Source organism: Mycolicibacterium sphagni (assembly GCF_002250655.1).
Taxonomy (GTDB): domain Bacteria; phylum Actinomycetota; class Actinomycetes; order Mycobacteriales; family Mycobacteriaceae; genus Mycobacterium; species Mycobacterium sphagni.
Window position 1 is genome coordinate 1 of sequence record NZ_NOZR01000003.1, and the last position, 55,851, is coordinate 55,851.

Genomic DNA, 55,851 nt, shown 5'->3' on the forward strand with positions numbered 1-55,851 from the left:
AACGAAAGCCGCCCCGGCACCAAAACCGGGGCGGCTTTCACCTGCCTCTTGACAAACAACGCCTACATATCAGCTGTTCTGGCCGACGAACTCGACGATCGCGGCGGCCACCTCCCGGTGCACCGTCTCGTTGAGGATGTCGTGATGCGCGCCGGGGAATTCCAGCAGCCGCAGCGGTTCGATCTCTTCGGCGTAGGCGCGCAGCGCGCTCACCGGCGCGATCGGGTCGAGTTCGCCGTGAATGGCCAGGGTGGGGACGGCCAGCTTCGGCAGTTCCGCGCCGAATCGGTTCCAGGCGCGGTCGAGCTCACGGGCCAGGGGCACACTGTCGGCTTCGACGAACGCAAGCGGATCGTTCACCATCGCGTCGATATAGAACGGGTCGTCCGACAGCCAGTGCGGGTCGAGGTCCAGTGAAGTATCGGTGTCGAGCAACTCCGGCACCGGCACCACTGGCGCGCCGGAGATGATCCCGGCGCGGTAGCGCTGCGGTTGGTCGAGCAAGCGGAACAACGTCACTATAGATCCGTACGAATGTCCTTGTGCGATAAGCGGAATACCCGGGTTCGCCTGCTCGGCCAGGCTGGTGAGGCTGTCGGCGAGCGCGGAGCTGTCCTCGATCCTGCCGAAGTCTCCACGTACGCCGGGCGATAGGCCATGGCCGAACTGATCGACCGCCCACAGGTCGATCCCAGCGGCGTTGAGGGCGAATCCCAGGCGGTGGTAGACGCCGGTGTGCTCGCCGAACCCGTGTAGAAAAATGACGGCCGCGCGGGGCTCCAGGGCGGCCCAGTGCCGGTAGTAGGCGTTGCCAAGCTCGTGGGAAATGAAGGGCATGCCATGAGCCCACCAGCTGCGGTGGTGTCCCGCAATAGTTGTGCTCACTGCGGTAAGACTGTGATGTGGCTGTGATCACATGCAGGCGGACGCGTCGATTGGCGTGGCCAATATGGCGAGCGCGCTGCGCAAGGTAGTCGGCACGGACCTTCAGCGGGCTTAGCGCGCCAGCCAGGGGCCCAGTCGACGCAGTGCCTCGTCGATATCGCTCGACGGGCCGGCGAACGACAGCCGCACGAACGATCCACCGCGTGCGGGGTCGAAGTCGATACCGGGAGCTATCGCTAATCCGGTGTCGGCCAAGAGCTTTTCGCAGAAGGCCAGCGAGTCCGACGTGAAGTCCGAGACGTCGGCGTACACGTAGAAGGCGCCATCAGTGGGCGCCAGCCGGGTAATGCCGATCTGACGCAGACCGGCCAGTAGCATCTCCCGATTGGCCGCATAGTGATGCAGATGGCCCTCGGCCTCGGCGACGGATTCGGGCGTGAATGCCGCCACCGCGGCGACTTGAGGCAGCACCGGCGGGCAGATGGTGAAGTTCCCGGTGAGGCAGTCCACCGCACGCCGCAACTCCTGGGGCACCAACAGCCAGCCCAGCCGCCAGCCCGTCATCGCGAAGTACTTCGAAAAGCTGTTCGCCACAACGGCATTGCGGGACGTCTGCCACGCGCACGACGTCTCGGGCGCCCCGGGATAGACCAGCCCGTGATACACCTCGTCGCTGATCAACCGCGCCCCGGTCTCGTCGCACCAGGATGCTATCGCCGCGAGCTCCTCAGGCGGGATCACCGTGCCGGTGGGATTGGCCGGGCTGGCCACGATCACGCCCTGCACCGGTGGATCCAGCTCGGACAGCAGCTGCACGGTCGGCTGGAAGCGCGTTTCGGGACCGCACGGGATCTCCACCACCTCACAGCCCAGTGCGGACAGGATGTTCCGGTAGCAGGGATAGCCCGGACTGGCGATGGCCACCCGGTCGCCGACGTCGAAGCAGGCCAGGAACGCCAGCAGGAAGCCACCCGACGACCCGGTGGTGACCACCACGTCCTCAGCGCTGACGTGCAGGCCGAACCGCGCGGCATAGGAGCCGGCGATCGCCTCGCGTAGCTCGGGGATGCCGAGCGCAACGGTGTAGCCAAGCTGATTGGCTTCCAGCGCGGCCGCCGCTGCCGCACGCACAGGTTCGGGGGCGCCGACGCTGGGTTGGCCCGCTGAGAGGTTCACCAGGTCGCCGTGGGTGCGTTGCCGTTCCGCGGCGGCCAGCCACACGTCCATCACATAGAACGGCGGTATTCCGGCTCTCAGCGCAATGCGGTTGTTCACTCCAGTCAGGCTAGAGCACTTCGGATTCGAGCCGGCGGAGTTGCTCGGACACCGACCCCAGCAACTGGGAGCTGCCGTGCGCGCGTTTGAAGTACAGCTGGATGTCGTGTTCCCAGGTGATCGCGATGCCGCCGTGCAGCTGGATGGCCTCGCCGGCCACCTTGGTGAACGCCTCGGTGGCGGCCAGGCGCGCCAGCGCCGCGCTCACCGGTGTCGGTTGTGCTAGCGCATCGCCGACGACGGCGCGGGCCGATTGCACGGCGACGTACAGGTCGGCCATCCGGTGCTTGAGCGCCTGGAAGCTACCGATCGGGCGGCCGAATTGCACGCGTTCCTTGGTGTAGTCGACGGTGAGCTCGAGGCAGCGTGCGGCCGCGCCGATCTGCTCGGCCGCCAGCAGGATTGCTGCGGTGTCGGCCAGGCCGGGATCGGTGCCGATGGTGTCGGTGGATCCGGGGGATAGGCGGGCCAGTCGGCGGGTCGGGTCCATGGCCTGCACCGCCTCGGCGGTGACGTCGCTCCACCGGGTCAGTGAGGCGCCGTCAAGCCCGACAACCACATCGGCGATATCGCCGTTGACCACATAACCGGGGTCGAACACCACCGTGCCGATGGCCTCGCCTGCGGCCAGTTGTTCGAGGGTGTCGGTGTCGGGTTCGTCGGCGGCCAGCAGTGCCAGCTCGGCCAACGTCGTTCCGAGCAACGGTGTGGGGACAAGCCCGCGAGCCAGTTCTTCGAGAACTGCTGCGGCATCGGCCAATTCGCCGCCGGCGCCGCCGAGCTCTTCGGGCACCAGCAGGGCGGCGACGCCGACCTGCTCGCAGAGCTTGCTCCACAGCGACTCGTCGTAGCCGCGTTCGGACTCCATGGCTTCGCGTACCGCGGCGGGGGAGGCGTGCTTATCGATCAGCGCGGCAACGGTGTCGCGCAGCATCTGCCGTTCTTCAGTGGATGTCATGCCAGTGCCTCCAGCAGTCGACGTCGATGGCTGGTCGGATCACCCCACGCTGAATGCAGCGCCTGTACTCGCAGCAGCCACAGCGACAGATCGTGTTCGGAGGTGAAACCGATGGCGCCGTGCGTCTGCAGCGACGACCGCGCCGCCAGCAGTGCCGCATCCGATGCGGCGGCCTTGGCCGCGCTGACATCCCGTGCGGTGTCGGGGGATCCGTCGGCCAGCGAGAGTGCCGCACCGTAGACGAGGGGACGGGCCAGCTCGACGGCGATGTGGACGTCGGCGAGCTTGTGCTTGAGCGCCTGGTAGCTGCCGATGATGCGGCCGAACTGGCTACGCTGCTTGGCGTATTCGACCGACATGTCCAGCATCGCCTGGCCGGCGCCGACCAGCTGGGCGGCGGTGGCCAGCGCCCCGAATTCGTAGGCCCGCGCCACGTCGGCGTCCTTGGCGTCGCCGGTGGCGGTGACGTCGAACAGCGTGCGGCTGGGGTCGACGGATTCGTGACCTTCGCCGACGGTGGCGTCGCTGACCCGGCCGTCTTGTGCCAGCAGTGTCAGCCCGGCGAAGTCGGCGTTCACCGCGCGCGGGACGGCCGGCGGCAACGCGACTGTCGCGATCAGTTCACCGGTGGCCAAACCGACGGAACGCTCAGCCCAATCATGCAGGCCGGCCAGCAGAATCGGTGCCACCGCAATGGATTCGGTGACCGGTCCCGGCACGTTCCAGCGGCCGAGCCGTTCGAGGGCGACCACCAGATCGACCGGGTGAGCCTCGATACCGTCGTACTTCTCCGGCACCAGCAATGCAGTGACACCCAGGTCGGTCAGCACCGACCACACCTTGCGGGCGGGCTTGGTATCGCCCTGCGCCCAGGCCCGGACTGCGCCGGGCACATCGGCGGCCCCCAGCGCGGCGTCGATGCTCGCGGCGAAATCCCGCTGCTGTTCGTCGAGTGCGAATTTCATTTGCTTTTCCCGGCGCTCTCTCTGGGCAGCCCGAGCAGGCGCTCGGCGATGATATTGCGCTGAATCTCGTTGGTGCCGGCGTAGATCGGGCCGCCCAGTGCGAACAGCAGACCCTCGGTCCATGAGTCGGTCAGCTCGGCGTCGGAACCACGAAGCTCCAATGCAGTCTGATGCAGGGCGACGTCGAGCTCCGACCAGAACACCTTGGTCACCGACGATTCAGCGCCCAGCTCACCGCCGCCGGCCACCCGTGTCACGGTGCCGAAGGTGTGCAGCCGGTAAGCCTGCGCCTTGATCCAGGCGTCAGCCACCCGGTCGGCGAACGCCGGCTCGGATCCCCGTTCGCGCCACTGCGTCACGAGCCGTTCAGCCGGCGCCAGGAACCGCGCCGGGCTGCGCAGCGACATGCCGCGCTCGTTACTCGACGTGCTCATCGCGGCGCGCCAGCCGTCGTGCACGCCGCCGATGACATCGGCATCCGGCACGAAGACGTTGTCGAAGAAGATCTCGCCGAACCCGGTGTCGCCACCGAGCTGAGCGATCGGGCGCACCGTCACGCCGTCGGCCTTCAGGTCGAACATGACATAGGTCAAGCCTTTGTGGCGCTCGGCGGACGGGTCGGACCGGAATAGTCCGAATCCCCGCTCACCGAACACCGCCCGCGAGCTCCAGATCTTCTGACCGTTGAGCAGCCAGCCGCCATCGGTCTGGGTGGCCGTCGACCGCAGTGAGGCCAGGTCGCTGCCGGACTCCGGCTCAGACCAGGCCTGAGCCCAGATCTCTTCGCCGCTGGCCATTTTCGGCAGCACACGATCGAGCTGCTCCTCGGTGCCGTGCGCGAAAAGGGTCGGGCCCAGCATCGAAGTGCCGTTGGCACTGGCGCGCCCGGGCGCGCCGGCGCGGAAGTACTCCTCCTCGTAGACCACCCACTGCAGCAAGCTGGCATCGCGGCCGCCGTATTTCTCCGGCCAGGTGATCACCGACAGGCCGGCGTCGAACAGGACGCGGTCCCAAACCCGGTGCTGTGCGAAGCCTTCGGCCGTGTCGTAGGACTTCGTCGGGAACGAGTCCGTGTTGGCCGATAGGAACGTGCGCACCTCGTTGCGGAACTCTTCGGTGGCGTCGTCGTAGCGCAGATCCATCAAACCATCTCTCGCAGTGTCGGTTTGACCACTTTGCCGCCGGGGTTTCGCGGCAGGGTCGCCACGAAGACCACCGAGCGCGGGGTCTTGAAATTGGCCAGGTGCTTCTTGGTGTAGTCGATGACGGCCTGCTCGTCGAGCTTGCTGCCATCGCGGCGGACGATGAATGCCCGGCCGACTTCGCCGAGGCGTTCGTCGGGCACGCCGATCACCGCGGCGTCGGCAACCCCGTCCAGGCGGGCCAGCACCTGCTCGATCTCGGCGGGGTAGACGTTGAAGCCGCCGCAGATGTACATGTCCTTGAGCCGGTCGGTGATTCGCAGATTTCCCGCGTCGTCGACGGTGCCGACATCACCGGTGTGCAGCCAGCCGTCGGCGTCGATCGCCGCCGCGGTGGCTTCTGGATCGTCGAGGTAGCCGAGCATCACGTTGGGGCCGCGCAGCAGTACCTCGCCGGCACCGGTCTCTGAACCCGATGTCGCCGACCCCTCAGCTCCGGGAGGGCAGTCGATGCGCAGTTCGAAGTCGGCGATCGGGCGCCCGCAGGTGGTGGCGACGGTGACGGCGTCGTCGTCGGCCCGGCACATGGTGCCGAATCCGTTGGCTTCCGTGAGCCCGTAGGCGGTCAGCACGATGTCGAAATCGAGTTCGGCCTGCATGCGCTCGATCAGCACGACAGGCACCGTGGCCGCACCGGTCACCGCGAAGCGCAACGAGCTCAGGTCGTAGTTCTTGCGCGCAGGGTGGTCCAGCAGCGTCTGGAAGATCGTCGGCGGCCCCGGCAGCACGGTGATGCGTTGCTCAGCGACCACCCGCATGGCTTGCTCGGGGTCGAAGGTGAGCTGGGGGATCAGGGTGGCGCCGGTCTGCAGACAGGCCAGGATGCCGGCTTTGTACCCGAAGTTGTGGAAGAACGGGTTGATGCACAGGTAGCGGTCCGCACTGGTCAGCTGCCCGCACGCGGCCCAGGCGGCCGGGGCGGACAGCGACTGCCGGTGGGCGCACAAAACACCTTTGCTGCGCCCGGTCGTGCCGGAGGTGAACAGCACGTCAGAGGGATCGTCGGGGCGCACCGCCGCCGCGCGCGCAGCCACCTCGGACAGCGGGGCCTGCGGCCCGGCGAGGAATTCGTCCCAGGTGCCGGCCAGGTTGGTGTCGTCGGAATCGATGGGGATGCCGACGATGTGCCGCAGCGCCGGCAGCGCGGCGCGATCAAGGTCGGCCACCCGGTCGGCACCCAGGAACCGGCCCATCCCGAACAGCACCGGCGCTTCGGTGCGCGCCAGGATGTCGGAGGCCTCGGCGGCGGTGTAGCGGGTGTTCAGTGGCACCATCACGCCGCCGGCGTACTGGATCGCCAGGCAGGCGATCACCCAGTGCCAGGTGTTGGGAGACCAGATCGCGACCCGGTCGCCGGAGGCGACACCAAGGCCGATCAGCGCTGCCGCGGCGCGGCGAACCTCCTCGCGCAGTTCGGCGAAGGTGAGGGTGCGTTCCTCGGTGACCAGGGCATCGTGGTCGGCGAAGTCGACGGCCATCCGGTCGAGCACCCCAGGTGTGGTGCGGGGCTCGGACATCCCCGGGTCGCTGCGCTCCTGCCCGCTGTACCTCGTCATCGAGACTCCTCAGGGCGTGACACCCGGCTCATCGTCACCGGGCTAACAAAGCAAGTGCTTGGTAGGTTAGCCTACAAGGGTGATCACGGTCGAGGAGTTCCGGGCGGAGGTCCGCGAGTGGCTCGCCGACAATCTGGTCGGTGAATACGCCGCGCTCAAGGGCCTCGGCGGCCCGGGTCGCGAGCATGAAGCTTACGAAGAGCGACTGGCCTGGAACCGCCACCTGGCCGCGGCGGGACTGACCTGCCTGGGCTGGCCGGTCGAACACGGCGGGCGCGGCTTGTCGGTCGCCCACCGGGTGGCCTTCTATCAGGAGTACGCGCAAGCCAACGCCCCCGACAAGGTCAATCACTTCGGTGAGGAGCTGCTCGGCCCGACGCTGATCGCGTTCGGCACGCCTGAGCAGCAGCAGCGGTTCCTGCCGAGAATCCTCGACGTCACCGAACTGTGGTGCCAGGGCTATTCCGAGCCCGGCGCGGGCAGCGACCTGGCCAACGTGGCCACCTCGGCCACCCTGGACGGTGACGAGTGGGTGATCAACGGCCAGAAGGTGTGGACGTCGCTGGCGCACTGGGCGCAGTGGTGCTTCGTGGTGGCCCGCACAGAAAAGGGCTCCAAGCGGCACGCCGGATTGTCCTACCTGCTGGTGCCGCTGGATCAGCCGGGCGTGGAGATCCGCCCGATCATCCAGCTGACCGGCGACTCGGAATTCAACGAGGTCTTCTTCACCGACGCCCGCACCGACGCCGACCTGGTCGTCGGCGAGCCCGGCGACGGCTGGCGGGTGGCGATGGGCACACTGACCTTCGAGCGCGGGGTGTCCACGCTCGGCCAGCAGATCCGTTATGCCCGTGAACTTTCCGGGGTCGTCGACCTGGCCAAGTCCAACGGCGCGATCGACGATCCACTGATCCGGGAGCGGCTCACCCGGTCCTGGGCGGGCCTGCAGACCATGCGGTCTTATGCGCTGGCGACCATGGATGTCGAGGAGCCGGGCCAAGACAACGTGTCGAAGCTGTTGTGGGCGAACTGGCATCGGGACCTCGGAGAGCTGGCCATGGACATCAAAGGCCGCTCCGGCCTGCTGATGCCCGACGGTGAGTTCGACGAATGGCAGCGGCTGTTCCTGTTCTCCCGTTCGGACACGATTTATGGCGGTTCCAACGAGATTCAGCGCAACATCATCGCCGAGCGGGTGCTCGGCCTACCTCGTGAGGTGAAGGGCTAGTGGCGTCATTGTCGGAGGTGCCCAAGGAGATCGAGGGCCACGGTCTGCTGACCGGCAAGGTCGTCGTGGTGACCGCGGCGGCGGGCACCGGCATCGGTTCGGCGACCGCACGGCGCGCGCTGCTCGAAGGTGCCGACGTCGTCGTCTCCGATCATCACGAACGCCGGCTTGGCGAAACCCGGGACCAGCTGGCCGAATTGGGCCTCGGCCGGGTCGAGGCCGTGGTGTGCGACGTCACGTCCACCGCTCAGGTCGACGCACTGATAGCCAATTCCGTGGCCGCCCTGGGTCGTCTCGATGTACTGGTGAACAACGCCGGCCTCGGTGGGGAAACCCCCGTCATCGACATGACCGACGAAGACTGGGATCGGGTGCTCAACGTCACGCTTACGTCCGTGATGCGGGCAACCCGCGCGGCGCTGCGGTACTTCCGCGATGCAGGCCACGGCGGCGTGATCGTCAACAACGCCAGCGTGCTGGGCTGGCGGGCGCAGCATTCCCAGTCGCACTACGCGGCCGCCAAGGCTGGCGTTATGGCGCTGACCCGCTGCAGCGCAATCGAAGCGGTCGAACACGGGGTGCGCATCAACGCCGTCTCGCCGAGCATCGCGCGGCACAAATTCCTGGAGAAGGTCAGCTCGACCGACCTGCTCGACCGACTCTCCGAAGGCGAGGCATTCGGCCGCGCCGCCGAGCCGTGGGAAGTGGCGGCCACCATCGCCTTCCTGGCCAGCGATTACTCGAGTTACCTTACCGGCGAAGTCATTTCGGTGTCGAGCCAACGCGCATGACCGAGCCGCCGGTCAGTCGTCGCGACGAGCTTCTGGTGCTCGCCGCGACGATGTTCGCCGAACGCGGTCTGCGCGCGACTACCGTGCGCGATATTGCCGACTCGGCGGGCATTCTGTCCGGCAGCCTGTATCACCACTTCAAGAGCAAGGAGCAGATGGTCGAGGAGGTCCTGCGGGACTTTCTGGACTGGCTGTTCGAGCGCTACGAGCAGATCATCGCCACGGAGCCCAATCCGCTGGAGCGGCTCAAGGGTTTGTTCATGACGTCGTTTGAAGCGATCGAAGACCGGCACGCGCAGGTGGTGATCTACCAGGACGAGGCCAAGCGGCTGTCGTCGCTGCCGCAGTTCGACTTCGTCGAGGCCCGTAACAAAGAACAACGCAAGATGTGGCTTGACCTACTCAACGAGGGTGTCAAGCAGGGGTACTTCCGCCCGGATATCGACGTCGACGTCGTGTACCGGTTCATCCGGGATACAACGTGGGTGTCCGTGCGTTGGTATCAACCAGGAGGACCGCTGACAGCCGAGGAAGTCGGCCGCCAATACCTCGCCATCGTCCTGGGCGGCATCGCCGCGCCCAACAACTGACAAGGAGATCGACATGGCCCCCGCATCACAGGCATACGTCATCGATGCCGTGCGCACCGCGGTCGGCAAGCGAAACGGATCGCTGGCCCCCGTCCATCCCATCGACCTCGGTGTGGTGGCGTACCGCGGCATCTTTGATCGGGTCGACGTCGACCCGGGCGCCGTTGACGACGTAGTGGCCGGCTGCCTGGACACCATCGGCCCGCAGGCCGGCAACATCGCCCGCAACACCTGGCTGGCCGCCGGCTATCCCGAAGAGGTACCCGGCGTGACCGTCGACCGGCAGTGTGGCTCGAGCCAGCAGGCGATTTCCTTTGGCGCACAGGCCATCATGGCCGGCACCGCCGACCTGATCCTGGCCGCCGGCATGCAGAACATGAGCCGTATCCCGATCTCGTCGGCGATGACAGTCGCCGAGCAGTTCGGCTTCACCTCGCCGACCAACGAGTCGGAGAACTGGCTGCACCGCTACGGCGACCAGGAGATCTCTCAGTTCCGCGGGGCGGAGATGATTGCCGAGAAGTGGGAACTGTCTCGTGAGGAGATGGAGGAGTTCTCTCTGAACAGCCACCTCAAAGCCTTCGCTGCTATCCGCAATGGGAATTTCGAGAACGAGATCGTGCCGGTCGGGGAGTTCCGCACCGACGAGGGGCCGCGCGAGTCGAGCCTCGAGAAGTTGGCCGGGCTCAAGACGCTGCGCGAGGGCGGTCGGCTGACTGCGGCCATGGCCAGCCAGATTTCCGACGGTGCCAGCGCGGTGTTGCTCGCCAGCGAGCAGGCGGTCAAGGACCACAAACTGACTCCGCGGGCCCGCATTCACCACATCAGCGCCCGCGGCGCCGATCCGGTGTTCATGCTCACCGGCCCGATCCCGGCCACCAAGTACGCGCTGGACAAGGCCGGCCTGACCATCGATGACATCGACGTCGTCGAGATCAACGAGGCGTTCGCGCCGGTGGTCATGGCCTGGCTCAAGGAGACCAAGGCCGACCCGGAGAAGGTCAACCCCAACGGCGGCGCGATCGCACTCGGTCACCCTTTGGGCGCCACTGGTGCCAAGCTGTTCGCCACCATGCTCAACGAGCTCGAGCGCCGCGGCGGTCGCTACGGCCTGCAGACAATGTGTGAGGGCGGCGGCACCGCCAACGTCACTATCATCGAACGGCTCTAACGACTTTCGCCGCCGGGCGCGCGTCAGGTGTCGTGAAGGACGACTCCGCGGATGTTGCGCCCGGCGAGCATGTCTTCGTAGGCGTTGTTGATCTCGCCCAGCTTGTACTCGTGGGTGACGGTCTCGTCGAGCAGCAGCTTGCCCTCGCGATACAGGCTGAGCAGCTTGGGGATGTCAGCGCGCGGGTTCGCTTGCCCGTAGAGGCTGCCGAGCAGGCGCTTCTGGAACAGCGTGAACATCGTCATCGGCAGTACCGGCGTCACGTCGGTCATCGCGGCCAACGCGGTCAGCACCACAGCGCCCCCCTTGCTGACGAGCTCCAGTGCGTCGTTGATCATCGGGCCTTCGACCAGCCCTACGGTCAGCAGCGCGGAGTCGGCCATGACACCGCGGGTCAGCTCCCGAACCAGCTCCGTACCTTCGGCAATGGATGTCGCGAAATGGGTGGCGCCGAACAGAAATGCCTTGTCTCGCTTGCTCTCCACGATGTCGATCACGACGATCTTCTCCGCACCGGCCAGGCGGGCACCCTGGATGGCGCCGCTGCCGATGCCGCCGCAGCCGATCACCACCACGGTGTCGCCCGGGCGCACGTCGGCGGTGTTGACCGCCGAGCCCCAGCCGGTGGTGACACCACAGCCGAGCAGGCATGCCCGGGTCAGTGGGATGTCGTCGTCGATCTTGACCAGCGACGCCTCAGGCACTGTGCCATAGGGGGCAAAAGTGCCCAAACCGATTGCGGCGTAGATGTCTTGGCCGCGGGCGTGCCGCCGGAAGGTACCGTCGGGCTGCAGGCCCATGAGGATCTCGGCACCCATATCGCACAGGTTTGATTTGCCGGTCGCGCACCACCGGCAGCGGCCGCAGGCGGGCAGGAACGCGGCGACGATGTGATCGCCGACCTTGAGGTCACGGACTCCCGGCCCGACCTCCTGCACGATGCCGGCACCTTCGTGTCCGCCGATCAAGGGGATCGGCGCCACCAGGTCACCGTCGCGGATGTGGTGATCGGAGTGGCACAGGCCGGTGGCCTCGAACGAGACGAGAACCTCGCCGTCCTTGGGGGGATCGAGCTCGACTTCCTCGACGCTCCAGTCTTGCCCGTACTCCCACAGGATGGCGGCATTCATTTTCATGATGCACAAGGTATGCCGCCGACGCCGTCCACCGACGACGAATCGTAAACCTAGCCCGCCATCGTGAGTGCCAGCCCGCTGAGCGCGACGATCCAGCTCGCGAAGCTGCCCACCAAGAAGTACTCGGTGACGTCATCGATGCCGATACCACCGTTCTCCCGGGCCTTTTGGGCATTGATCTCGGGGAACCGGATGATGCTCTTGGCTGCCACTACGGCGGTCGCGGCGGCCGGCTGCCCGGCAAGGCTCAGCCCGAAGATCAGCAGCCGCTCCATCGGGCCGAGCAGCCGCCCGCCTTTGAGCTGATCCGATGCCTGCGGCTCACCGACGGGTCTGACTGATCCCACCGACCCGAGCAGCAGCCGGACCAACTGGTTGCCGGTCACCAGTTGCAGCAGAATCACGCCCGCCACCAACACGATTCGCGTCGGGTCGGCCGCCCCCAGCCCGGTCACCTTGGCCCAGCCCGCCCAGACCTTGACCAGTCCAGCCACCGGCGAGCCGAATCCGGTGAGCACGATCAGCACCGCCAGGGCGGCGGCGAACAACACCAGCGGTGCCACCTGCCTGCGGCCCCCGACCCGCTCGGCATGGCTGCAGGACAGTTCCCACGCCACCGCCGCCACCGCGGCGGTACCGACCATAAGCAGGTCGCCGAGATGCCAGAGTCCGCACAGCGCCGCGGTGACTACCGCGACCACCGGCCCCGTGACCACGGCCGGCCAGTGACCCGTGGTCAGCCGGCGCACGATATCGGCACAGCCGATGGCGATCAACATCAGCGCGACGCCACTCATCAGACGGGCTCGGTTGTTCTTTTCGCTTCGGTCATCGGACGGCCCGCAGTTGCTCGGAGGCCAGCACCACCAAGTCCAGGCCGTCGCGCGCGGTGCGCTGCGAGACCGCTGAGCCGCTGATGCCTTCCATTGCCGCCAGTTCCTTCTTCGTCTTGTGCTCGAGCAGCCCCCGCAGCAGTCGCAGGGACCTTGCATCTATCGATCCAAGCAGGTGGTCCCGACACAACAGCGCGGCGTTGACGGCGTCGGGATCCGGTCCGGCGTCGCCGTGGCGGCGGTATGCGGTGCGTACGGTCGCCAGCGCCGGCTGCCGTTGAGTGGCCGCGGTCCATTCGATGGCTTCCCGCGCCGACCACCAACCAGGGCCGTCCTGGATACCGGTGCCGGGGTCGAGCACGGTGACCTCACCCCAGCCGATGCCGAACCGGACATCGATCTCGGGCGCCACGGCCAGCCGCACCGTTAGGGCGGCGTCGATCGCGTCGCCGACCGTCGGATAGCTGCCCTGGAACTCGTCACCGACGGTGAACGCCAGGGGAGTGCCGGTGAGCACTTCGCTGATTCGTCGATGCAAGTGGCCGCGGTCGGACGCGCGCCGCGAATCCACGACGTCGCCGATCAGCGCGGCACGCTCTGATGAAGCGTTACGCTTCACTCCAGTCATATGAAGAGTATAGCTTCATTTCAACAAAATGAAGCTATAGCTTTATTCGACGAACGCGGCGGCGGCCTGCAGGTGTTTGACGGCATCGGCGACGATGGTCTCGACCAGCTCGGCGCACGACGGCAGGTTCTCGATGATCCCGGCGACCTGCCCCGACGCCAGCACGCCCGCCTCGGTATTCCCCTCGACCAGTCCGGCCTTCAGGAGCATCGGGGTATTGGCGGCCATGAGCACCTGCGACCAGGTGAGGTCCTTGCCGTGCCGCATAGCGAGGCCATCGCGGACCATCCCGGCCCACGTCATCTGCGACATCTTCTTGAACTTGGCCGCGTTGCGCACCGCCGCAGTGAAACCGCGGATCGGCGAGCCGCTTTCCAGCTTCTCGACCAGTTCGGTGCGCAGCACCCGGTGCGGCATGCCGTCCACGCGGGTAGAGACGACGGTGCCGTCCAGCGCGGCCTTCAGATAGCGCTGCTTGACCTCTTCGGGCACAGTCGAATCCGAGGTCAACAAGAACCGCGTTCCCATCGCGACGCCCGCGGCTCCGTACGACAGTGCCGCGGCCAGACCGCGCCCGTCGAAGAAGCCACCAGCGGCGATGACCGGGATATCCACCGCGTCGAGGACCGAGGGGAGCAGAAGCGTGGTGGCCACCGGGCCGGTGTGGCCGCCGCCTTCACCGCCCTGCACGATCACGGCGTCGGCGCCCCAGCTCGCCACCTTGCGAGCGTGTTTGGCCGCGCCAACCGATGGAATCACCACGGAGCCGGCCTCTTTGAGCTTCGCGATCAGCTCCTGCTTGGGAGCCAGCGCGAACGACGCGACCTTGACGCCCTCGCGGATCATCAGGTCGACGCGATCGCCGGCATCGGCGCCGTCGGCCCGGATGTTCACCCCGAACGGACGGTCGGTGGACGCCTTCACCTTCTTGATCGCGGTCGCCAGCTCGTCGATCGTCATCGTCGCCGAGGCCAGGATGCCCAGGCCGCCGGCGTTGGACGTGGCCGACACCAGCCGGGCGCCCGCGACCCAGCCCATTCCCGTCTGCACGACGGGATGTTCGATGCCGATCAGTTCGGTCAGCGGGGTCTTGAGGTGGGCGGTCATTTGACTTCTTTGTCTCGCAACGATTTCGGGTCGATGACCTCTTGGATCAGCTTCTGCTCTTCGCCGGAGGGCAGGCGGCTGGTCTCGGCGTCACCCAGGCCGTGCACCTCGAAGGAGGTGTTCTCGGCGACCTCGTCGGGCTCGACGCCGGGGTGTAGCGACACCGCCCGCATCTGGTGGTCGGGGCCGTTGAAGTCGAACACGCCGAGGTTGGTCACCACCCGGAAGACGTTGACGAAGCGGTAGGCCGGGTTGTCCGGATCGACCTTGTCCCAGCCGATTCCGGAGACGATGTCGACGGATTCGCCGAACACCCGCTTGGAGTGGTTGCCTACCCAGTAGCTGGTGGCGTGGTTGATGGTGTTGCCCGGTGCGCCGCGCACGCCGAACATCTGCCGCGTCGGATGCTGCAGCGGGCCGAATGCCGATAAATTCTGGTTGCCGTAGCGGTCGATCTGGTTGGCGCCCATCACCACATGGCGCCGGCCCCACGAGAGCGTCTCGAAGACGCGGCCGAACGGCATCCAGCCTTCGATGGCTCCGGTGGCGCCCATCGCCGGGGTCTCGGCGTAGATGCGCGCCTCGCCGTCGGTCAGCAGGATGTCCGGGGAGAACGTCAGGCGGGCCAGCCGGGCGCCGATCGACACGATATTGGTCATCGGCGAGACCATGATTTCGCCTGCGTCGCGGAACAATTCGGCGCATGCGACGGCGCACACCTCGGCGCGGGTTGCGGAGATCATGCCTGTTCCTCCTTGAACTTACGCACGGCGGCTTGGTAATCGGCCTCACTGCCGGACAGGTAGGTCGAGACGAACTGTGCCCAGGTCTCGTCGGATGCCGCGGCTTCTGCGTAGTGGCGCTGGAACTTCTCGTCGCGGCGGTAGTCGGGCTCCGCGGTGGTGAAATGCGCACCGTTCGGCGCCTCGACGACACTGTCGACCATCATCCGGTTGATCAGAAGTGCTTGGACCGGAACGGATTTCACCAGCTCTTCGGTGGATACCACCTTCTCCACCGACAGGAGGCGCTTCTGCGCCGACATCAGGAACAGGTCGTCGAAGTAGGGGTCGATGCCGGTGTAGGCGGCATTGCCTTGTGCGTCACCGAGATTCAGGTGGGCGAACGCGACATCGAGGTTCAGGGCCGGCATGGCGACGAGTTCCTCAAAGCCGTCGCCCGTCGGGTAGGGGGACTTGACGGTCTTGAGCTCGTCACCCCAGAACGCCCTGACATCACTGCCGAGGCCAGCGCGGATCGGCAGGAAGGGCAGCCGTTGTGCTGCAGCCTGCAGCCCGCAGCGCAGCATGCCCTCGTCCACCTCGCGTGATTCGATCGCGCCGGTCGTGCGGGCCTTGGCGAACCATGGGTCGTAGAACGGCGGCGAGTCCAAGGACACGAAGCCGTAGTAGACGCGCTTGACCTTGCCCGCCGAGCACAGCAGGCCCAGATCGGGGCCGCCGTAGGTGACGACGGTCAGGTCGGTGACGCCGGTGCGCAGCAGTGCCCGCACCAATGCCATCGGCTTGCGGCGGGATCCCCAGCCGCCGATGCCGATCGTCATCCCGCTTTCGACGACCGAGACCGCCTCATCGAGTGTTGTTCTCTTATCTGCCATTTACTTGGCCCCCTTGTCCGTCCCGGCGAAGGCATCGCGGTGCTCATCGGAGACGCCCGCCAGATTCAGCTCGAACGTAAAGCCCTGCTCCATGCGATACCGCGCGTTGACCGGCTGGACGTCAATGAAATTCAGTGCCTCCTTGGCGGCGCGGATCACCCGGGTGTCCTTCGAGGCGATATCGCGGGCCACGCGCAACGCGGCTTCGTCGAGCTCGGCACGGGGAACGACCTCATGCACCGATCCGAAGTGGTGCAGCGTCTCGGCGCTCACCGTCGCGGCGGTGAAGAACAGCCGGCGCATCATGTGCTGGGGCACCAGACGGGACAGGTGAGTGGCTGCGCCCAGGGCGCCGCGCTCCACCTCGGGCAGACCGAACTTCGCGTCGTCGGACGCGACGATCACGTCGGCGTTGCCGACCAGGCCGATCCCGCCGCCGACACAGAATCCGTTGACAGCCGCTATCACCGGCACCTCGCACTCGTACACCGCGCGGAACGCGTGGAAGCACCCGCGGTTGGCGTCGATCAGTGCGGTGAAGCCCTCGGTGTTCTGCATCTCTTTGATGTCGACACCGGCGTTGAATCCGCGGCCCTCGGCGCGCAGGATCACCACGTGGGTGGCCCGGTCGCGGCCGGCGGCGGTGATGGCGTCGCCGAGTTCGAACCAGCCGCGGGAGGGGATCGCATTGACGGGGGGATAGTTCACCGTGACGGCGACAATGCCCGGCTCGACGGTGCTGGTGGTAATGGTCATCGAGATACCTGAGCCACTTCCTGGACGGGGTGAATACCTAAGCAAGCACTTGCTTGGTACGCTAGCACAGTGACCGACGCGGCTGACACGGGTATCAATCTGCAACTGAGTGGCCGGGTCGTCCTCGTGACCGGCGGCGTGCGTGGTGTCGGCGCCGGCATCAGCGGAGTCTTCGCCGCTCAGGGCGCCACCGTCATCACCTGCGCCCGGCGGCCGGTCGAGGGATCCCCGTACGAGTTCCGCGCCTGCGACATCCGCGACGACGAGGCCGTGAAGGCGCTCATCGACGGTATCGTCGCCGACCACGGTCGCCTCGACGTCGTCGTGAACAACGCGGGCGGTTCTCCCTATGTGCTCGCGGCCGATGCCTCGGCGAAGTTCAGCACCAAGATCGTGGAGCTCAACCTGCTTGGTGCGCTGTCGGTTTCGCAACATGCCAACGCCGTGATGCAGGCGCAGGACTCCGGTGGGTCGATCATCAACATCACCAGCGTGAGCGGCAGGCGCCCCACGCCGGGCACTGTCGCCTATGGGGCGGCCAAAGCCGGCATGGAGAACATGACCGCCACGCTCGCCGTGGAATGGGCCCCGAAGGTCCGGGTGAACTCCGTCGTCGTCGGGATGGTCGAGACCGAGCAGTCCGAACTCTTCTACGGCGACGCCGATTCGATTGCGGCCATCTCCAAGAACGTGCCGCTGGGCAGGTTGGCCAAACCCGAGGACATCGGCTGGGCCACTGCGTTTCTCGCCTCTTCGGCGGCGTCCTACATCAGTGGTGCGTCGCTGGAGGTACATGGTGGCGGGGAACCGCCGCATTACTTGTCGACCACCACTGCCGACATCAAATAAGGAGACAACAACAATGGGACTTCTCGACGGTCGCGTGGTCATCGTGACGGGTGCGGGCGGCGGCATCGGGCGAGCGCACGCGCTGGCCTTCGCCGCCGAGGGTGCGCGTGTGGTGGTCAATGACATCGGCGTCGGGCTCGACGGGTCACCGGCCGGCGGCGGTAGCGCCGCGCAGGGCGTCGTTGACGAAATCACCGCCGCCGGTGGGGAAGCCGTCGCCAACGGCTCCAATGTCGCCGATTGGGCGCAGTCGGCCGAGCTGATCCAGACCGCCGTCGACACCTTCGGCGGGCTCGACGTCCTGGTGAACAACGCCGGCATCGTCCGCGACCGGATGTTCGTCAACGCCACCGAAGACGAGTTCGACGCCGTCACCGCCGTGCACCTCAAGGGACACTTCGCCACCATGAAGCACGCCGGGGCGTACTGGCGCGGCCTTGTTAAGGAAGGCAAGGCCGGGGCTGATTCCCTGAACGCCCGCATCATCAACACCAGCTCGGGTGCCGGCCTGCAGGGCAGCGTCGGCCAGGCCACCTACAGCGCCGCCAAGGCGGGTATCGCCGCCCTGACGCTGGTCGCCGCCGCCGAGATGGGCCGCTTCGGCGTCACCGTCAACGCGATCGCGCCGTCGGCGCGCACCCGAATGACCGAGACCGTCTTCGCCGACATGATGGCCACGCAGGACAGCGCTTTCGACGCCATGGCGCCGGAGAACGTCTCGCCGCTGGTGGTGTGGCTCGGCAGCGTCGAGTCCAAGGACATCACCGGTCAGGTGTTCGAGGTCGAGGGCGGCATCATCCGGGTCGCCGAGGGCTGGAACCGCGGCGGGACCATCGACAAGGGTGCCCGCTGGGATCCCGCCGAACTCGGCCCGGTCGTCAACGATCTGCTGGCCAAGTCGCGCACCCCGCTGCCGGTCTTCGGCGCCTGAATTACAGCGGTTCGCATACCACCAACGGGATGCGTCGATCCGCGGCGGCCTGATAACCCTTGTACGGCGGGTAGATTCGCGTGAGCTGGCGCCAGTAGAGTCGGCGCTCGTCGTCAGTGGCGTCGCGAGCTGTCATGTCCCGAACGTTGTCGCGAATCTGGACCCGGACCTTCGGGTCGGTTTTCAGATTCAAATACCACGCAGGGTTGGCGTCGCGGCCGCCGTAGGACGCCGGCAGCACGACCAGCTCACCGTCGCTCAGATACAGCGTCGCGGTGGTGCGCGGCTGACCGGACTTGCGGCCGGTGGTCGTCACCAGCGCTGCCGGAAACCACAGCAGCTTGGCGCCCCACTTGCCATTGGTGCGGCGATAGACCGCAATGTGGGCGCGCGCGAAGTACTTCATGGCCTTCTTCAGAAGAGCCGAGTTGCGGATGCGGTGGGGGCGTTCGCTCACGCCTCTAACGTGCCCAGGATTGCCGATCGCGAATCACGACCGGGATGTGACGGACCTAGGTGCCCGCCGGGTCGCAGATGATGATCGGGATCTTCCGGTCGGTGTAGGACCGGTAGTTCGGGAAGTCCGGATACATCTCGTCGAGCTTGGGCCAGTACTCGTCGCGTTCGGCGTCGGTGGCCTCACGTGCGATGAGCGGGAACTCGCCCTTCTTGGTGCGGAACGAGACGCTGGGGTTGGCCTTGAGGTTGAGATACCACATCGGGTCGGTGGCTCGACCGCCTTGGGAGGCAACGAGAACGAACCGGTGTCCCTCCTGCAGGAACAGCAGCGGGCTTTCCCGGAGCTGGCCGGACTTGCGTCCGGTCGTCGTGAGAATGCCGACTTCCGCGCCATGCAGGAATTTGTCGCCGAAGCGCCCGTTGGTCTTCTTGAAGATCCATGTGTTGGCCTTCGACATCCACTTGATGGCCTTGCCGGCGGTGTCGGAGTTGAGGTTTTTGACCTGCTTGGGACTCAGTGGGCGAGGGGTTTTGGCCATCTGCGGAACCTATCGCGTGATGAACGGGCGAATGCTCGCCCGGATGTGGTGGATCAGGCCATCGGAGGCCGGAATCAGGAACGTCTCGTCGATATGGGCGCCGACGCGTCGTCCCGCCAGCGACGGTTTGGTGACCAGATCAAACCGGGCCCGCACCTCGTCGCCGGACACGCTGAATTCCGGTTCGGTGACCGATGCGATGACCTTGTACTGCAGACCATTGTTGAGGCTGCGGCGCAAGTGATTTCCGGAGAAGCCGGTCTTGAGCCCGACCTCGATCCGGGTGCAGCCCGGGGCGAACGGAACTTTGTCGGCCTGGTGGCTGGCCAGAGCGTCGATATAGGCCCGCGCCGCAGCGATCCGATCCGCTTCAGTTGCCACTAGATCCGCTCGATGATGGTGCCCGTCGACAACGCGCCGCCGGCACACATGGTGATCAGGGCAGTGCTCTGGTCGGTGCGCTCCAGCTCATGCAGCGCGGTGGTGATCAACCGGCTGCCGGTGCTGCCGACAGGGTGGCCCAGCGCGATGGCGCCGCCGTTGACGTTGACCTTTTCCATGTCGGCCTCGTGTACCTGGGCCCAGCTCAGCACCACCGACGCGAACGCCTCGTTGATCTCGACCAGGTCGATATCGCCCAGCTTCATGCCGGCCTTCTCCAGGACCCGGGCGGTGGACTGCACGGGGCCGTCGAGGTGGTAGTAGGTCTCGGAGCCGACGAGGGCCTGGCTGACGATGCGCGCCCGCGGCTTCAACCCCAGCGCCCGGGCCTTGTCTTCGTCCATCCACAGCACCGCGGCAGCGCCGTCGGAAATCTGCGAAGAGGTGCCCGCGGTGTGGATCGCGCCTTCCATCACCGGCTTGAGCCCGGCCAGCCCCTCCATCGTGGTATCCCGCAGACCCTGGTCGCGGCTGACGATGTGCCGTTCCGCGGTGGGCCGCTTGTTCTCGTCGATCACCGGCGCCTCGATCGGGGAGATCTCCCGGTCGAAACGGTGCTCGTCCCAGGCCCGCTTGGCTCGTTGCTGCGAGAGGAACCCGAGGTGGTCGAGGTCGTCGCGCGTGATCCCGCGACGCTTGGCGATCCGCTCGGCGGCGGTGAACTGATCGGGCATGTCGATATCCCACGACGCGGCGCGGATCAGCGACCGGTCCGGCCCGGCGTTGGCGCCAAGACCGACGCGGCTCATCGCTTCGATACCGCAGGCGATGCCGACGTCGATGGCGCCGGCGGCAATCAGTCCGGCGATCAGGTGATTGGCCTGCTGCGCGCTGCCGCATTGGCAGTCGACGGTCGTCGCACCGATCTGCTCGGGCAAGCCCGCGGTCAGCCACGCCACCCGGGTGATGTTGTTGGACTGCTCGCCGTACTGGGTGACGCAACCACCGATGACCTGCTCGACCTCGTTGGCGTCGATACCGGCCTTGTCGATCACGGCCTTTTGAACGGCGCCCAACAATTCGGTCGCATGCAGGCCGGACAGCCAACCGCCCCGCTTACCGATCGGGCTGCGGGTGGCTTCGACGATGACAGGATTACCCATGAGGTCAGGCTAGAACACGTTCCATTACTCTGACAAGCGAGGATGCCGCGGTGCCTTTTGTCTGCGGTGAAGCCATGTTTTACTGGCACTAGAACACGTCATATTGAGGAGCGCATGACCATGCCAACCCCCAACATCCCGCCCGGCTTCGACTTCCTGGACCCCGACCTCTGTGTCCAGCGGCTGCCGGTCGAGGAACTCGCCGAGCTGCGCAAGGTCGCGCCGATCTGGTGGTGCGAACAGGCTATCGGTAAGGGTGGCTTCAACGACGGCGGCTACTGGGTCGTCTCCAAGCACAAGGACGTCAAGGAAGTCTCGCGCCGTAATGACGTCTTCCTCAGCAATGACAACACTGCGATCCCGCAATTCCCGGACGAGATGGCGCGCGAAGACATCGACCTGCAAAAGGTCGTGATGCTCAACATGGACGGCGAGTACCACGACCGGTTGCGCCGAATCATCTCCAAGGGTTTCACCCCGCGGGCGATCAATCAGCTGCGCGACGAGCTCGACCGTCGGGCCCAGAACATCGCCAAGGAGGCCGCCGCCCAGGGCAGCGGGGACTTCGTCGAGCAGGTGGCCTGCGAGCTGCCGCTGCAGGCTATCGCCGATTTGCTGGGTGTGCCCCAGGAGGATCGAGACAAGCTGTTCCGCTGGTCGAACGAGATGACCGGCAACAGTGACGAGGAATTCGACGTCGACCCCAAGCAGTCGTCGATGGAGGTGCTGGCCTACGCCATGCACATGGCCGAGGTGAAGGGCAAGAACCCCGGCGACGATATCGTCACCGCGCTGATCAACGCCGACATCGACGGCGAGAAGCTCTCCGACGACGAGTTCGGCTTCTTCGTCATGATGCTGGCTGTCGCCGGCAACGAGACCACCCGCAACTCGATCACGCACGGGATGATCGCCTTCGCGAACAACCCCGACCAGTGGGAGCTCTACAAGAAGGAGCGCCCGGAGACCGCGGCCGACGAGATCGTCCGCTGGGCTACTCCGGTCACCGCCTTCCAGCGCACCGCTGCCGAAGATGTCGAATTGTCCGGCGTGCAGATCAAGAAGGGCCAGCGGGTGGTCATGTTCTACCGCTCGGCTAACTTCGACGAAGAAGTCTTCGAAGATCCGTACTCGTTCAACATCCTGCGCAACCCCAACCCGCACGTGGGCTTCGGTGGCACCGGGGTGCACTACTGCGTCGGGGCGAACCTCGCCAGGATGACGATCAACCTCATCTTCAACGCCGTCGCCGACCACATGCCCGATCTCACCTCCGCGGGAACGCCGGAGCGGTTACGTTCGGGGTGGCTCAACGCAATCAAGCACTGGCAGGTCGACTACACCGGAGCTTCGGCTTAACCGCTTTTCGCTTGCGAATCAAGGAGGATTCTTCGTGGACTTCAGTCCGGACGAAGGGCAGCAGGCTGTCACCGATGTGGTGACGTCTGCGCTCGAGCGGGACAACAGCTGGGATGCGTTGGTCTCCGGCGGCATCATGGCGTTCGGCGTCCCGGAACGGCTCGGCGGTGACGGCCTCGGGCTGGCCGAGATCACCTCGGCGCTCACCCAGATCGGCAGGTTCGGCAACGTCAGTCCAGCGTTCGCGACGCTGGGCTTGGGGCTGCTTCCGTTGCTGGACTTGGCTTCCGACGAGCAACAGGATCGCTACCTGGCTGGTGTGGCCAAGGGTGCGGTGTTGACCGCGGCGCTCAACGAGCCGGGCCACTCGCTGCCCGAGCGCCCAGCGGCGCGGCTGGCGGGCGGCAAGCTCAACGGCACCAAGATCGGCGTTCCCTACGCGGAGCGGGCGGACTGGATCATCGTCAGCACCGACAGTGGTGTCGTCGTGGTCTCGCCCAAGGCCGCTGGGGTGAGCCTGACGAAGACCCCGACGTCGAATCACTCCGACGAATACGTCGTCACTTTCGCCGACACTCCGGTCACCGACGCAGATGTGTTGGGCGGCAGTGATTCCGTGCGCAGGCTGAATCAGCTGGTGGTGGCCGCAGTCGGCTCCTACGCTTCCGGCTTGGTGGCGGGTGCGCTGCGGCTCACCGCCGACTACGTCGCCACCCGCGAACAATTCGGCAGGCCGTTGTCGACGTTCCAAACCGTCGCCGCCCAGCTTGCCGAGATCTATATCGCGTCGCGGACCATCACGCTGGCGTCGACGTCGGTGTCCTGGCTGCTGTCCGAAGGCCGGGATGCCACCGAAGACCTTGACGTCCTGGGCTATTGGGTGACGTCTCAGGCGCCACCGGTCATGCAACTGTGTCACCACCTGCACGGCGGGATGGGGATGGACATCACCTATCCGATGCACCGGTACTACGAGTCGATCAAGGACCTCACCCGGCTGTTGGGTGGTAAGCAACATCGCCTGGAACTGGTGGGAGCATAATGTTCATCGAGCTGACACCCGAGCAGAAGCAGCTGCAAGCCGAACTGCGGGAATACTTTTCGAATCTCATTTCACCTGAGGAAGCTCAGGCGATGGAGTCCGACCGGCATAACGAGGCCTATCGGGCGATCATCAAGCGGATGGGTTCTGACGGCAAGTTGGGCGCCGGTTGGCCCAAGGAGTACGGCGGCCTGGGCTACGGCCCCATCGAGCAGTCGATCTTCGTCAACGAGGCCCAGCGTGCCGATGTACCGCTGCCCGCGGTAACGCTGCAGACCGTTGGGCCGACGTTGCAGCAGTACGGGACCGAGGCACAGAAGAAGAAGTTTTTGCCCGCGATCTTGGCCGGTGAGGTGCATTTCGCCATCGGTTACAGCGAGCCGGAGGCCGGCACCGACCTGGCCTCGCTGCGGACCTCGGCCGTTAAGCAGGGCGACGAGTACATCGTCAACGGTCAGAAGATGTGGACCACCGGCGGCCACGATGCCGACTACGTCTGGCTCGCTTGCCGGACCGACCCCGAAGCGGTGAAACACAAGGGCATTTCGATTCTCATCGTCGACACCAAGGATCCGGGGTATTCCTGGACGCCGGTCATCTTGTCCGACGGCGCCCACCACACCAACGCCACGTACTACAACGATGTGCGCGTTCCTGCCGACATGCTGGTCGGTGAGGAGAACGGCGGTTGGCGGCTGATCACCACCCAGCTGAACAACGAGCGGGTGATGCTCGGACCGGCCGGACGGTTCGCGGCGCTCTACGACCGGGTACACGCGTGGGCGTCCAAGCCCGGCAGCAACGGCGACACCCCGCTCGACCACGACGACGTCAAGCGCTCGCTCGGCGAGCTCAAGGCGATGTGGCGGATCAACGAGCTGCTCAACTGGCAGGTCGCGGCGTCGGGGGAGACCATTGACGTCGCGGACGCGGCCGCCACCAAGGTCTTCGGCACCGAGCGCATCCAATACGCGGGCCGGCTGGCCGAGGAAATCGTTGGCGCTCATGGTAATCCGGCAGACCCGGATACCGCCGAGTTGCTGGAGTGGCTGGACAGCCAGACCAAGCGCAACTTGGTGATCACATTTGGTGGTGGAGTGAACGAGGTGATGCGGGAGATGATCGCGGCTTCTGGTCTGAAGGTCCCGAGGGTTCCGCGGTGAGCGTCGTCGACGACATCAAGGCCGCGGCGGAGCGGGTCAAGGCCGAGGGCAAGAGCAAGCCGCGAGTGGGCCGGCATCCGGTGAACCAGCCGATGATCGACCATTGGCTCGATGCGATTGGCGACAAGAACCCGATCTACGTCGATGAGGACGCCGCCAAGACGGCCGGCCACCCCGGTTTGGTCGCCCCGCCCGCGATGATCCAGGTTTGGACGATGATGGGCCTCGGTGGCGTCCGCCCCGACGACGACCCGCTGGGCAAGATCATCGAGTTGTTCGACGAGGCAGGCTATGTCGGCGTCGTCGCTACCAATTGTGAGCAGACCTACCATCGGTACCTGCGCCAGGGCGAAGAGGTCAGCGTCGCTGCCGAACTGACCGACGTCGTCGGCCCGAAGCGCACCGCGCTCGGCGAGGCGTTCTTCATCACCCAGACCATCACGTGGTCTGTGGGCGACGAGGACGTCGCCGAAATGATGTGGCGAATCATGAAATTCATTCCGGCCGACACAGACGCCAAAGCGGAGGCGTCCACACCGTCTTCTGCGGTACCGGACGACCTGGACGCGGATTCCGCCATGCGGCCGGCGTCATCGCGGGACACCAAGTTTTTCTGGGACGGCGTCAACGCACATGAGTTGCGCATCCAGAAGCGGGATGACGGCACACTGGTCCACCCGCCCGTTCCCGCGCTGTGGCTGGACAAAGAGCAGGAGACCGACTACGTCGTGGCCAGCGGCAACGGCACCGTCTTCAGCTTCGTGGTGCACCACGCACCCAAGGTGCCTGGCCGCACGCTGCCGTTCGTCATCGCCCTCGTCGAACTCGAGGAAGGCGTCCGGATGCTCGGCGAACTGCGCAATGTCGACCCCTCGACCGTGGAGATCGGAATGCCGGTTAGCGCACTGTATATCGACTTCCCGGCCAACGATGTCGGCCCCGCCTGGACCAACTACGCGTGGGAGCCAGCCAAATGAGTGCGCATGGGTCTGATGTCGCCGCCGGGGCGGCTCCGGGGTCTGATGTCGCCGCCGGGGCGGCTCCGGTGTCTGATGTCGCCGCCGGGGCGGCTCCGGAAATCGAGGTCGGCACCAAGCTGCCGGAGCTCAAGTTCTACGGCGACCCGACATTCATTGTCTCTACGGCGATCGCCACCCGGGATTACCAGGATGTGCACCACGATCGGGACAAGGCGCAAGCCAAGGGTTCCAAGGACATTTTCGTCAACATCCTCACCGACACCGGTCTGGTGCAGCGGTTCATCACCGACTGGGCCGGGCCGACCGCCGTCATCAAGTCGATAGGTCTGCGCCTGGGCGTGCCCTGGTACGCCTACGACACGGTGACGTTCTCGGGTGAGGTCACCGCAGTGGAGGACGGTTTGATCACGCTGAAGATCGTGGGCAGCAACAGTCTTGGCGATCATGTGATCGCCAACGCCACGCTCACGGTGGGGGCCGCCTGATGCCGGGCGAGCTGTCGGGGAAGGCCGCGATCGTCGGTATCGGCGCGACTGATTTCTCCAAGAACTCTGGTCGCAGTGAGCTGCGGTTGGCCTCGGAGGCCGTGCTGGACGCGCTCGATGACGCCGGCCTGACCCCCGCCGACGTCGACGGTATGACCACCTTCACGATGGACTCCAATACCGAGGTTGCGATCGCGCGGGCTACCGGTATCGGCGACCTGAAGTTCTTCTCCAAGATTCACCACGGCGGCGGCGCGGCCTGCGCCACCGTGCAGCAGGCCGCCATCGCGGTGGCCACCGGTGTCGCGGATTGCGTTGTGGCATACCGCGCTTTCAACGAGCGCTCCGGGATGAGATTCGGCCAGGTGCAGATGCGGCTGGTCGAGAACGCCGACTCCACCGGCGTGGACAATTCGTTCTCCTACCCGCACGGGCTCTCGACGCCTGCGGCTCAGGTCGCGATGATCGCCCAGCGCTACATGCATCTGTCGGGTGCGACCAGTCGTGATTTCGGCGCGGTGTCGGTCGCGGACCGCAAGCACGCCGCCAATAATCCGAAGGCGTACTTCTACGAGAAGCCCATCACCATCGAGGAACATCAGGCCTCGCGGTGGATCGCTGAGCCGCTGCGGCTACTCGATTGCTGCCAGGAGACAGATGGCGGCGTCGCGTTGGTGATCACGTCACCGGAGCGGGCCAAAGACTTGAAGCACCGGCCGGCGATCATCGAAGCGGCCGCGCAAGGGTCGAGCCCGAATCAGTACTCGATGACCAGCTACTACCGGCCCGAACTCGGATTGCCGGAGATGGGGCTGGTCGGCAGGCAGCTCTGGGAGCAGTCGGGGCTGACCCCGGCCGACATCCAGACGGCGATCCTCTACGACCACTTCACCCCGTTCACGCTGATTCAGTTGGAGGAGTTGGGGTTCTGCGCTCAGGGCGATGCGAAGGACTACATCAAGGACGGCGCGCTGGAGATCGGCGGACGGTTGCCGATCAACACCCATGGCGGTCAGCTTGGCGAGGCCTACATCCACGGTATGAACGGCATCGCTGAGGGCGTGCGGCAGCTGCGCGGAACGTCGGTCAACCCTGTGCCTAACGTCGAGCACGTGCTTGTCACCGCAGGCACGGGCGTCCCGACGTCGGGCCTGATCCTCGGCTGAGCTCGGCTCCTTTCGCGCCACCGTTGCGCCGACAGGAACGCCACGGCAGGACATCGGGGGATGTCGCGCCGTGGCGTTACCTTCGATAAGCGTTGTGCCGAAAAGCTATGCGGGCAGGTTGTTTTTGATCTGGGTGTCCTGCATCTTGGCGATCGTCAGTGCGGTCTCCGGCTGCACCGGGTCGTTCGGCGCGCTCTCGAACTCGATGTTGACCATCGCCTTACCTGTTGTGAAGTACACCTCCGTCACACCCTTCGAACCGTCGGGGGATTTCCCGGTGGCGATGAACCCGCCGTCACCGACATCGGCAGGCTGCGGTGCTCCGTCGACCTCCTTGGCGAGCGTGTCCTTGAAACCCTGCAACGACTGGACCGCAGCGGCTGGGTTCTCGTCGACGAAGATGACGAACAGGATGTTCTCATTCTTGCCAGGGTTGGTCATCGTCTGACCAATCCCCGGCACACCGTTAGGGTTTTCGGTCGGCGCGCTGGCGGTGAAGCTCGGGTCGATGTCAGACGCCTTCAGCAGCAACTTGCTGTAGTCGCCTGCCTGCGCCGACGGGCTTGCCGCAGCGCTAGAAGTCGCCGACGCGGCTTCCGAGGTGGTTGCTGCGGCGGAGCTCGAAGAGGACGACGACGATGATGACGATGAGGATCCCTTGTCGTCGCTCCCGCAGCCGACGGCTGCCGTGCCCACCAGTAATGCCACACCGATCAGGCCGACAGATGAGGCCTGCGTAATCTTCATGGGGTTCCTTTCAAAGCAGCGCCGATGTTTGCCCTGGATAATTTAGTACAGTGCTGCCGAACCTGGGAGAAACCCGTCAAAATGCTAGGTATTGTTTGCTGTACCCAGGGGTGGGTACGGTGGATCCGTGATGGAGCACTTCACCTTCGGTCGGCGCAACGGCCTTCGCGTCTCGGAGCTCAGCCTCGGTACCGGCAACTTCGGTACCGGATGGGGTTACGGCGCCGACTTGCACACCGCTACAGCTATTTTCAATCGATTCGCCGAAGCGGGTGGAACATTTATCGACACCGCGGCCAGCTACCAGCGCGGTGAATCGGAGCAGATGCTGGGCACCCTGCTCGCCGGCAGGCGCGACGAATTCACCCTGGCGACCAAGTTCGGCATCGGCAGTCCCGACGGTTCCGGTGTCCTACAGACGGGCGCTGGCAGGCGCGCGGTGTTCCGAGCCGTCGACGGCAGCCTGCGGCGCTTGGGCACCGATTACATCGACCTGTTCTGGGTGCACTTCCCGGACGCGATCACCCCGGTGGAGGAAACCATCGGCGCGCTGGCCGACCTGGCTCGCGCGGGCAAGATTCTCTACGCCGGGTTCTCGAACTTCCCGGCCTGGCTGACCAGCCGCGCAGTGACCATCGCGGAGCTGCGCGGGCTCACGCCACTGGCCGCAGTGCAGTTCGAGTACAGCCTCGTCGAGCGCACCGGCGACCGCGAGGTCCTCCCGATGGCCGAAGCGCTCGGTCTCGGGGCGGCCCTATGGTCGCCGCTGGGCGGTGGCCTGCTCACCGGGAAGTACCGTCGCGGCGAGGAAGGTCGGATGACGGCGTGGAATCGATTGGTGCACAAGGAAGATGGCGGCCGTAAGTCGGCGACCGTCGACGCTGTGCTGGCGGTGGCCAATGACCTCGGCGTGCAGCCGGCGCAGGTTGCGGTGGCCTGGCTGGTGGAGCGCGCGCGACGTTCGCCAACCGGCGTGGTCCCGGTGATCGGTCCACGGTCGGTGGAGCAGCTGGACGACTATCTGGCCGCGCTGACCCTTGAAATCGACACTCAGACCTACGACCGGCTGGACCAAGTCAGCCACATCGATCTAGGCGAGCCCTACAACAAGTTGGCCGAAAACGATGCCCCCCGAGGAGGTGACGACGCGGCGATCCGGTTCCATCCGGTACCGCAGAGCTGAGCGATCAGACGGGGATGAACTCCACGTCGGACAGCACGACGGCATCGTCACGGCCCGGCGCGGTGACCACGCCGACGTAGCGACCGTCGTCTTTCCACACGTTCACCTTGATGGTCTCGCCCGGGTACACCACCCCGGCGAAGCGCGCACCGTAGGTCTTCACCTGCGACACGTCAGCGTCCAGCAGCGTGTCCACCAGCGCCTTGCACGTCATCCCGTAGGTGCACAGGCCGTGCAGGATCGGCTTGGGAAAGCCTGCCGCAGCGGCGAATTCGGGATCGGAGTGCAGCGGGTTGCGGTCGCCGCACAGTCGGTACAACAGCGCCTGCTGGGGCAGTACCGGTACCGAGATCTCGTAGTCCGGCGCGCGATCCGGGGCGGCCACCGACGTCGACGGGCCGCGCTCGCCACCGAAACCGCCCTCACCGCGGGCGAAGATCGACCGTTTGGTGGTCCACAACAGCGTGCCGTCGGGGTCGGTCACCGTCGTCTCGCTGACGATGACAGCCGCCTTGCCCTTGTCCCAGATTTCGGTGAACCGCTGCACTGAGCGCGCGGTACCGCTGGGCGGCAGTGGGGCCGGCACCGTGACCGCCTCGCTGGCGTGCAGCACCTTGCTCAGCTCGATGTCGATGCCGGGGAACTTCACCTCGGGCGGCTCGGTCATGTGGAAGCTGGCCGCCACGTTGCCGAAGCTGGGCAGCACCTGCGGGGTACGGTCGGCGAGGTAGCGCAATTCCTTGGGGTCCATGGGATCTGCGCCGGCTCCGAGGCCGAGTTGATAAAGCTGCACATCGCTACTCGTCCAGGCGAACTCGACAGGTTCCAGTTCGGCCGCGAGTGCGACGGAGACATCGATCGGCATGTCAGCCCTTCCCTGTGCTGGATGTCGCCGGCCCAGCGGCTCCGGCGATATGCAACGCAGCGAGGTACCCGAACGCCATCGCGGGGCCGATGGTGCCACCGGGTCCGGGATAGGTGTGGCCCATCACCGGCGAGCTGACATTACCGGCCGCATACAGGCCGTCGATCACCGAACCGTCGTCGCGCAGGGCCCGTCCGTGCACGTCGGTGCGGATGCCACCCTTGGTGCCCAGGTCGCCCGGCACCATCTTGGCGGCGTAGAACGGCCCGTTCTTGATTTCGCCGAGGTTGGGGTTGGGCTTGTTGGTCGGATCGCCGTAATACCGGTCGTAGGCGCTTTCGCCGCGGTGGAAGTCCTCGTCCTTGCCCGAACGGGCGAACCCGTTGAACCGCTCGACCGTGGACAGGAAGGTGTCGGCCGGAAGGCCGGTCAGCTTGGCCAACTCCTCGAGAGTGTCTGCCTTCACGATGACGCCGGATTCCATCCACTTCTTCGGAATCCGTTGCCCCGGTTGCAAGCCCGCGAAGATGTAGCGGTCACGGTACTGCTGGTCGAAGACCAGCCAGGCCGGCACATTCTCGCCGGGGCCGGGTCCCTGCCCGTACTCGCCGCCGTACATGTGGTGGCAGGCCTCGACGTAGGGCATCGACTCGTTCATGAAGCGCTTACCGGCAAGGTTGACGATGATCGAGCCGGGGGAGTTCCGCTCCGACAGTGCGAACCACGGCGCGCCGACCAGTGGAACCGTCGGGCCCCACCAGGCGTCCTCCATCAATTCCAGTGCAGCACCGAGCTTCTCGGCCGCCACGATGCCATCGCCGGTGTTGGCCTCGGCCCCCACCGTCCAGTCCGCGGTGATCGGCGCTCGCTGGTACTTCACGCGCATCTGCTCGTTGCGCTCGAAGCCGCCGCTGCCCAGGATGACGCCGCGTCGCGCGCGGATCAGTTGCGGGTCAGCCGATTCGGAGTCCCCCGCCTCCTTGACATAGATGCCGCGCACGACACCGTCCTCGACGTAAAGGTCGGTCAGCGCGGTGTTGAGCAGCACGGGAACTCCGGCCTGGCGCAGGCCGATTCGCAGCGGCGCGATCAGTGCCCGGCCCATGCCCACCAGGTTCTTGCCCCGCGCTCCGGCCCACATCGTGCGCGCGCCGACCTTCAGGCTGCGCAGCACACCGCGGGGATGGCGCTTGAGCTGGTTGAGACGCACGTAGTCCTGCTGCATCACAACCACATTGAGGGGCACCTTGCCGTAAGGCGGCTCGAGGAATTTCTCGTCCGGGCCGAGCTTCTTGGCGTTGAACGGCTTGGGTTCGATCGACCGGCCCGCCGGACGCCCGCCGGGCGTCTCTGGGTAGTAGTCGGAGTAGCCCGGCACCCAGCACATCTTCAAGGGCGAGTGCTTGAGCACGAACGACAGCATCTCCGGGCCGCGCTCGAGATAGGTGTCGATGCGCTCCGGCTCCACCACGTCGCCGATGATCGTGTGCAGATAGGTGCGTGCGGCTTCCTTGGTGTCGGTAACGCCGTCCCGCTTGAGGATCTCGTTGTTAGGGATCCACACGCCACCACCGGATCGCGCGGTCGAGCCGCCGAAGTGCGCGGCCTTCTCCACGACGACTGCCGATAGTCCCTGGTGAGCGGCGGTGAGCGCGGCGACCATACCGGCGGCACCGCTTCCGACGACGACGACGTCGAACTCCTGAGCTGTCATACTAGAACACGTTATAGAATTGCCCCGTCCGGGCGCTACTGACCCCTCCTTTCCGATCAGCGGAACGCTTATCCCAACGGCTCTCGGACCGCACTAGAATTGCCCGCACCGGGCGCCGTTCGCCCCGGTCACACCGACGATGGGACTCCCGGGAATGCTGAGCGTTTCGACGCGCGACGAGCTTGCCGCCGACCTTGCCGAGGCGGAGCGCACCCGCGTCCCGATGACTCCGTTGACGTCCAAGCACCCGGATATCGACGTGGTCGACGCCTACGAGATCCAGCTGATCAACATCCGGCAGCGGGTCGCCGAAGGCGCCCGGGTGGTCGGCCACAAGGTGGGCCTGTCGTCGGAGGCCATGCAGAAGATGATGGGCGTCGACGAGCCCGACTACGGCCACCTGCTGGCCGACATGGAGGTGTTCGAGGACCAGCCGGTGCCCGCCGGGCGCTTCCTGTTTCCGCGCGTCGAGGTCGAGGTCGGATTCATCCTCGCCGACGACCTGCCCGGCGCCGGGTGCACCGAGGACGACGTGCTGGCCGCCACGGCCGCCTTCGCGCCGGCGATCGAACTCATCGACACCCGGATCACGGACTGGAAGATCGCGCTGTGCGACACGATCGCCGACAACGCGTCCTCGGCCGGCTACGTGCTCGGCAAGGAGCGCGTGTCACCGAAAGACGTTGACATCAGGGGCATTGACGCGGTGCTCACCCGCAACGGGGAAGTGGTGGCCGAGGGCCGCAGCGACGCCGTGCTGGGTAATCCGGTCACCGCGGTCGCGTGGCTGGCCCGCAAGGTCGAAAGCTTCGGGGTACGTCTGAAGGCGGGCGACATCGTGCTGCCGGGGTCGTGCACCAGGGCCATCGACTGCCGCCCTGGCGACCAGTTCGTCGCTGACTTCGCCGGGCTGGGTTCAGTCCGGCTGTCGTTCGAGTAAGAGGAGTCCCATATGGGCCAGAAGAGCTCAGTTGCCATTGTCGGGTCGGGCAACATCAGCACCGACCTGCTGTACAAGCTCCTTCGTTCGGAGTGGCTCGAGCCGCGCTGGATGATCGGTATCGACCCCGAGAGCGAAGGGCTCGCCCGGGCTCGCAAGCTGGGGCTGGAGACCAGCCATGAGGGAGTCGACTGGCTGTTGGCGCAGCCGGAGAAGCCGGATCTGGTGTTCGAAGCCACCAGTGCCTACGTGCACAGGGCCGCCGCTCCGCGGTACGAGGAAGCCGGCATCCGCGCGATCGACCTGACCCCGGCTGCCGTCGGCCCGGGCGTGATCCCGCCGGCCAACCTGCGCGCACACCTCGACGCCCCCAACGTCAACATGGTCACCTGCGGTGGCCAGGCCACCATCCCGATGGTGTACGCAGTGGCTCGCGCAGTCGCGGACCAGGGGGGCGTGCCTTATGCGGAGATCGTGGCGTCGGTGTCGTCGGCGTCGGCCGGCCCGGGCACCCGGGCCAACATCGACGAGTTCACCAAGACGACCAGTGCGGGCGTCGAGGTCATCGGTGGCGCCAAGCGCGGCAAGGCGATCATCATCCTGAACCCTGCCGATCCGCCGATGATCATGCGCGACACCATCTTCTGCGCAATCCCCGAGGACGCCGACCACGCCGCGATCACGCAGTCGATCAAGGACGTGGTAGCCGAGGTGCAGACCTACGTGCCCGGCTACCGGCTCCTCAACGAGCCGCAGTTCGACGAGCCGACGGTCTACAACGGTGGCCACCACCTCGTCACCACGTTCGTGGAAGTGGAGGGTGCCGGTGACTACCTGCCGCCCTACGCTGGAAATCTGGACATCATGACTGCCGCGGCCACCAAGGTGGGCGAAGAAATCGCCAAGGAACGGGCCTCTGCGGGAACAGGAGCGCAAGCATGAGTGCAGAAGTGTGGTTCGACCCCAGCTGGGATGTCCGGATGACGGACACATCCCTGCGTGACGGCAGCCATCACAAACGCCACCAGTTCACCAAGGAAGAGGTCGGCGCCATCGTCGCGGCGCTCGACACGGCCGGCGTCCCGGTCATCGAGGTGACGCACGGCGACGGGCTGGGTGGCTCGAGCTTCAACTACGGGTTCTCCAAAACTCCCGAGCAGGAGCTGATCAAGCTGGCCGCCGAGACGGCCAAGGAATCCAAGATCGCCTTCCTGATGCTGCCCGGCGTGGGCACCAAGGAAGACATCAAGGAGGCGCAGAACAACGGCGGCTCGATCTGCCGGATCGCCACCCACTGCACCGAGGCTGACGTCTCGATCCAGCACTTCGGCCTGGCCCGGGAACTGGGTCTGGAGACCGTCGGGTTCCTGATGATGAGCCACACCATCTCGCCGGAGAAGCTGGCCGCCCAGGCCCGGATCATGGCCGACGCCGGATGCCAGTGCGTCTACGTCGTCGACTCGGCCGGCGCGCTGGTCCTCGAGGGCGTGGCCGACCGGGTAGCGGCGCTGGTCGCCGAATTGGGACAGGACGCTCAAGTCGGTTTTCATGGCCACGAGAACCTCGGCCTCGGCGTCGCCAACTCCATCGAGGCCGTCCGCGCGGGCGCCAAGCAGATCGACGGGTCGTGCCGCCGCTTCGGTGCCGGTGCGGGTAACGCGCCGGTAGAGGCCCTCATCGGGGTGTTCGACAAGATCGGCGTCAAGACCGGCATCGATTTCTTCGACATCGCCGACGCCGCCGAAGAGGTCGTCGCACCGGCCATGCCGGCCGAGTGCCTGCTGGACCGCAACGCGCTGATCATGGGCTACTCCGGGGTGTACTCCAGCTTCCTCAAGCACGCGATCCGTCAGTCCGAGCGTTACGGCGTGCCGGCGCATCAGCTGCTGCACCGGGCGGGTCAGCGCAAGCTGATCGGCGGCCAGGAGGATCAGCTGATCGACATCGCGCTGGAGATCCAGCAGGAGCAAGCAGCGGCTTCCGGCGGGCAGGAGCGAAGCGACTCGGGGATTATCACCGCCAAGTAGTTCGCGGCCTCGTCGGACCGAACGGGCACCATGGTGCCATGGTGACCCGCGACGACGCTCAGGCGATTCTCGAGCAGCTGGCCGGTCCGACCGCCCTGCTGCGCGACGACCAATGGACCGCTATCGAAGCGCTGGTGGTGCAGCGCCGCCAGGCACTGGTCGTCCAACGCACAGGGTGGGGCAAGTCGGCGGTGTACTTCATCGCGGCCAAGCTGCTGCGCCAGCGGGGCCACGGTGCGACGGTCATCGTCTCGCCCTTGCTCGCCCTGATGCGCAACCAGGTCGCCGCCGCGCAACGCGCGGGTGTTCGGGCGGCCACCATCAACTCCGGCAATGTCACCGAGTGGGACGAGATTCACCAGCGGGTCAACAGCGGTGACCTCGATGTCCTGCTGGTCAGCCCGGAACGGCTGAACAATCCGGAGTTTCGCGACACCGTATTACCGGCGCTGGCCGCCGACGCCGGTCTGGTGGTGGTCGACGAGGCACACTGTGTCTCGGACTGGGGCCACGACTTCCGGCCCGATTACCGGCGGATCCGCACGTTGATCGCCGAACTGGGTTCGGACGTACCGGTTTTGGCGACCACCGCCACCGCCAACGATCGTGTCGTCAACGATGTCGCAGCGCAGCTGGGCGTCGGCCGTGCCGACAATGTGCCGGGTGGCGGCCGGGACACGTTGGTGCTGCGCGGTGGGCTCGATCGCGAGTCGTTGCGACTGTCGGTGGTCCAGGCCGGCGGCGGTGCACAGCGCATGGCCTGGCTGGCAGAGCACCTGGATTCGCTGCCGGGGTCCGGAATCGTCTACACGCTGACCGTAGCCCAGGCGCACGATGTGGCAGCGCTGCTTCGCGAGCGCGGATTCGAGGTGGCCGCGTACACCGGCTCGACGGAAACCGCCGAGCGAGAACAACTCGAGGCGGATTTGCTGGGCAATCGGGTGAAGGCACTGATCGCCACCTCGGCTCTGGGCATGGGATTCGACAAACCGGATCTTGGCTTCGTCGTGCATCTCGGCGCGCCTTCCTCGCCGATCGCGTACTACCAGCAGGTCGGTCGTGCCGGCCGCTCGACGGACAGCGCCGAGGTGGTTCTGTTGCCCGGTCGTGAAGACCAGGACGTCTGGCGGTATTTCGCTTCGGTGGCGTTCCCTTCGGAAGCCATGGTGCGCAACATCATTCGTCAACTGGAGCCCGACCGTCCGCTGTCCACTCCCGCCCTGGAGCCGCTGGTGGATCTGGGCCGCACCCGGCTGGAGATGGTGCTGAAGGTGCTCGACGTCGACGGTGCGGTGCGACGGGTCAAAGGCGGTTGGCTCGCCACTGGCCAACCATGGGACTACGACGAGGCGCGCTACCGTCAACTCGACGAGGGCCGCCGCCGTGAACAGCAGGCAATGCTGGACTACCAGAGCACCGACGAGTGCCGAATGACGTTTCTGCGCAGGCAACTCGACGATCCCGGTCTCACCCACGGCGAACGGTGCGGCCGGTGCGACAACTGCGCCGGAGCACGCTTCGGTGCGGCGGTGGACGACGGTGCGGCGGCACTCGTCCAGGAGCGACTGATGCGACCCGGTGTCGAGATCACTCCGCGTAAGCAGTGGCCGTCGGGACTCGGGAAGTTGGGCGTCAGCCTCAGCGGACGCATCGGGGACGGTCCCGCGCCGGGCCGGGCGATCGGGCGACTGACCGACCTGGGCTGGGGTCCGCGCCTACGACGCGTGATCGACGAACCTGACGGCGACGTGCCGTCGGATGTGGTGCAGGCGGCGGTCAAGGTGCTGGCCGCCTGGGACTGGGCGGACCGTCCGACGGCGGTGCTGGCTCTGGATTCGGATACGCATCCCGTCCTGATCGGGTCCCTGGCCCGTGAATTGGCACGTGTCGGCAGACTGACCGACCTGGGTGTGTTGCGGTACGCCGCGGGGCGCCGGCCGGTCAGCGCCGCCAACTCCGCCTACCGCGTCGCCGCCCTCGATGGAGCGTGGTCGGCGCCGGATCCGGCGGCCATTGCGGCAGCGGGTGGCCCGGTGCTGCTCATCGACGATGTGACCGATACCGGATGGACGTTGACGATGGCCGCGCGCCTGGTGAAGGAGGCCGGCGCGCCTGCCGTGCTGCCGCTGGTGCTCGCGGCGACCAGCTGACGCGGGGGTAACACCGGCTCGGTACCGCACGAAGTTCCCTTCAGTGGCCGTGCAGCGAGTGTGCTGTGCGCCTCGAAGGGAGAATCGCAATGCTCGTCCGTCGTGTCGTCCTGACAGTGCTGGCCGCCGGCGCGGTCAGTGCCGTGTCGATTACGTCCGCCGGCGCCGATCCTGCGCCCGCTCCCGCGGCCGCATCCGATTGCACCGCCGCCGGCCTGTCGTCCACGATCAGCTCGGTCACCAAGAACCTGTCGGACTACTTCGCCGTGCACCCCGAGGCCAATCAGGCTTTGATCGACGCCACCCGGCAGTCGGCGTTCTCCGCGGTCGGCGCGTTCAACACCTACTTCAATGATCATCCGGACCAGGCCAACGACATCCGGGCCATCAAGGCGCCGCTGGTCGATTTCCAGAACCGCTGCGGCCTTCAGGTGGAGCCGGCCGAGGCCCTGGTCGTCATCGGCGAGCTGTAGTCACCACGGCGGCTTGGTGCCGCCCAGCTGTGCGGTGAGCGCGTCGGCGCTGGCCACCAGGCCGCGCGCATGCTTGGCGATCTCGGAATCGGTGAGCGCGCGGCCGATCTGGAGCGACACCACCATCGCCTGCCGGTGGTGGTGGTCGTAGACGGGCGCGGAGATGACGCTGACGTCGTGGCGCTGCCGCGACCCCTCGGCTTCACTACGCAGGTAGACCCGCTCGCCGATGTCCGAGATCAGCTCGCCGAGCAGCGCCCGCAGCTCGTCGGGCAGCGTGCTCGACATGCCCGCCATCATCGCGTAGAGCCGCCGGCCGCCGGGGGTGAGGCGCTCGACGAGATAACCCGCCGTGCGGCACTCTGCGACGACGCGGTCCAGCCGCTGCGTTTCGGTGCGCAGCGGGATGGTCGGGGCCCTGCCCAGCCAGCTGTTCAGCGCGTCGTCGTCCCACAGCACGAACATCAGGCCCACTGGCGGTGCGAACGGATAACTCTGCCCGACGCGCACTCCGACGTCGGCGCCGGGCGGTTGGACCAGTTCCAGCAGCGTGATCCGGTCGTCGATGACGGCGGCCAGCGCCGCTGTGGTGTCGAAGGTTCGCGACAGCTGGGCCAGCTCGGCGCGCGCGGCCGGGTTGACCCTTAGCGACTCCTGCGCGAGATGGCCCAGCGCGATCAGGCTGGGGCCAAGCCGGTAGGTCTTGTCGGCGGCGTCGCGAACCAGGTAGCCGGACTCGGTCAGGGTAGTGACGATGCCGAGGCACGTTGGCTTGGCCAGGTGCAGTCGACGGGCCAGCTCCGAGAGGCCGAACCGGTCCTGCGGGTGTTTGGCCAGAAAGTCCAGAATCGCCACCACGCGCTGCGTGGGGGGAGATGATCGACCTGGAGTCGACGAGTCTGGCATTGCAAAATCCTACCTCTACGGTCCACATATGGACCGGCGACTTGGTTGACTGGAATTAGAACGCGTTCTAGTCTCAGTCGGAGAACGTACCAGGTCGGTCCAATATTGAAACGCGAGGCGGTCGATGTACACCCAGCCACTAGTGGACGCCATTGTCGAGTCCGAACGTCTGGTTCGGGAAGCGCCGTTCATCGAAACCGAGGCTGATCTGCTGGAGGGGCTGCAGTACCTCGCGGGCTGCGTGGCGGCGTGCACGCATGTCGCCTTCGACTACGACCGTGACCATCCGTTCCTGCATTCGGGCACCGGGCCGTTCACCAAGATGGGCCTGGACAACCCGGACACCATGTACTTCGGCACCCGCGTGGTGGCCGGGCACGAGTACGTCGTCACCGGCACGCGCGGCACCACCACCGACGTCAGCTTCCAGCTCCTCGGTGGCGAATACACCGACGAAGTCGTCCCTGACAGCGAGACGGCATTCGATGACCGCAAGCTCGACATCGCCGCCGACGGCACCTTCGAGTGGCGGTTCACCCCGGATAGCAACGCGCAGCTTGTCATTCGCGAGGTTTACAACGACTGGTCGGCTCAGCGCGGCAACTTTGCGATCGCGCGCACCGACACCGCGGGCACCGCACCACCGGCGCTGACCACCGACCTGATCGAACGGCGCTGGGCGAGCGCGGCGAAGCAGTTGGTGCAGCGCGTCAAGACCTGGCTGCAGTTCCCGAAGTGGTTCTACGACAACCTGCCAGTCAATACGCTCACCGCGCCCCGGCTGACCCCGGGTGGGCTGGCCACTCAGTATTCATCGGTCGGGCACTACGACCTCTCACCCGATCAGGCCATCATCATCACCCTGCCGGTCACCGACGCCCCCTACCTCGGGTTCCAGCTCGGCAGCCTCTGGTACATCTCGCTGGACTACATCAACCACCAGACCTCGCTGAACGGTACTCAGGCGCAAGCTGATCCGGATGGCAAGATCCGAATCGTCGTCGCCGACCAGAGCCCCGGGGTGACCAACTGGGTCGAGACGCTGGGGCATCGCAAGGGCTACCTGCAGTTCCGCTGGCAGCGGGTCTCCCGCCAGCTGACCGAGGCCGACGGCCCCACCCTGGAGGTCGTCGATCTCGACTCGGTCGCTTCCAAACTGCCCTACTACGAGCAGAACAAGATTTCCGATGACGACTGGCGTCAGCGAATCGCGTTGCGCCAGAAACTAATTGGCAACAGGATGGTGGGATAACGTATGGCCGGCTTGCTCGAGAACAAGGTCGTCGTAATCAGTGGCGTCGGTCCGGCGCTGGGTACGACGCTGGCGCGCCGATGTGCCGAGGAGGGTGCCGATCTGGTGCTGGCGGCGCGGACCGTCGGACGTCTCGACGATGTGGCCAAGACGGTCACCGACCTGGGCCGCCGCGCGGTGTCGGTGGGCACCGACATCACCGACGAGGGTCAGGTCGACAATCTGGTCAAGCAGACCCTGGACGCCTTCGGCAAGGTCGACGTGCTGATCAACAATGCGTTCAAGGTGCCGTCGATGAAGCCCTTCGCCAACACCACGTTCGACCACATCCGCGAGACGGTGGAGCTCACAGTGCTCGGTGCGCTGCGGCTCATCCAGGGCTTCACGCCGGCACTGGTCGAGGCCAAGGGGTCGGTGGTCAACGTGAACTCGATGGTGCTGCGGCATTCCGACCCCAAGCAGGGTGCCTACAAGTTGGCCAAGGCGGCGCTCCTGTCGATGTCCCAGTCGCTGGCAAGTGAACTGGGGCCGCAGGGCATCCGGGTGAATTCCGTTCTGCCGGGCTACATCTGGGGTGGAACCCTGCAGGGTTATTTCGAACACCAGGCCAGCAAATATGGCACGACCGTCGACGAGATATACAAGGCCGCCGCGGTCAACAGCGATCTCAAACGGCTGCCCACCGAGGATGAGGTCGCCTCGGCCATCCTGTTCATGGCCAGCGATCTGTCCAATGGCATCACCGGCCAGACCCTGGACGTGAACTGCGGGGAGTATCACAACTGATGAGCTCCGACTTCCTTTCCGTCGAGGCGGTACGCGCCTCCGCCGTCAAGGCCACCGGCTTGGACGACTTCGGTGTCGACGATGACAACTACCGTGAAGCGCTGAGTGTGCTGCTCGAATCGTTTCGCAACGATGCGGACCTCACCGAGGTCGGCAGCAAGATGTCGCGGTTCTTCGTGCGAAATGCCTTGGTGGCCAGGCTCGTTTCCGAGGCGGCCTTCAAGCAGTATCCGCAGCACGTCGACGTCCCGATCGAGCGGCCGATTTTCGTCACCGGTCTGCCGCGCACCGGGACCACCGCGCTGCACCGGCTGTTGTGCGGCGACCCTCGGCACCAGGGACTGGAGCTGTGGCTCGCGGAGTTCCCGCAGCCCCGTCCGCCGCGGGAAACGTGGAAGGACAACGCGGTCTTCCAGCAGCTCGACGCGCAGTTCACCAAGGCTCATGAGGAGAACCCGGATTACACGGGCTTGCACTACATGACGGCCGATGAAGTGGAGGAGTGCTGGCAGCTGCTGCGGCAGTCGCTGCACTCGGTGTCGTACGAGACGTTGGCCCACCTACCGACCTATTCGCAGTGGCTGTCCCATCAGGATTGGTCGAAATCGTATGCGCGGCACCGCAAGAACCTGCAGCTGATCGGTCTCAATGATCCCGAGAAGCGTTGGGTGCTCAAGAATCCCAGCCACCTGTTCGCACTGGACGCGGTCTTCGCCACCTACCCCGATGCGCTGATCTTGCAGTGCCATCGCCCGGCCGAGACCATCATGGCGTCGATGTGCTCGCTGTCCCAGCACACCACCGAGGGTTGGTCGAACACGTTCACGGGCGAGGTCATCGGGGCCGATTCGCTGGAGACCTGGTCGCGAGGACTGGAGCGGTTCAACATCGAACGCGCCAAGCAGAATCCGGCCCAGTTCTACGATGTGGACTACTTCGAGCTCATTCGCGAACCGATCGCCACCGTGGAGAAGATCTACAGCCACTTCGGCATCGAGATGACCGACGATGCGCGTGCGGCTATCCAGCGCACCGACGACGAGAGCAAGCAAGGGCCACGCGCGCCCAAGCACACCTACTCGCTGGCTGATTACGGTCTCACCGAAGATCAGGTCAAGGAGCGCTTCAAGGGGCTGTGAGCCCGGTCGATATCGACGAAATGTCGGACAGTACTAGCCGTCGCCGGGGGCGGGGGCGCTGGAGTACTCCTCCAGACAGCCCTCCGCCACGGCGTGTTTGATGCTGTCCGACAGTTTGGGGCAGGACCGGGTGCGGGCACTCGAGCCGCCCGCTTCGCGAATCTCGGTGAAGTAGGCGCAGCGCTGCTGTGCTTCGGTGCTCCACTGCACCGCGGTGTGCGCGGCGCCCAGCTTCTTCACCTTCACCGCGATATGGCAATACCGGCAGTCGATGTCGGCCAGGCCTGCTGTCAGGTAGCGCTCTTTGTCCTGGCGGGTGGCCTCGTGGATCGCGGCTGCACGCTCCGGATCTGAAGCGAAATCTGGTGCCTTGGACCAGGATCCGGGCGTGCCGTCGTCGTGCTCTTGCGGCTCGTCGTGCTCATGCACGCCGAGCAGCTGGAGCATGGACCGCGCCAGATCGTCTACGTCGGGCGTGGGATCCCCGGGGGTCATATTCACACCTGGGTCGGCTGTCCTTCAGAAGCGGCCTGCTTCTTGAGGTTCTCCTGAACCTCGACCTGCCACTTCTCGTTGGCCGGGGCGGTATCGACCTCGAGCTCGAAGCGGTCGGTCATATCAGGGCTGACGTCGGCCACGTCGACGTAGAACTGCTGATACCACCGGCGCATCTGGTACACCGCGCCGTCTTCCTCGACGAGCAGCGGGTTGTCGATGCGGGTCTTGTGCTTCCAGATTTCGACGTCCTGCAGGAAGCCCTTGCTGACGCCGACGACCATGGCATCGGAGAGCTTGTCGCTCATGGCGTCGTCCATGCCCTTGGGCTTTTCGACGATCACACCCCACTGCAGCATGAACGAGTCCTGCGACACCGGGTAGTGGCAGTTGATCAGGATCGACTCGGCCTTGTAGCCGCCGTAGTTGTTGTGCAGCCAGTTGATCATGAACGATGGCCCGAAGTACGAGGCCTCCGAGTCCAGGTGGGACTCCGTGTAGGCCGAACCGCCCAGCGTGACGTCGGGCCGGCCGACGTTGTGCAGATACTGCGAGGCGATGTGGCCCTCGAAGACGTTCTTGAAGTACGTCGGCAGGCCGAAGTGGATGTAAAAGAAGTGCGCCATGTCGGTGACGTTGTCGACGATCTCGCGGCAGTTGGAGCCCTCGATCAGCATCGAGTTCCACTTCCACTCGGTCCACTCGCCGCTGGTGTATTCCGGGATCTCCGGAATCCGCACCTCGGGCTGCGGTGGGTTGCCCTCATGGTCGTGCCAGACGAACAGCAACCCGTTGCGCACGTCGGTCTCCCAGGACCGGGTGCGGGCCAGCTTGGGGGTGCGCTTGGCGTAGGGCACCAGGCGGCAGCGGCCGTCGCCGCCCCAGCGCCAGTCGTGGAACGGGCACGCCAGGGTGTCGTCTTTGACGGTGCCCTGGGACAGGTCTCCGCCCATGTGACGGCAGTAGGCGTCCAGGACGTGGACCGCGCCCTCGGAGTCGGCGAAGACCACCAGTTTCGTCCCGAATGCATCGATCGGGTGTGGCTTGCCGTCCAGGTAGTCACTGATGGGGCCCAGGCAGTGCCAGCCCCGGGCATACCGGTCTGGCAGGGTCCCGGTGTCGATCTCGCGAATGCCGGTTGTCACCTCGAGCCCTCCCTAATTTCGTCTCTAACTAGAACACGTTACAGTTTTATCGTCTGATCGCGCAATCACAGCCGCGCTAGCTGGGGATTACCCACCTGAATTGCGGTATATGTGAACGATGCCGATGTATTCGTTCGAGGGCCGGTCACCCCGGGTCGATCCCACCGCGTTCGTGGCACCGACTGCCGTCCTCGTCGGAGACGTCACTGTGGAGGCCGGCGCATCTGTGTGGTTCAACGCGGTGCTGCGCGGGGATTACGCGCCGATCGTGATCCGGGAGGGCGCCAACGTGCAGGACGGATCGGTGCTGCACGCCCCGCCGGGCATTCCGGTCGACATCGGCCCCGGCGCCACGATCGCTCACATGTGCACGATCCACGGCGCGCACGTGGGCGCCGAGGCGGTGATCGCCAACCACTGCACGGTGCTCGACGGAGTGGTGATCGGCGCCCGCAGCATGATCGCCGCGCACTCGCTGGTGGTCGGCGGCACTCACATCCCGAATGAGGTTCTGGTGACCGGATCGCCGGCGAAGGTCAAGGGACCGATCGCCGGAACCGGCGCCGAGGTGTGGGTGAACCTCAATCCCAAGGCGTACCAAGACCTCGCCCAGCGCTATTTGTCTGGCTTCGAAGAGATTTAGCGAGACAGTTCTACAGGGGCGTCGCGCTCGCGGTTGCCTTGTCGAGCTCCCAATAGGCCCGCAGCGCAACGATCTTGCCCTGCGCGTTGACCCGGTAGGTGAACACACCCTCGGCGACCACCCGGTAGCCGCTGGACTCGATCACGATGTGGCCGACGTTGGCTTCCTCGTCGCCGCACTGGTAGGTCTTCTCGAAGTTGAAGGTCAGCTTGCTCGGCGCGATCGCCATGTCGTAGAACTTTGCGATCGCTTCCTTGCCGCGGTGGCCCTTGCCCTCGGGGTCGAAATGCGATGGCCCGATGGGATCTTCGACGATCGCGTCATCGGCGAACACCGCCAGCCAAGCTTCTTTGTCGCGGGCTATCGCGGCTTCGCGTGAGCGACGCCCCGCCTCGTGGGCCGGCGAGCTCATCGTACTTTTACCTCGCTCGCTCCGGTCCTCGCTCGTTCCTCGCTGCGATCCTCACTCACTCCCACCATCAGTCCTGCCAGCCGGAGTGGATGTAGGTCTCGGCGAACCGCTTCATCGCGTCGATCTTCTTGTCCACCGGGGCGTCGAAGCCGAGGCCCTCGTACACCCACGGAATGCCGATGTAGTCGGTGACACCGGCGTCGACCAGGTCGCGGTGGCCGTCGACACCGAATTTGTCGATGCACACGGCCTGGTACTCGAACGGGTCGTCGGCGCGCCCGGCCTCGGCCAGCAGTTTCTTCAGCTGGTTGATCGTCTCGGCCAGCTGGTCGCACGTCATCATCGCGCTGGTCCAGCCGTCACTGACGCGCACCGCACGCTTGAGTGCCGCATCGGTGTGTCCGCCGACGTAGAACGGCACCGGCTTGGACGGTGCGGGGCTCATCTGCAGCCGGTCGAAATCGTAGAACTCGCCGTGGAACTCGACCATGCCGCCGGCGAGCACCAGCTTGATGACGTCGATCATCTCGTCGACGCGCTTGCCCCGCTTTGCGTAGGGCACCCCACACCACTCGAATTCCTCGGGAGCCCAGCCGATCCCGACACCGAAGCCGAACCGGTTGTTGGTCAGGTTCGCCACAGAGCCCACTTGGCGGGCCAGTAGCAGCGGATTGCGCGAACCGAGCTTCATCACGTTGGTGTAGAAACGCACCTTCGACGTCACCGCACCCAATGCGCCCGCCAGGATCAATGGATCGACCCAGGGCGAGTTCTCATCGAACATCCGCTTGCCGTCGGCGGTGTAGGGATAGTCGACGGACTGTTTCTCGAAATAAAAGATCGAGTCGGGCAGCGCGATGTTGTCGAAGCCGAGTTCCTCGGCTGCCTTGGCGATTTCGATGAGCTGGTCGAGCGGGCTGAACGCGATGCTGACCGTGTACTGCATCACGCGGACTTGTCCACCGGTTTATCCGAGCTGACCACCCACATCGAGTAGTACTGCGCGCCGCCGCCGTACGCATGGCCCAGTGCCTTGCGCGCACCCTCGACCTGGTGGTCGCCGCCCTTGCCCATCACCTGGATGGCCGACTCGGCGAACCGGATCATGCCCGACGCCCCAATGGGATTGCTGCTCAGCACTCCGCCGGAGGGGTTGAAGGGGATACGCCCGCCGATCGCCGTCTCGCCGGCCTCGGTGAGCTTCCACCCTTCGCCTTCCTTGGCGAAGCCGAGGCTCTCCAGCCACATGGGCTCATACCAGGAGAACGGCACATACACCTCGGCCACGTCGATCTCGTCGATCGGGCTCGTGATGCCCGCGTCCTTCCACAAGGCGGCGGCCGCATCCCGGCTGGCCTGCGGGTTGACCTGGTCGCGTCCGGCGTATGCCAGGGGCTCGGTGCGCAGGGCGGTCGCGTGTATCCAGGCGACCGGATGTCCGGCGGCCACCCGGGAGTCGGCGGCTTCCTCGTCGCCGATCACCATCGCCGCCGCGCCGTCCGAGGACGGGCACGTCTCGTCGTAGCGGATGGGGTCCCACAACATCGGGGACTCCATCACCTTCTCGACGGTGATATCGGGCTGGTGCAGATGGGCCAGCGGGTTCTTGGCGCCGTTGAGCCTGTCCTTGACCGCCACGATCGCGCCGATGTGCGTGGGCGCGCCGGATCGGCGGATGTAGGCGCGCACGTGCGGGGCGAAGTATCCGCCCGCGCCCGCGCCGACCGGCTTGGTGAAAGGCACCGGAATGCTCAACGCCCACATGGCATTCGATTCGGACTGCTTCTCCCACGCCATGGTCAGAACGCGCTTGTACTTACCCGATTGCACCAGGCTGGCCGCCACGATCGCGGTCGAGCCGCCGACCGAGCCCGCGGTGTGCACGCGGATCAGCGGCTTGCCGGTGGCGCCGACCGCGTCGGCCATGAACAGCTCGGGCATCATCACGCCCTCGAAGAAATCGGGCGCCTTGCCGACGACGACGGCGTCGATGTCGTCGAACGTCGAGCCCGAGTCGGCGAGCGCCCGGTCGATCGCCTCGCGCACGAGGCCGTTCATCGACACGTCCTTACGCTTGGCGACGTACTTCGTCTGTCCGGTGCCCAGAACGGCTGCGAGTTTTTTAGCCATCAGTTCTTGCCCTCCAGGACCGCGACCAGATTCTGTTGCAGCGCAGGGCCGCTGGTGGCGTGCGCCAGCACGCGGCCCGCCGAACGAGAGAAGATGTGCTGTGCGGCGAAACCGATCCGCTCCAGGCCGGCCGAGAACATCGGGTTGGCCGCCAGTGCGCCGCCCGACGGATTGATCTTCGTCGAGGCCGGCAGGCCGATCGCCTCGGCCAGAATCAGCTGCTGATGGCTGAACGGCGCGTAGAGCTCGGCGACCTCGATCGAGCCGGCGTCACCACCGGTAGCGACCGTGGCCGACGCTGCGGTCGACGGCGAAGTGGTCAGATCGCGTGCGCCAAGGATCGGTGTCTCGATGCGGTGCTCGAAACCGGTGATCCAGGCGGGGTTCTCTCGGAGCTCGCGTGCCCTGTCGCCGGCGGCCAGCACGATCGCCGAAGCGCCGTCGGTGATCGGCGCAATGTCGTGGCGCCGCAACGGATCTGCGAAGTAGGGCCGGGCCAGTAGCTCATCGATGCTCTTGGCCGGCTTCTCGGAGTCGGTGCGCCCGGCGGCTGCGAACGAGTCCAACGCCACCTGTGCCATCTGCTCAGCGGTCCACTTGCCCGCGTCGAGGCCCAGGCGGGCCTGCAGGCCTGCCATCGACACCGAGTCGGGCCACAGCGGTGCGACCGTGTACGGGTCGGTCTGCAGCGCGAGCACCCGGCGAAGCGTGCCCGCCGAGGGCTTGCCGAAGCCGTATACCAGTGCGGTGTCGACCTGCCCGGTCAGGATCTTGATGTAGGCCTCGTACAGCGCCCAGGCTGCGTCCATCTCGACGTGCGACTCGTTGATCGGCGGTACCGCGCCGATCGAGTCGATGGCCGAGATGAACGAAAAGGCACGGCCGGCAAGGTAGTCCGAAGAGCCGGAGCACCAGAAGCCGATATCGGTCTGCTTCAGGCCGAGTTCTTCGTAAAGCTGATGGAAACACGGCATCAGCATCTCGACGCCGTTGGTGGTTCCGCTGGTGCGTCGGACATGCGGGGCATGGGCGAAGCCGACGACCGCTACATCGCGAAATGTCATGTGGCGAGTCCCTTTAGAGGTGGTGCTTGTAGGTGTCGTATTCGGCGTCGGGTTCGCCGGTCGGTTTGAAGTACTCGATGTTGTCGATGCCGAGACCCCATTCCTCCTGGGGCTTCCACACCGCCTGCACGCGCATGCCCATTCGCACATCGGCGACGTCGATTTCCTGAATCAGGTGCAGGAACGGGATATCGGCGCCGTCGAGCAGCACGTAGGCCGCGACGTACGGCGGCTTGATGCGCTGGCCCGCGAACGGGATGTTGATGATGGCGAACGTCGTCACGGTGCCCTTGTCGGGCAGCTCGAGGAAGTTGTCCAGCTCCAGGCCGGTGGCCGGATCGGCTTCCTTCGGCGGGAAGTACACCTTGCCGCCGGTGCCGGTGCGAGCACCGAGCAGCTTGCCGTCTTCCAGGCCGCGCAGGAAGGCGCTCTCCGGAAGTGAAGCGGTGTGCTGGATTTCGATGCTGCTGGGCGCCACCTGGATGGTGACCGGCTCCCGATCGTCGGGTTCGTCGGACACCGGTTCGGCTTCATCCCCGAGCGCGAAGTACGCGATATCGGTGATCGCGCCCACGGGTTCGTCGACCCAGTGCGCATGAACCCGCGCACCGGTGCTGATCGCGTCGGAGGAACCCGCGGCGACCGCGTGCAGTAGTGCGGTGTCGGCTCCGTCGAGCTGGATCAGCGCCCACGCGAACGGCTGGTCCAGCGGCTGGCCTTCCAGCGGCTCGGACTGCCAGGTCCACGACAACACCGTCCCGACGCTGTCGACCGGTACCACCTCTGTTAGCGGCGCATAAGTCACGGGGTCATACTCAGCTGGCGGTACGAGCACGCGTCCGTCCGAACCGCGGACGCCGAGGATGCGTCGCCCGCGCAGGGCGGTGAAGAACTGGCCGAGGAGTGGTCCGACTGAACGGGTGTAGTCGAATGACAGCTTCAGCGGTGCCGAAAGGGGCTTCTGATGCGCGTCGATCTGCACCGGGCTGCTTTGGCTGGTGGTCACAGCATCGAGTAGAACAGGTTCTAAGAATCGTGGCAAGGACCGTGTCCCAGACAGAAAGGCGGCACCGATGAAGCTGGGTCTGCAACTCGGATATTGGAGCGCGCAACCTCCGACGAATCATGCGGAGTTGGTGGCTGTGGCTGAAGAGGCCGGCTTTGACACGGTCTTCACCGCCGAGGCGTGGGGGTCGGACGCCTTCACTCCGCTGGCCTGGTGGGGCCGCGAAACCACACGCATGCGGTTGGGTACCTCGGTGGTTCAGCTCTCGGCGCGCACCCCCACGGCGTGCGCGATGGCCTCGCTGACGCTGGACCATCTCTCCGGTGGCCGCCACATCCTCGGGTTGGGGGTGTCCGGGCCGCAGGTGGTCGAGGGCTGGTACGGGCAGAAATTCCCCAAGCCGCTGGCCCGCACCCGCGAGTACATCGACGTCATCCGCCAGGTCTGGGCCCGTCAAGCCCCGGTCACCAGTGCTGGCCCGCACTATCCGCTGCCGCTGTCGGGAGAGGGCACCACCGGTCTGGGTAAGCCGCTCAAGCCGATTGTGCATCCGCTGCGCGCTGACATCCCGATCATGCTGGGCGCCGAAGGGCCCAAGAACGTCGCGCTGGCCGCCGAGATCTGTGATGGCTGGCTGCCGATCTTCTACTCCCCGCGGCTGGCCCCGATGTACAACGAATGGCTCGATGAAGGTTTCGCCCGCCCCGGTGCCCGGCGCAGCCGCGAGGACTTCGAGATCTGTGCCACCGCCCAGGTGGTGGTCACCGAGGACCGCGCGTCGATCATGGAACTGATCAAGCCGCACCTGGCCCTGTACATGGGCGGAATGGGCGCTGAGGACACCAACTTCCACGCCGATGTGTATCGGCGGATGGGCTACTCCGAGGTCGTCGACGAGGTCACCCGACTGTTCCGCAGTGACCGCAAAGACGACGCCGCCAAGGCCGTGCCCGACGAACTCGTCGACGACTCGGCGATCGTCGGTGACATCGACTACGTGCGCAAACAGATCGTCGCCTGGGAAGCCGCCGGCGTCACCATGATGGTCATCGGCGCCCGCAGCCCCGAACAGATCCGCGAAGCCGCGGCACTGTTGTAGACACTTCTTGCGAGTTGTCTAGCCCGGGCTCTAGATTGACCGGATGACGTTCGGCTTAGCGCAGGATGTGGGCGTCGCCGAACGTCATCTCGACGTTGGCGACCGATCCCGACACCATCGCGCGCTTCGGCAGCCCCAGCGAGGCGAGCTCCTTGGCGTAGGGATGGTCGCCCAGGCGCAGGTTGGCACCGCCGGGCCGGAAGCGCACCCCGGAGTTCTTCATCTCCCACGGCACCTCTCGCGTGGTGCCTTCGGAGAAGGTGTAGGTCGTGAGCACCTGGCTGCGCGGTCGCAGCGAGGGCAGCGGCAGGCCCCGGTGGAATTCGATGCCGGCGATCAGCGATCCGCCCTCGCTGACATCGAAGGTGAACGATTTGGCGTCGCGCACGTTGAAGTCGGCCATGATCTTGGGGAAGCCCCAGATGGTGCGGCCGGCCTCCAGAGTGAAGGACTGGTCGACCGGCAGGTGATGGATGAACGCCGCGGCGTCGCCAAGAGCTTTGAGGCCGCTGGCATCCGAGCCCGGGGGATTGACCATCACGCACGTACCGAACTCGTGATACTTGCCCAGATCGCCGTCGATGTAGCGGGCAAGCATCAGATTCACCACCGCACGGCCCGGCCGGAACTGGCAGACCTGCAATCCGCTGTAGTCGACGAGTCGCTGCGCGGCATCGGCCGGAACCGAGAACATCGCCGTGTGAACGTCGGCCTTGCGAATGTGCACCGGCATGGTGAGCACCGTGCCGGCAATGGTGTGCTGCGAAACAGACATGCGGACACTGTAATCCGCTTTGACAGCCTGCGTGGACAGAAGTATGGAGGGAAGTAGATGACAGGCACCCTGGCTCCGGCCAAGCCGAATGTTGATCTGACCGAGGGCAGTTTCTACGCCGACGGTGGTGCGCGCGACGCGTATCGCTGGATGCGCGCCAACGAGCCGGTGTTCCGCGACCGCAACGGTCTGGCGGCCGCGGCGACCTACCAGGCGGTCCTCGACGCCGAACGTGACCCCGAGACGTTCTCCAACACCGGGGGCATCCGGCCCGACAACCCCGGTATGCCGTACATGATCGACATGGACGATCCCGGACACCTCTTGCGCCGCAAGCTCGTCAACGCGGGCTTCACCCGCAAGCGTGTGATGGACAAGCTCGCCGGAATCGACACCTTGTGTGACACGCTGATCGACGCGGTCTGCGAGCGCGGGGAATGCGACTTCGTTCGCGATATCGCCGCGCCGCTGCCGATGGCCGTTATCGGTGACATGCTCGGCGTGGCGCCCGAAGAACGTTCGACGCTGCTGAAGTGGTCCGACGATCTGGTGTGCGGCTTGAACTCGGCTGCCGACGCCGAGACGTTGCAAGCGGTGATGGACGCCTTCGCCGGGTATTCCGCGTACGCAACCGAGACCATCGCCAAGCGCCGGGCCGAACCGACCGATGACCTGTTCTCGATCCTGGTCAATTCCGAGGTCGAAGGCTCACGACTGGATGATCAAGAGATCATCATGGAGACCCTGCTGATCCTCATCGGTGGGGATGAGACCACTCGGCACACGTTGTCGGGCGGCACCGAACAGCTTGTGCGCCACCATGATCAGTGGCAGAGGCTGGTGGCCGACGTGAGCCTGCTGCCCAATGCCATCGAGGAAATGCTGCGCTGGACCTCGCCGGTGAAGAACATGGCCAGAACGGCGATGCGGGACGTCGAATTCCACGGCACCCAGCTGCGTCAGGGCGAGAAGATGCTGCTGATGTTCGAGGCGGCCAACTTCGACGAGTCGGTCTTCGGCGACCCGGAAAACTTCCGCATCGACCGGAACCCCAACAGCCACGTGGCATTCGGCTTCGGAACCCACTTCTGCCTGGGTAATCAGCTGGCCCGGTTGGAGCTCAGCACGATGATTCGCAAGCTCCTCGAGCGGCTACCGGACCTGCGACTGGCCGACGAGACCGCACTGCCCCTGCGGCCGGCCAACTTCGTGAGTGGGTTGGAAGCGATGCCGGTGGTGTTCACTCCGTCGAAGCCGGTGCTGGCGTAAGACGGCAGGTCGTCACCGGTTTTTTGCGAACCCTCGCTCGCGCGAGGGCTGTCGTTGTCGTGCCAGTCACTGGAAACTTCCGCTCAGGAGCAACAGCCGCGGCGGAGTCTGTGGGTTTGGGCTGTCCCACTTTTGGGAATCACGAACGCACCTCGTGCTTCAGCGATGGGGCTGGCCGAGGTGGCATGACACGATACGAACTGGGGCGACATGACTGTCATCGAATCCGATCGGACCCAATGCGTGCGCCGGCTGTTTTTGGCCGCGATGCTCACTCTCACCGCGCTGACGGCGGCGCCGTTCGGGGTCCCATCAGCAGCGGCGGCAGAGGGTTGTCCCGATGTCGAAGTGGTGTTTGCCCGCGGAACGTTCGAGCCGCCAGGCGTGGGGGGAATCGGCCAGGCCTTCGTTGACCAGCTGCGGGGAGAACCTCAGCTGGCCGGAAAATCGGTCGATGTTTACGCGGTGAATTACCCTGCCTCGCTGAACTTCTCGACGGCAGCAGACGGCGTCATCGATGCCAGCGACCGGGTCCGCGACATGGCGGGGAGATGCCCGACCACCAAGATGGTGCTCGGCGGCTACTCACAGGGGGCCGCGGTGGCCGGTTACGTGACCGCCGACAAGATCCCCGACGGCTACGTCCCGCCGAACGGCATCAACGGGCCCATGCCTCCCGAGGTCGCCAACCACGTCGCCGCCGTTGCGTTGTTCGGTAAACCATCGAACGGTTTCTTGAACGCCATCGACCGCAGTGCGCCGCCGATCACCGTGGGCAACCTGTATGCCGGCAAGACCATCGACCAGTGTGTGCCCGAGGACCCGATCTGCTCACCGACGGGGAGCGACAACGGCGCCCACCAGGCCTACGCCGACAACGGAATGACCGCACAGGCCGCTGCTTACGTTGCGCAGAAGCTCACTTCGGCCGCCGCGGTGAACACCGCCAGCAACTAGCGCATCTTGAACTGCGGGGCGCGCTTCTCCTTGAACGCCAGCGGGCCCTCCTTGGCGTCATCGCTGAGGAACACGGGCACGCCGTTGGCGGTGTCGGGCTTGAACGCGTCCAGTTCGTGCAATCCCTCGGCCTCGCGGATGGTCTTCAGGATCGCCTGCACGGCCAGTGGGCCGTTGTTGTTGATGACCTCGGCGATCTCGAGGGCTTTCTCCAACGCCGTGCCATCGGGCACGACGTACCCGATGAGCCCGTAGGACAGCGCTTCCGCAGCAGTGATGTGGCGTCCGGTCAGCAACAGGTCGCACGCAATGGTGTACGGGATCTGCCGCGGCAACCGCACTGCCGAGCCACCCATCGGGTACAGGCTCCACTTGGCCTCGGAGATGCCGAATTTCGCGCTCTCGCCGGCGACCCGGATGTCGGTGCCCTGCAGGATCTCGGTACCGCCCGCGATGGCCGGGCCCTCGACGGCGGCGATGAGCGGCTTGGTCAGCCTGCGCCCCTTCAGCAGCCCCTCGATCTTGGTCGGATCGAACGCGCCACTCTTGAAGGAGTCACCGGGGGGTGCCTTGGTGGCGTTCTTCAGGTCCATGCCCGCGCAGAAGTAGCCCCCCGCGCCCGTCAGGATGCAGGTTCGGATCTCGGGATCCTCGTCCACGCGGTTCCAGGCGTCGACCATGATCGAGAGCATCTCGGTGGAAAGCGCGTTGCGCGCCTCAGGCCGGTTCAGTGTGACGATGAGGGTGTGTCCGCGCTGCTCAATGAGGGCGTCGGCTTCTTTTTTGGGCTCGCTCACGGGTATCCGCCTTCCAGCATCTTTGCCACAGACTTGTGTCGAAATGTAACACGTTCTAGTTTGGGTCCGTGGCCCTGAACATAGCTGATCTAGCCGAACACGCAATCGACGCCGTGCCTGATCGCGTGGCCTTCATTTGTGGTGACGACCGAATCACGTTCGCCGAGCTCGAGGAGAAGGCGAATCGCTTCGCCCACTACCTCATCGACCACGGCGTCAAGAAGGACGACAAGGTCGGGCTGTACTGCCGGAATCGGATCGAGATCGTCATCGCGATGCTCGGCACGATCAAGGCGGGCGCCATCCTGGTGAACGTCAACTTCCGCTACGTCGAGGGCGAACTGCGCTACCTGTTCGAGAACTCCGACATGGTTGCGTTGGTCCACGAGCGTCAGTACGCCGATCGGGTCGCCAACGTGCTGCCGGAGACCCCTGACGTGAAGACGATCCTGGTTGTCGAAGACGGCAGCGACCTGGATTACCAGCGCTATGGCGGCGTGGAGTTCTACGAGGCCATCGCAGAGAGCTCGCCGGAGCGGGACTTCGGGGAGCGCAGCGAGGACGACATCTACCTGCTCTACACCGGCGGGACCACCGGTTTCCCCAAGGGCGTGATGTGGCGTCACGAAGACGTCTACCGGGTTCTGTTCGGTGGCACCGACTTCGCGACGGGTGAGTTCGTCAAGGACGAATACGACCTGTCCCGTGCGGCCGTCACCAACCCGCCGATGGTCCGCTACGCGATCCCGCCGATGATCCACGGCGCGACCCAGTCGGCCACCTGGATGTCCATCTTCTCCGGCCAAACCACCGTTCTGGCACCCGAATTCGACGCCGACGAAGTCTGGCGCACCATCCATGAGCACAAGGTGAACCTGCTGTTCTTCACCGGTGACGCCATGGCACGGCCGTTGCTCGACGCGCTGCAGGCCGCCAACGACAGTGGGAAGGAATACGACCTTTCGTCGCTGTTCCTGCTGGCCAGCACCGCGGCGCTGTTCTCGACGAGCCTCAAGGAGAAGCTGCTCGAACTGCTGCCCAACCGAGTGATCACCGACTCGATCGGTTCGTCGGAAACCGGCTTCGGTGGCACCAGCATCGTGGCCAAGGGGGAGCACCACAACGGTGGTCCGCGGGTGACGATCGACCATCGCACCGTCGTGCTCGACGAGGACGGCAACGAAGTCAAGCCCGGTTCCGGGGTGCGCGGCGTCATCGCCAAGAAGGGCAATATCCCGGTCGGCTACTACAAGGACGAGAAAAAGACCGCCGAGACGTTCAAGACCTATAACGGCGTGCGCTACGCGATCCCCGGCGACTACGCCGAGGTCGAGGCGGACGGCTCCGTCACGATGCTGGGCCGCGGCTCGGTGTCGATCAACAGTGGCGGCGAGAAGATCTACCCCGAAGAGGTCGAGGCTGCGCTCAAGGGCCATCCAGACGTGTTCGACGCCCTCGTCGTCGGCGTGCCGGACCCGCGCTTCGGCAGCCATGTCGCCGCCGTGGTCGCACCCCGCAAGGGTGCCCGCCCGACGCTGGCCGCGCTGGATACGTTCGTGCGCAAGGAGATTGCCGGCTACAAGGTGCCGCGCAGCCTCTGGCTGGTCGACGAGGTGAAGCGCTCGCCGGCCGGCAAGCCGGACTACAAGTGGGCCAAGGATCAGACCGAGTTGCGGCCCGCCGACGAGGTGCACGCCAAGCACGCGGGCGCCACCAGCTGATGCACACAGAACTGTGCGATCGGTTCGGCATCGACTACCCGATCTTCGTTTTCACCCCGTCGGAAAAGGTCGCCGCGGCCGTCAGCCGGGCCGGCGGCATGGGTGTGCTGGGGTGTGTGCGGTTCAACCGGCCCGACGACCTGGAAGCCGTCCTGGGTTGGATGGACGCGAACACCGACGGTAAGCCGTACGGCGTCGACGTCGTGATGCCGGCGAAGGTCCCCACCGAAGGCACCGCCGTCGACATCGACAAGCTCGTGCCGCAGTCGCATCGCGATTTCGTCGCCAAGACGCTCGCCGACCTCGGGGTGCCCCCGCTGGCGCAGGATGCCACCCGCAACGAGGGCACGCTGGGCTGGCTGCATTCGATCGCGCGCTCACACGTCGAGGTCGCGTTGCGACACCCGATCAAGTTGATCGCCAACGCGCTCGGCTCGCCGCCCAAGGACGTCATCGACCAGGTGCACGAAGCCGGTGTGCCGATCGCTGCGCTGGCCGGTTCGGCCAAGCATGCGCAACGACATGTCGACAACGGCGTCGACATCGTCGTCGCCCAGGGCCATGAGGCCGGCGGTCACACCGGCGAGATCGGATCGATGGTGCTGTGGCCGGAGATCGCCGACGCAGTAGCCGCAGTGTCGCCTCAGACCGCGGTGCTCGCGGCCGGCGGGATCGGCACCGGTCGTCAGGTCGCGGCCGCGCTGGCCTTGGGTGCTCAGGGCGTATGGATGGGTTCAGCGTTCCTGACCTCGGCTGAATACGACCTCGGTGTTCGGCTGCCGTCCGGACAGTCGGTGATCCAGGAGGCGATGCTGGCTGCGAGCTCGGCCGACACCGTGCGCCGCCGGATCTACACCGGTAAACCGGCGCGCCTGCTCAAGAGCCGGTGGACCGATGCCTGGGATGCCGAAGGGGCGCCGGATCCGCTGCCGATGCCATT

The 55,851-nt window shown here is 65.8% G+C and carries 57 protein-coding genes (1 of these 57 only partly in view); 27 read left to right on the plus strand and 30 right to left on the minus strand.

All coding sequences use genetic code 11. From position 1 onward, the window contains the following. Positions 1-69: 69 nt before the first annotated feature. The 6 genes from CG716_RS03855 to fadD3 all read right to left on the minus strand — a co-directional run bounded on the left by CG716_RS03855 (position 70) and on the right by fadD3 (position 6,841). Positions 70-837 (minus strand): alpha/beta fold hydrolase, encoded by a 768-nt coding sequence (locus CG716_RS03855; protein WP_094476658.1) that lies wholly within the window; start codon positions 835-837, stop codon positions 70-72. Positions 838-996: 159 nt separating this feature from the next. After that, positions 997-2,160 (minus strand): pyridoxal phosphate-dependent aminotransferase, encoded by a 1,164-nt coding sequence (locus tag CG716_RS03860; RefSeq protein ID WP_094476660.1) that lies wholly within the window; start codon positions 2,158-2,160, stop codon positions 997-999. A 10-nt stretch (positions 2,161-2,170) separates the two neighbouring features. Beyond that, positions 2,171-3,118 carry an acyl-CoA dehydrogenase IpdE2 gene (ipdE2, locus tag CG716_RS03865; protein ID WP_094476662.1) on the minus strand — a complete coding sequence of 316 codons (948 nt, stop codon included), beginning with the start codon at positions 3,116-3,118 and terminating at the stop codon, positions 2,171-2,173. Continuing rightward, positions 3,115-4,083, minus strand: coding sequence for an acyl-CoA dehydrogenase family protein (locus CG716_RS03870; protein ID WP_094476664.1), 969 nt, complete (start codon positions 4,081-4,083; stop codon positions 3,115-3,117). Before CG716_RS03870 ends, ipdE2 begins: the two co-directional genes overlap by 4 nt. Further along, positions 4,080-5,225, minus strand: coding sequence for an acyl-CoA dehydrogenase family protein (locus CG716_RS03875; RefSeq protein WP_094476666.1), 1,146 nt, complete (start codon positions 5,223-5,225; stop codon positions 4,080-4,082). Before CG716_RS03875 ends, CG716_RS03870 begins: the two co-directional genes overlap by 4 nt. Next, the gene (fadD3, locus tag CG716_RS03880) at positions 5,225-6,841 is read right to left on the minus strand and encodes a 3-((3aS,4S,7aS)-7a-methyl-1,5-dioxo-octahydro-1H-inden-4-yl)propanoate--CoA ligase FadD3 (RefSeq protein ID WP_420093169.1); all 1,617 of its coding nucleotides are present in this window, start codon (positions 6,839-6,841) and stop codon (positions 5,225-5,227) included. The genes CG716_RS03875 and fadD3 overlap by 1 nt, the downstream gene beginning before the upstream one ends. A 79-nt stretch (positions 6,842-6,920) precedes the next feature. Here fadD3 and ipdE1 point away from each other — a divergent pair, with 79 nt between their 5' ends. The 4 genes from ipdE1 to fadA6 are packed head-to-tail and all read left to right on the plus strand — an operon-like array spanning position 6,921 to position 10,621. Further along, positions 6,921-8,069, plus strand: coding sequence for an acyl-CoA dehydrogenase IpdE1 (gene ipdE1, locus CG716_RS03885; RefSeq protein ID WP_094476670.1), 1,149 nt, complete (start codon positions 6,921-6,923; stop codon positions 8,067-8,069). Beyond that, positions 8,069-8,860 (plus strand): (5R,7aS)-5-hydroxy-7a-methyl-1-oxo-2,3,5,6,7,7a-hexahydro-1H-indene-carboxyl-CoA reductase, encoded by a 792-nt coding sequence (gene ipdF, locus CG716_RS03890; RefSeq protein ID WP_094476672.1) that lies wholly within the window; start codon positions 8,069-8,071, stop codon positions 8,858-8,860. The genes ipdE1 and ipdF overlap by 1 nt, the downstream gene beginning before the upstream one ends. Further along, a complete protein-coding gene (gene kstR2, locus CG716_RS03895) occupies positions 8,857-9,450 on the plus strand; it encodes a TetR family transcriptional regulator KstR2 (RefSeq protein WP_094476674.1) in 594 nt (197 codons plus the stop codon). The genes ipdF and kstR2 overlap by 4 nt, the downstream gene beginning before the upstream one ends. 13 nt (positions 9,451-9,463) lie before the next feature. Beyond that, positions 9,464-10,621: a steroid 3-ketoacyl-CoA thiolase FadA6 gene (gene fadA6, locus CG716_RS03900; RefSeq protein WP_094476676.1), complete on the plus strand. Its 1,158-nt coding sequence runs from the start codon at positions 9,464-9,466 to the stop codon at positions 10,619-10,621. Positions 10,622-10,644: 23 nt separating this feature from the next. Here fadA6 and CG716_RS03905 read toward each other — a convergent pair whose 3' ends face one another. From CG716_RS03905 to echA20, 7 genes are read right to left on the minus strand one after another with little or no spacing between them, the layout of a single operon-like run. Beyond that, a complete protein-coding gene (locus CG716_RS03905; protein ID WP_094476678.1) occupies positions 10,645-11,757 on the minus strand; it encodes an NDMA-dependent alcohol dehydrogenase in 1,113 nt (370 codons plus the stop codon). 50 nt (positions 11,758-11,807) lie between these two features. Beyond that, positions 11,808-12,554, minus strand: a complete 747-nt coding sequence (locus tag CG716_RS03910) for a hypothetical protein (RefSeq protein ID WP_094476680.1) — start codon at positions 12,552-12,554, stop codon at positions 11,808-11,810. A gap of 31 nt (positions 12,555-12,585) precedes the next feature. Beyond that, on the minus strand, positions 12,586-13,218 hold the full coding sequence (locus CG716_RS03915) for a SatD family protein (protein WP_094476682.1): 633 nt from the start codon (positions 13,216-13,218) through the stop codon (positions 12,586-12,588). 42 nt (positions 13,219-13,260) lie between these two features. Next, entirely contained in the window at positions 13,261-14,325 is a 1,065-nt protein-coding gene (gene ipdC / locus CG716_RS03920) for a (3aS,4S,5R,7aS)-5-hydroxy-7a-methyl-1-oxo-octahydro-1H-indene-4-carboxyl-CoA dehydrogenase (protein WP_094476684.1), read from the minus strand. After that, a complete protein-coding gene (gene ipdB, locus CG716_RS03925; RefSeq protein ID WP_094476686.1) occupies positions 14,322-15,068 on the minus strand; it encodes a cholesterol ring-cleaving hydrolase subunit IpdB in 747 nt (248 codons plus the stop codon). Before ipdB ends, ipdC begins: the two co-directional genes overlap by 4 nt. Beyond that, a complete protein-coding gene (ipdA, locus tag CG716_RS03930) occupies positions 15,065-15,943 on the minus strand; it encodes a cholesterol ring-cleaving hydrolase subunit IpdA (RefSeq protein ID WP_094476688.1) in 879 nt (292 codons plus the stop codon). The genes ipdB and ipdA overlap by 4 nt, the downstream gene beginning before the upstream one ends. Continuing rightward, positions 15,944-16,699 (minus strand): (7aS)-7a-methyl-1,5-dioxo-2,3,5,6,7,7a-hexahydro-1H-indene-carboxyl-CoA hydrolase, encoded by a 756-nt coding sequence (gene echA20, locus CG716_RS03935; protein WP_094476690.1) that lies wholly within the window; start codon positions 16,697-16,699, stop codon positions 15,944-15,946. A 69-nt stretch (positions 16,700-16,768) separates the two neighbouring features. Here echA20 and CG716_RS03940 point away from each other — a divergent pair, with 69 nt between their 5' ends. After that, complete coding sequence (locus tag CG716_RS03940; protein ID WP_094476692.1) at positions 16,769-17,548, plus strand: SDR family oxidoreductase; 780 nt, start codon at positions 16,769-16,771, stop codon at positions 17,546-17,548. 13 nt (positions 17,549-17,561) lie between these two features. Then, entirely contained in the window at positions 17,562-18,479 is a 918-nt protein-coding gene (locus CG716_RS03945) for an SDR family oxidoreductase (protein WP_094476694.1), read from the plus strand. A 1-nt stretch (position 18,480) separates the two neighbouring features. Here the strand turns inward: CG716_RS03945 and CG716_RS03950 are convergent, their stop codons facing one another. Genes CG716_RS03950 through CG716_RS03965 form a run of 4 tightly spaced genes read right to left on the minus strand, consistent with a single transcriptional unit; the run spans position 18,481 to position 21,021 of the window. Continuing rightward, entirely contained in the window at positions 18,481-18,936 is a 456-nt protein-coding gene (locus tag CG716_RS03950; protein ID WP_272938266.1) for a nitroreductase family deazaflavin-dependent oxidoreductase, read from the minus strand. 55 nt (positions 18,937-18,991) lie between these two features. Further along, complete coding sequence (locus CG716_RS03955; RefSeq protein ID WP_094476696.1) at positions 18,992-19,477, minus strand: nitroreductase family deazaflavin-dependent oxidoreductase; 486 nt, start codon at positions 19,475-19,477, stop codon at positions 18,992-18,994. Positions 19,478-19,486: 9 nt separating this feature from the next. Beyond that, the gene (locus CG716_RS03960; protein ID WP_165774017.1) at positions 19,487-19,858 is read right to left on the minus strand and encodes a DUF8021 domain-containing protein; all 372 of its coding nucleotides are present in this window, start codon (positions 19,856-19,858) and stop codon (positions 19,487-19,489) included. Next, positions 19,858-21,021, minus strand: a complete 1,164-nt coding sequence (locus CG716_RS03965; RefSeq protein ID WP_094476700.1) for a steroid 3-ketoacyl-CoA thiolase — start codon at positions 21,019-21,021, stop codon at positions 19,858-19,860. The genes CG716_RS03960 and CG716_RS03965 overlap by 1 nt, the downstream gene beginning before the upstream one ends. A gap of 120 nt (positions 21,022-21,141) precedes the next feature. On the opposite strand from CG716_RS03965, the gene CG716_RS03970 reads away from it, so the two are divergent. The 6 genes from CG716_RS03970 (at position 21,142) to CG716_RS04000 (ending at position 27,216) form a co-directional block, all read left to right on the plus strand. Continuing rightward, complete coding sequence (locus CG716_RS03970) at positions 21,142-22,380, plus strand: cytochrome P450 (RefSeq protein WP_094477323.1); 1,239 nt, start codon at positions 21,142-21,144, stop codon at positions 22,378-22,380. A gap of 34 nt (positions 22,381-22,414) precedes the next feature. Then, positions 22,415-23,422 (plus strand): acyl-CoA dehydrogenase family protein, encoded by a 1,008-nt coding sequence (locus tag CG716_RS03975; RefSeq protein WP_094476702.1) that lies wholly within the window; start codon positions 22,415-22,417, stop codon positions 23,420-23,422. Then, positions 23,422-24,585, plus strand: a complete 1,164-nt coding sequence (fadE29, locus tag CG716_RS03980; RefSeq protein ID WP_094476704.1) for an acyl-CoA dehydrogenase FadE29 — start codon at positions 23,422-23,424, stop codon at positions 24,583-24,585. The genes CG716_RS03975 and fadE29 overlap by 1 nt, the downstream gene beginning before the upstream one ends. Continuing rightward, the gene (locus tag CG716_RS03985; protein ID WP_094476706.1) at positions 24,582-25,562 is read left to right on the plus strand and encodes a bifunctional MaoC family dehydratase N-terminal/OB-fold nucleic acid binding domain-containing protein; all 981 of its coding nucleotides are present in this window, start codon (positions 24,582-24,584) and stop codon (positions 25,560-25,562) included. The genes fadE29 and CG716_RS03985 overlap by 4 nt, the downstream gene beginning before the upstream one ends. A gap of 68 nt (positions 25,563-25,630) precedes the next feature. Further along, positions 25,631-26,050, plus strand: a complete 420-nt coding sequence (locus CG716_RS03995) for a MaoC family dehydratase (RefSeq protein ID WP_420093173.1) — start codon at positions 25,631-25,633, stop codon at positions 26,048-26,050. After that, positions 26,050-27,216, plus strand: a complete 1,167-nt coding sequence (locus CG716_RS04000; RefSeq protein ID WP_094476710.1) for a 17-hydroxy-3-oxo-4-pregnene-20-carboxyl-CoA lyase — start codon at positions 26,050-26,052, stop codon at positions 27,214-27,216. The genes CG716_RS03995 and CG716_RS04000 overlap by 1 nt, the downstream gene beginning before the upstream one ends. A gap of 105 nt (positions 27,217-27,321) precedes the next feature. Here CG716_RS04000 and CG716_RS04005 read toward each other — a convergent pair whose 3' ends face one another. Next, positions 27,322-27,963, minus strand: a complete 642-nt coding sequence (locus tag CG716_RS04005) for a hypothetical protein (protein ID WP_094476712.1) — start codon at positions 27,961-27,963, stop codon at positions 27,322-27,324. A 130-nt stretch (positions 27,964-28,093) separates the two neighbouring features. Here CG716_RS04005 and CG716_RS04010 point away from each other — a divergent pair, with 130 nt between their 5' ends. After that, entirely contained in the window at positions 28,094-29,146 is a 1,053-nt protein-coding gene (locus CG716_RS04010; RefSeq protein WP_094476714.1) for an aldo/keto reductase, read from the plus strand. A 4-nt stretch (positions 29,147-29,150) separates the two neighbouring features. Here CG716_RS04010 and CG716_RS04015 read toward each other — a convergent pair whose 3' ends face one another. Continuing rightward, a complete protein-coding gene (locus tag CG716_RS04015) occupies positions 29,151-30,011 on the minus strand; it encodes an enoyl-CoA hydratase ChsH3 (RefSeq protein ID WP_094476716.1) in 861 nt (286 codons plus the stop codon). Between the two features lies 1 nt (position 30,012). Continuing rightward, positions 30,013-31,725: a 3-oxosteroid 1-dehydrogenase gene (kstD, locus tag CG716_RS04020; protein ID WP_094476718.1), complete on the minus strand. Its 1,713-nt coding sequence runs from the start codon at positions 31,723-31,725 to the stop codon at positions 30,013-30,015. 154 nt (positions 31,726-31,879) lie between these two features. Here kstD and CG716_RS04025 point away from each other — a divergent pair, with 154 nt between their 5' ends. The 5 genes from CG716_RS04025 to CG716_RS04045 all read left to right on the plus strand — a co-directional run bounded on the left by CG716_RS04025 (position 31,880) and on the right by CG716_RS04045 (position 37,315). Next, positions 31,880-32,665 carry a 2-keto-4-pentenoate hydratase gene (locus CG716_RS04025; RefSeq protein WP_094476720.1) on the plus strand — a complete coding sequence of 262 codons (786 nt, stop codon included), beginning with the start codon at positions 31,880-31,882 and terminating at the stop codon, positions 32,663-32,665. A gap of 12 nt (positions 32,666-32,677) precedes the next feature. After that, complete coding sequence (locus tag CG716_RS04030; protein ID WP_094476722.1) at positions 32,678-33,607, plus strand: acetaldehyde dehydrogenase (acetylating); 930 nt, start codon at positions 32,678-32,680, stop codon at positions 33,605-33,607. Then, on the plus strand, positions 33,604-34,692 hold the full coding sequence (gene dmpG / locus CG716_RS04035; RefSeq protein WP_094476724.1) for a 4-hydroxy-2-oxovalerate aldolase: 1,089 nt from the start codon (positions 33,604-33,606) through the stop codon (positions 34,690-34,692). Before CG716_RS04030 ends, dmpG begins: the two co-directional genes overlap by 4 nt. A gap of 38 nt (positions 34,693-34,730) precedes the next feature. Then, entirely contained in the window at positions 34,731-36,842 is a 2,112-nt protein-coding gene (locus tag CG716_RS04040; protein WP_094476726.1) for a RecQ family ATP-dependent DNA helicase, read from the plus strand. Between the two features lie 89 nt (positions 36,843-36,931). Beyond that, positions 36,932-37,315: a heme-binding protein gene (locus CG716_RS04045; protein ID WP_094476728.1), complete on the plus strand. Its 384-nt coding sequence runs from the start codon at positions 36,932-36,934 to the stop codon at positions 37,313-37,315. On the opposite strand, the gene CG716_RS04050 is transcribed toward CG716_RS04045, so the two are convergent. Then, on the minus strand, positions 37,316-38,221 hold the full coding sequence (locus CG716_RS04050) for an IclR family transcriptional regulator (RefSeq protein WP_094476730.1): 906 nt from the start codon (positions 38,219-38,221) through the stop codon (positions 37,316-37,318). Positions 38,222-38,345: 124 nt separating this feature from the next. On the opposite strand from CG716_RS04050, the gene CG716_RS04055 reads away from it, so the two are divergent. Genes CG716_RS04055 through CG716_RS04065 form a run of 3 tightly spaced genes read left to right on the plus strand, consistent with a single transcriptional unit; the run spans position 38,346 to position 41,398 of the window. Further along, entirely contained in the window at positions 38,346-39,473 is a 1,128-nt protein-coding gene (locus CG716_RS04055; RefSeq protein WP_094476731.1) for a hypothetical protein, read from the plus strand. Positions 39,474-39,476: 3 nt separating this feature from the next. Beyond that, on the plus strand, positions 39,477-40,259 hold the full coding sequence (locus CG716_RS04060) for an SDR family oxidoreductase (protein ID WP_094476733.1): 783 nt from the start codon (positions 39,477-39,479) through the stop codon (positions 40,257-40,259). Continuing rightward, complete coding sequence (locus CG716_RS04065) at positions 40,259-41,398, plus strand: sulfotransferase family protein (protein ID WP_094476735.1); 1,140 nt, start codon at positions 40,259-40,261, stop codon at positions 41,396-41,398. Before CG716_RS04060 ends, CG716_RS04065 begins: the two co-directional genes overlap by 1 nt. Before the next feature lie 33 nt (positions 41,399-41,431). Here CG716_RS04065 and CG716_RS04070 read toward each other — a convergent pair whose 3' ends face one another. Both CG716_RS04070 and CG716_RS04075 read right to left on the minus strand, forming a co-directional pair. Next, entirely contained in the window at positions 41,432-41,893 is a 462-nt protein-coding gene (locus CG716_RS04070) for a hypothetical protein (RefSeq protein WP_094476737.1), read from the minus strand. Positions 41,894-41,895: 2 nt separating this feature from the next. Beyond that, a complete protein-coding gene (locus tag CG716_RS04075) occupies positions 41,896-43,038 on the minus strand; it encodes a 3-ketosteroid-9-alpha-monooxygenase, oxygenase component (protein ID WP_094476739.1) in 1,143 nt (380 codons plus the stop codon). A 118-nt stretch (positions 43,039-43,156) separates the two neighbouring features. On the opposite strand from CG716_RS04075, the gene CG716_RS04080 reads away from it, so the two are divergent. Next, a complete protein-coding gene (locus tag CG716_RS04080) occupies positions 43,157-43,681 on the plus strand; it encodes a gamma carbonic anhydrase family protein (protein ID WP_094476741.1) in 525 nt (174 codons plus the stop codon). 10 nt (positions 43,682-43,691) lie between these two features. Here the strand turns inward: CG716_RS04080 and CG716_RS04085 are convergent, their stop codons facing one another. From CG716_RS04085 to CG716_RS04105, 5 genes are all read right to left on the minus strand, one after another. Then, positions 43,692-44,093: a nuclear transport factor 2 family protein gene (locus tag CG716_RS04085; RefSeq protein ID WP_094476743.1), complete on the minus strand. Its 402-nt coding sequence runs from the start codon at positions 44,091-44,093 to the stop codon at positions 43,692-43,694. 67 nt (positions 44,094-44,160) lie between these two features. Further along, the gene (locus CG716_RS04090) at positions 44,161-45,039 is read right to left on the minus strand and encodes a TIGR03619 family F420-dependent LLM class oxidoreductase (RefSeq protein ID WP_094476745.1); all 879 of its coding nucleotides are present in this window, start codon (positions 45,037-45,039) and stop codon (positions 44,161-44,163) included. After that, positions 45,039-46,223 (minus strand): thiolase family protein, encoded by a 1,185-nt coding sequence (locus CG716_RS04095; protein WP_094476747.1) that lies wholly within the window; start codon positions 46,221-46,223, stop codon positions 45,039-45,041. Before CG716_RS04095 ends, CG716_RS04090 begins: the two co-directional genes overlap by 1 nt. Then, entirely contained in the window at positions 46,223-47,287 is a 1,065-nt protein-coding gene (locus CG716_RS04100; protein ID WP_094476749.1) for a thiolase family protein, read from the minus strand. Before CG716_RS04100 ends, CG716_RS04095 begins: the two co-directional genes overlap by 1 nt. Positions 47,288-47,300: 13 nt before the next feature. Beyond that, complete coding sequence (locus CG716_RS04105; RefSeq protein WP_207760566.1) at positions 47,301-48,293, minus strand: Zn-ribbon domain-containing OB-fold protein; 993 nt, start codon at positions 48,291-48,293, stop codon at positions 47,301-47,303. A 67-nt stretch (positions 48,294-48,360) separates the two neighbouring features. Between CG716_RS04105 and CG716_RS04110 the strand changes: the two genes are divergently transcribed. Then, positions 48,361-49,392, plus strand: coding sequence for an LLM class F420-dependent oxidoreductase (locus CG716_RS04110; protein ID WP_094476751.1), 1,032 nt, complete (start codon positions 48,361-48,363; stop codon positions 49,390-49,392). A gap of 55 nt (positions 49,393-49,447) precedes the next feature. Here the strand turns inward: CG716_RS04110 and CG716_RS04115 are convergent, their stop codons facing one another. Next, positions 49,448-50,167 (minus strand): acetoacetate decarboxylase family protein, encoded by a 720-nt coding sequence (locus CG716_RS04115; protein ID WP_207760567.1) that lies wholly within the window; start codon positions 50,165-50,167, stop codon positions 49,448-49,450. 57 nt (positions 50,168-50,224) lie between these two features. Between CG716_RS04115 and CG716_RS04120 the strand changes: the two genes are divergently transcribed. Beyond that, entirely contained in the window at positions 50,225-51,436 is a 1,212-nt protein-coding gene (locus CG716_RS04120; RefSeq protein WP_094476753.1) for a cytochrome P450, read from the plus strand. A 210-nt stretch (positions 51,437-51,646) separates the two neighbouring features. Beyond that, a complete protein-coding gene (locus CG716_RS04125; protein WP_094476755.1) occupies positions 51,647-52,393 on the plus strand; it encodes a cutinase family protein in 747 nt (248 codons plus the stop codon). On the opposite strand, the gene CG716_RS04130 is transcribed toward CG716_RS04125, so the two are convergent. Beyond that, a complete protein-coding gene (locus CG716_RS04130) occupies positions 52,390-53,190 on the minus strand; it encodes a crotonase/enoyl-CoA hydratase family protein (RefSeq protein ID WP_094476757.1) in 801 nt (266 codons plus the stop codon). The two genes, CG716_RS04125 and CG716_RS04130, sit on opposite strands and share 4 nt — an antisense overlap. Before the next feature lie 68 nt (positions 53,191-53,258). Here CG716_RS04130 and CG716_RS04135 point away from each other — a divergent pair, with 68 nt between their 5' ends. Beyond that, a complete protein-coding gene (locus CG716_RS04135; RefSeq protein WP_094476759.1) occupies positions 53,259-54,911 on the plus strand; it encodes a medium/long-chain-fatty-acid--CoA/3-oxocholest-4-en-26-oate--CoA ligase in 1,653 nt (550 codons plus the stop codon). Then, positions 54,911-55,851, plus strand: partial view of an NAD(P)H-dependent flavin oxidoreductase gene (locus tag CG716_RS04140; RefSeq protein WP_094476761.1) — the 5' portion only. The gene runs 190 nt beyond the window's last position; the window shows 941 of its 1,131 coding nt (coding positions 1-941); the start codon lies at positions 54,911-54,913; the stop codon falls past the right edge of the window. The genes CG716_RS04135 and CG716_RS04140 overlap by 1 nt, the downstream gene beginning before the upstream one ends.

Bases quoted from the DNA above. Each gene is read 5' to 3' on its own strand.
- CG716_RS03855 (WP_094476658.1), bottom strand. From the start codon at position 837: ATGCCCTTCATTTCCCACGAGCTTGGCAACGCCTACTACCGGCACTGG.
- ipdE2 (WP_094476662.1), bottom strand. From the start codon at position 3,118: ATGACATCCACTGAAGAACGGCAGATGCTGCGCGACACCGTTGCCGCG.
- CG716_RS03870 (WP_094476664.1), bottom strand. From the start codon at position 4,083: ATGAAATTCGCACTCGACGAACAGCAGCGGGATTTCGCCGCGAGCATC.
- CG716_RS03875 (WP_094476666.1), bottom strand. From the start codon at position 5,225: ATGGATCTGCGCTACGACGACGCCACCGAAGAGTTCCGCAACGAGGTG.
- fadD3 (WP_420093169.1), bottom strand. From the start codon at position 6,841: ATGACGAGGTACAGCGGGCAGGAGCGCAGCGACCCGGGGATGTCCGAG.
- kstR2 (WP_094476674.1), top strand. From the start codon at position 8,857: ATGACCGAGCCGCCGGTCAGTCGTCGCGACGAGCTTCTGGTGCTCGCC.
- fadA6 (WP_094476676.1), top strand. From the start codon at position 9,464: ATGGCCCCCGCATCACAGGCATACGTCATCGATGCCGTGCGCACCGCG.
- CG716_RS03905 (WP_094476678.1), bottom strand. From the start codon at position 11,757: ATGAAAATGAATGCCGCCATCCTGTGGGAGTACGGGCAAGACTGGAGC.
- CG716_RS03910 (WP_094476680.1), bottom strand. From the start codon at position 12,554: ATGAGTGGCGTCGCGCTGATGTTGATCGCCATCGGCTGTGCCGATATC.
- CG716_RS03915 (WP_094476682.1), bottom strand. From the start codon at position 13,218: ATGACTGGAGTGAAGCGTAACGCTTCATCAGAGCGTGCCGCGCTGATC.
- ipdC (WP_094476684.1), bottom strand. From the start codon at position 14,325: ATGACCGCCCACCTCAAGACCCCGCTGACCGAACTGATCGGCATCGAA.
- ipdB (WP_094476686.1), bottom strand. From the start codon at position 15,068: ATGATCTCCGCAACCCGCGCCGAGGTGTGCGCCGTCGCATGCGCCGAA.
- ipdA (WP_094476688.1), bottom strand. From the start codon at position 15,943: ATGGCAGATAAGAGAACAACACTCGATGAGGCGGTCTCGGTCGTCGAA.
- echA20 (WP_094476690.1), bottom strand. From the start codon at position 16,699: ATGACCATTACCACCAGCACCGTCGAGCCGGGCATTGTCGCCGTCACG.
- CG716_RS03945 (WP_094476694.1), top strand. From the start codon at position 17,562: ATGGGACTTCTCGACGGTCGCGTGGTCATCGTGACGGGTGCGGGCGGC.
- CG716_RS03955 (WP_094476696.1), bottom strand. From the start codon at position 19,477: ATGGCCAAAACCCCTCGCCCACTGAGTCCCAAGCAGGTCAAAAACCTC.
- CG716_RS03965 (WP_094476700.1), bottom strand. From the start codon at position 21,021: ATGGGTAATCCTGTCATCGTCGAAGCCACCCGCAGCCCGATCGGTAAG.
- CG716_RS03970 (WP_094477323.1), top strand. From the start codon at position 21,142: ATGCCAACCCCCAACATCCCGCCCGGCTTCGACTTCCTGGACCCCGAC.
- fadE29 (WP_094476704.1), top strand. From the start codon at position 23,422: ATGTTCATCGAGCTGACACCCGAGCAGAAGCAGCTGCAAGCCGAACTG.
- CG716_RS04000 (WP_094476710.1), top strand. From the start codon at position 26,050: ATGCCGGGCGAGCTGTCGGGGAAGGCCGCGATCGTCGGTATCGGCGCG.
- CG716_RS04005 (WP_094476712.1), bottom strand. From the start codon at position 27,963: ATGAAGATTACGCAGGCCTCATCTGTCGGCCTGATCGGTGTGGCATTA.
- CG716_RS04010 (WP_094476714.1), top strand. From the start codon at position 28,094: ATGGAGCACTTCACCTTCGGTCGGCGCAACGGCCTTCGCGTCTCGGAG.
- CG716_RS04015 (WP_094476716.1), bottom strand. From the start codon at position 30,011: ATGCCGATCGATGTCTCCGTCGCACTCGCGGCCGAACTGGAACCTGTC.
- kstD (WP_094476718.1), bottom strand. From the start codon at position 31,725: ATGACAGCTCAGGAGTTCGACGTCGTCGTCGTCGGAAGCGGTGCCGCC.
- CG716_RS04025 (WP_094476720.1), top strand. From the start codon at position 31,880: ATGCTGAGCGTTTCGACGCGCGACGAGCTTGCCGCCGACCTTGCCGAG.
- CG716_RS04030 (WP_094476722.1), top strand. From the start codon at position 32,678: ATGGGCCAGAAGAGCTCAGTTGCCATTGTCGGGTCGGGCAACATCAGC.
- dmpG (WP_094476724.1), top strand. From the start codon at position 33,604: ATGAGTGCAGAAGTGTGGTTCGACCCCAGCTGGGATGTCCGGATGACG.
- CG716_RS04040 (WP_094476726.1), top strand. From the start codon at position 34,731: ATGGTGACCCGCGACGACGCTCAGGCGATTCTCGAGCAGCTGGCCGGT.
- CG716_RS04045 (WP_094476728.1), top strand. From the start codon at position 36,932: ATGCTCGTCCGTCGTGTCGTCCTGACAGTGCTGGCCGCCGGCGCGGTC.
- CG716_RS04050 (WP_094476730.1), bottom strand. From the start codon at position 38,221: ATGCCAGACTCGTCGACTCCAGGTCGATCATCTCCCCCCACGCAGCGC.
- CG716_RS04055 (WP_094476731.1), top strand. From the start codon at position 38,346: ATGTACACCCAGCCACTAGTGGACGCCATTGTCGAGTCCGAACGTCTG.
- CG716_RS04060 (WP_094476733.1), top strand. From the start codon at position 39,477: ATGGCCGGCTTGCTCGAGAACAAGGTCGTCGTAATCAGTGGCGTCGGT.
- CG716_RS04065 (WP_094476735.1), top strand. From the start codon at position 40,259: ATGAGCTCCGACTTCCTTTCCGTCGAGGCGGTACGCGCCTCCGCCGTC.
- CG716_RS04070 (WP_094476737.1), bottom strand. From the start codon at position 41,893: ATGACCCCCGGGGATCCCACGCCCGACGTAGACGATCTGGCGCGGTCC.
- CG716_RS04080 (WP_094476741.1), top strand. From the start codon at position 43,157: ATGCCGATGTATTCGTTCGAGGGCCGGTCACCCCGGGTCGATCCCACC.
- CG716_RS04085 (WP_094476743.1), bottom strand. From the start codon at position 44,093: ATGAGCTCGCCGGCCCACGAGGCGGGGCGTCGCTCACGCGAAGCCGCG.
- CG716_RS04090 (WP_094476745.1), bottom strand. From the start codon at position 45,039: ATGCAGTACACGGTCAGCATCGCGTTCAGCCCGCTCGACCAGCTCATC.
- CG716_RS04095 (WP_094476747.1), bottom strand. From the start codon at position 46,223: ATGGCTAAAAAACTCGCAGCCGTTCTGGGCACCGGACAGACGAAGTAC.
- CG716_RS04100 (WP_094476749.1), bottom strand. From the start codon at position 47,287: ATGACATTTCGCGATGTAGCGGTCGTCGGCTTCGCCCATGCCCCGCAT.
- CG716_RS04110 (WP_094476751.1), top strand. From the start codon at position 48,361: ATGAAGCTGGGTCTGCAACTCGGATATTGGAGCGCGCAACCTCCGACG.
- CG716_RS04115 (WP_207760567.1), bottom strand. From the start codon at position 50,167: ATGTCTGTTTCGCAGCACACCATTGCCGGCACGGTGCTCACCATGCCG.
- CG716_RS04120 (WP_094476753.1), top strand. From the start codon at position 50,225: ATGACAGGCACCCTGGCTCCGGCCAAGCCGAATGTTGATCTGACCGAG.
- CG716_RS04125 (WP_094476755.1), top strand. From the start codon at position 51,647: ATGACTGTCATCGAATCCGATCGGACCCAATGCGTGCGCCGGCTGTTT.